Annotated in this window: 50 protein-coding genes; 33 read left to right on the forward strand and 17 right to left on the reverse strand. The window is 72.0% G+C overall.

Features of this window, described 5'->3' with window-relative positions; genetic code table 11:
* The first annotated feature begins 324 nt into the window (after positions 1 to 324).
* The 4 genes from dnaK to A6Q81_RS13010 all read left to right on the forward strand — a co-directional run bounded on the left by dnaK (position 325) and on the right by A6Q81_RS13010 (position 4,396).
* Entirely contained in the window at positions 325 to 2,166 is a 1,842-nt protein-coding gene (dnaK, locus tag A6Q81_RS12995) for a molecular chaperone DnaK (RefSeq protein WP_286690713.1), read from the forward strand.
* Complete coding sequence (locus tag A6Q81_RS13000) at positions 2,163 to 2,768, forward strand: nucleotide exchange factor GrpE (protein WP_286690714.1); 606 nt, start codon at positions 2,163 to 2,165, stop codon at positions 2,766 to 2,768. The genes dnaK and A6Q81_RS13000 overlap by 4 nt, the downstream gene beginning before the upstream one ends.
* 81 nt (positions 2,769 to 2,849) lie before the next feature.
* Entirely contained in the window at positions 2,850 to 4,004 is a 1,155-nt protein-coding gene (gene dnaJ, locus A6Q81_RS13005; RefSeq protein ID WP_286690715.1) for a molecular chaperone DnaJ, read from the forward strand.
* Complete coding sequence (locus tag A6Q81_RS13010; protein WP_067853467.1) at positions 4,001 to 4,396, forward strand: heat shock protein transcriptional repressor HspR; 396 nt, start codon at positions 4,001 to 4,003, stop codon at positions 4,394 to 4,396. Before dnaJ ends, A6Q81_RS13010 begins: the two co-directional genes overlap by 4 nt.
* A gap of 2 nt (positions 4,397 to 4,398) precedes the next feature.
* Here the strand turns inward: A6Q81_RS13010 and A6Q81_RS13015 are convergent, their stop codons facing one another.
* From A6Q81_RS13015 to A6Q81_RS13025, 3 genes are all read right to left on the reverse strand, one after another.
* Positions 4,399 to 5,535, reverse strand: coding sequence for a helix-turn-helix domain-containing protein (locus tag A6Q81_RS13015; protein WP_286690716.1), 1,137 nt, complete (start codon positions 5,533 to 5,535; stop codon positions 4,399 to 4,401).
* Positions 5,536 to 5,626: 91 nt separating this feature from the next.
* Complete coding sequence (locus A6Q81_RS13020) at positions 5,627 to 7,066, reverse strand: HAD family hydrolase (protein ID WP_286690717.1); 1,440 nt, start codon at positions 7,064 to 7,066, stop codon at positions 5,627 to 5,629.
* Entirely contained in the window at positions 7,063 to 8,250 is a 1,188-nt protein-coding gene (locus tag A6Q81_RS13025; protein WP_253024239.1) for a PucR family transcriptional regulator, read from the reverse strand. The genes A6Q81_RS13020 and A6Q81_RS13025 overlap by 4 nt, the downstream gene beginning before the upstream one ends.
* Before the next feature lie 443 nt (positions 8,251 to 8,693).
* Here A6Q81_RS13025 and A6Q81_RS13030 point away from each other — a divergent pair, with 443 nt between their 5' ends.
* Both A6Q81_RS13030 and A6Q81_RS13035 read left to right on the forward strand, forming a co-directional pair.
* Complete coding sequence (locus A6Q81_RS13030) at positions 8,694 to 11,954, forward strand: LPXTG cell wall anchor domain-containing protein (RefSeq protein ID WP_286690718.1); 3,261 nt, start codon at positions 8,694 to 8,696, stop codon at positions 11,952 to 11,954.
* A gap of 160 nt (positions 11,955 to 12,114) precedes the next feature.
* Positions 12,115 to 12,651 (forward strand): hypothetical protein, encoded by a 537-nt coding sequence (locus A6Q81_RS13035; RefSeq protein ID WP_286690719.1) that lies wholly within the window; start codon positions 12,115 to 12,117, stop codon positions 12,649 to 12,651.
* 169 nt (positions 12,652 to 12,820) lie between these two features.
* On the opposite strand, the gene A6Q81_RS13040 is transcribed toward A6Q81_RS13035, so the two are convergent.
* Positions 12,821 to 13,834, reverse strand: coding sequence for a hypothetical protein (locus tag A6Q81_RS13040; RefSeq protein WP_286690720.1), 1,014 nt, complete (start codon positions 13,832 to 13,834; stop codon positions 12,821 to 12,823).
* A gap of 421 nt (positions 13,835 to 14,255) precedes the next feature.
* Between A6Q81_RS13040 and A6Q81_RS13045 the strand changes: the two genes are divergently transcribed.
* The 4 genes from A6Q81_RS13045 (at position 14,256) to A6Q81_RS13060 (ending at position 17,173) form a co-directional block, all read left to right on the forward strand.
* Positions 14,256 to 14,891 (forward strand): hypothetical protein, encoded by a 636-nt coding sequence (locus tag A6Q81_RS13045; RefSeq protein ID WP_286690721.1) that lies wholly within the window; start codon positions 14,256 to 14,258, stop codon positions 14,889 to 14,891.
* A 180-nt stretch (positions 14,892 to 15,071) separates the two neighbouring features.
* The gene (locus A6Q81_RS13050; RefSeq protein WP_286690722.1) at positions 15,072 to 15,707 is read left to right on the forward strand and encodes a hypothetical protein; all 636 of its coding nucleotides are present in this window, start codon (positions 15,072 to 15,074) and stop codon (positions 15,705 to 15,707) included.
* An 82-nt stretch (positions 15,708 to 15,789) separates the two neighbouring features.
* Entirely contained in the window at positions 15,790 to 16,437 is a 648-nt protein-coding gene (locus A6Q81_RS13055; protein WP_286690723.1) for a hypothetical protein, read from the forward strand.
* A 406-nt stretch (positions 16,438 to 16,843) separates the two neighbouring features.
* Positions 16,844 to 17,173 (forward strand): hypothetical protein, encoded by a 330-nt coding sequence (locus A6Q81_RS13060; RefSeq protein ID WP_286690724.1) that lies wholly within the window; start codon positions 16,844 to 16,846, stop codon positions 17,171 to 17,173.
* Between the two features lie 169 nt (positions 17,174 to 17,342).
* On the opposite strand, the gene A6Q81_RS13065 is transcribed toward A6Q81_RS13060, so the two are convergent.
* A complete protein-coding gene (locus A6Q81_RS13065) occupies positions 17,343 to 18,590 on the reverse strand; it encodes a PucR-like N-terminal domain-containing protein (protein ID WP_286690725.1) in 1,248 nt (415 codons plus the stop codon).
* 172 nt (positions 18,591 to 18,762) lie between these two features.
* Complete coding sequence (locus A6Q81_RS13070) at positions 18,763 to 18,975, reverse strand: helix-turn-helix domain-containing protein (protein ID WP_286690726.1); 213 nt, start codon at positions 18,973 to 18,975, stop codon at positions 18,763 to 18,765.
* Between the two features lie 374 nt (positions 18,976 to 19,349).
* On the opposite strand from A6Q81_RS13070, the gene A6Q81_RS17390 reads away from it, so the two are divergent.
* The 12 genes from A6Q81_RS17390 (at position 19,350) to A6Q81_RS13135 (ending at position 32,316) form a co-directional block, all read left to right on the forward strand.
* Positions 19,350 to 21,110: an ABC transporter permease gene (locus A6Q81_RS17390; protein WP_067853511.1), complete on the forward strand. Its 1,761-nt coding sequence runs from the start codon at positions 19,350 to 19,352 to the stop codon at positions 21,108 to 21,110.
* A 1-nt stretch (position 21,111) separates the two neighbouring features.
* Positions 21,112 to 22,014: an MlaE family ABC transporter permease gene (locus A6Q81_RS13085; RefSeq protein ID WP_083516164.1), complete on the forward strand. Its 903-nt coding sequence runs from the start codon at positions 21,112 to 21,114 to the stop codon at positions 22,012 to 22,014.
* Positions 22,011 to 23,312: an MCE family protein gene (locus A6Q81_RS13090; protein WP_286690727.1), complete on the forward strand. Its 1,302-nt coding sequence runs from the start codon at positions 22,011 to 22,013 to the stop codon at positions 23,310 to 23,312. The genes A6Q81_RS13085 and A6Q81_RS13090 overlap by 4 nt, the downstream gene beginning before the upstream one ends.
* Positions 23,309 to 24,322 carry an MCE family protein gene (locus A6Q81_RS13095; protein WP_286690728.1) on the forward strand — a complete coding sequence of 338 codons (1,014 nt, stop codon included), beginning with the start codon at positions 23,309 to 23,311 and terminating at the stop codon, positions 24,320 to 24,322. The genes A6Q81_RS13090 and A6Q81_RS13095 overlap by 4 nt, the downstream gene beginning before the upstream one ends.
* The gene (locus A6Q81_RS13100; protein WP_253024212.1) at positions 24,319 to 25,356 is read left to right on the forward strand and encodes an MCE family protein; all 1,038 of its coding nucleotides are present in this window, start codon (positions 24,319 to 24,321) and stop codon (positions 25,354 to 25,356) included. The genes A6Q81_RS13095 and A6Q81_RS13100 overlap by 4 nt, the downstream gene beginning before the upstream one ends.
* On the forward strand, positions 25,353 to 26,354 hold the full coding sequence (locus A6Q81_RS13105) for an MCE family protein (RefSeq protein ID WP_286690729.1): 1,002 nt from the start codon (positions 25,353 to 25,355) through the stop codon (positions 26,352 to 26,354). Before A6Q81_RS13100 ends, A6Q81_RS13105 begins: the two co-directional genes overlap by 4 nt.
* On the forward strand, positions 26,351 to 27,676 hold the full coding sequence (locus A6Q81_RS13110; protein WP_286690730.1) for an MCE family protein: 1,326 nt from the start codon (positions 26,351 to 26,353) through the stop codon (positions 27,674 to 27,676). Before A6Q81_RS13105 ends, A6Q81_RS13110 begins: the two co-directional genes overlap by 4 nt.
* On the forward strand, positions 27,676 to 28,869 hold the full coding sequence (locus A6Q81_RS13115) for an MlaD family protein (protein WP_286690731.1): 1,194 nt from the start codon (positions 27,676 to 27,678) through the stop codon (positions 28,867 to 28,869). The genes A6Q81_RS13110 and A6Q81_RS13115 overlap by 1 nt, the downstream gene beginning before the upstream one ends.
* A gap of 50 nt (positions 28,870 to 28,919) precedes the next feature.
* Complete coding sequence (locus A6Q81_RS13120) at positions 28,920 to 29,492, forward strand: Rv1363c family protein (protein ID WP_286690732.1); 573 nt, start codon at positions 28,920 to 28,922, stop codon at positions 29,490 to 29,492.
* Positions 29,489 to 29,995, forward strand: a complete 507-nt coding sequence (locus A6Q81_RS13125; RefSeq protein ID WP_144433625.1) for a hypothetical protein — start codon at positions 29,489 to 29,491, stop codon at positions 29,993 to 29,995. Before A6Q81_RS13120 ends, A6Q81_RS13125 begins: the two co-directional genes overlap by 4 nt.
* A 402-nt stretch (positions 29,996 to 30,397) precedes the next feature.
* Positions 30,398 to 31,429, forward strand: a complete 1,032-nt coding sequence (locus tag A6Q81_RS13130) for an SPFH domain-containing protein (protein ID WP_286690733.1) — start codon at positions 30,398 to 30,400, stop codon at positions 31,427 to 31,429.
* Positions 31,426 to 32,316: an NAD(+)/NADH kinase gene (locus A6Q81_RS13135; RefSeq protein WP_253024198.1), complete on the forward strand. Its 891-nt coding sequence runs from the start codon at positions 31,426 to 31,428 to the stop codon at positions 32,314 to 32,316. The genes A6Q81_RS13130 and A6Q81_RS13135 overlap by 4 nt, the downstream gene beginning before the upstream one ends.
* A 37-nt stretch (positions 32,317 to 32,353) precedes the next feature.
* Here the strand turns inward: A6Q81_RS13135 and A6Q81_RS13140 are convergent, their stop codons facing one another.
* The 4 genes from A6Q81_RS13140 to A6Q81_RS13155 all read right to left on the reverse strand — a co-directional run bounded on the left by A6Q81_RS13140 (position 32,354) and on the right by A6Q81_RS13155 (position 36,359).
* Positions 32,354 to 33,154 (reverse strand): hypothetical protein, encoded by an 801-nt coding sequence (locus tag A6Q81_RS13140; protein WP_286690734.1) that lies wholly within the window; start codon positions 33,152 to 33,154, stop codon positions 32,354 to 32,356.
* 97 nt (positions 33,155 to 33,251) lie between these two features.
* On the reverse strand, positions 33,252 to 34,811 hold the full coding sequence (locus A6Q81_RS13145) for an AMP-binding protein (protein WP_286690735.1): 1,560 nt from the start codon (positions 34,809 to 34,811) through the stop codon (positions 33,252 to 33,254).
* Between the two features lie 90 nt (positions 34,812 to 34,901).
* A complete protein-coding gene (locus A6Q81_RS13150; protein WP_286690736.1) occupies positions 34,902 to 35,498 on the reverse strand; it encodes a GNAT family N-acetyltransferase in 597 nt (198 codons plus the stop codon).
* Positions 35,499 to 36,359, reverse strand: a complete 861-nt coding sequence (locus A6Q81_RS13155; RefSeq protein WP_286690737.1) for a 3-hydroxybutyryl-CoA dehydrogenase — start codon at positions 36,357 to 36,359, stop codon at positions 35,499 to 35,501. It lies immediately after the preceding gene.
* A gap of 154 nt (positions 36,360 to 36,513) precedes the next feature.
* On the opposite strand from A6Q81_RS13155, the gene A6Q81_RS13160 reads away from it, so the two are divergent.
* Positions 36,514 to 36,927 (forward strand): hypothetical protein, encoded by a 414-nt coding sequence (locus A6Q81_RS13160; RefSeq protein WP_067853549.1) that lies wholly within the window; start codon positions 36,514 to 36,516, stop codon positions 36,925 to 36,927.
* A 60-nt stretch (positions 36,928 to 36,987) separates the two neighbouring features.
* Here A6Q81_RS13160 and A6Q81_RS13165 read toward each other — a convergent pair whose 3' ends face one another.
* The 3 genes from A6Q81_RS13165 to A6Q81_RS13175 all read right to left on the reverse strand — a co-directional run bounded on the left by A6Q81_RS13165 (position 36,988) and on the right by A6Q81_RS13175 (position 39,410).
* Positions 36,988 to 38,361: an FAD-dependent oxidoreductase gene (locus tag A6Q81_RS13165; protein ID WP_286690738.1), complete on the reverse strand. Its 1,374-nt coding sequence runs from the start codon at positions 38,359 to 38,361 to the stop codon at positions 36,988 to 36,990.
* 132 nt (positions 38,362 to 38,493) lie between these two features.
* The gene (locus tag A6Q81_RS13170) at positions 38,494 to 38,790 is read right to left on the reverse strand and encodes a transcriptional regulator (protein ID WP_067853555.1); all 297 of its coding nucleotides are present in this window, start codon (positions 38,788 to 38,790) and stop codon (positions 38,494 to 38,496) included.
* Positions 38,787 to 39,410 carry a hypothetical protein gene (locus A6Q81_RS13175; protein WP_067853558.1) on the reverse strand — a complete coding sequence of 208 codons (624 nt, stop codon included), beginning with the start codon at positions 39,408 to 39,410 and terminating at the stop codon, positions 38,787 to 38,789. The genes A6Q81_RS13170 and A6Q81_RS13175 overlap by 4 nt, the downstream gene beginning before the upstream one ends.
* Positions 39,411 to 39,576: 166 nt before the next feature.
* Between A6Q81_RS13175 and A6Q81_RS13180 the strand changes: the two genes are divergently transcribed.
* From A6Q81_RS13180 to clpB, 8 genes are all read left to right on the forward strand, one after another.
* A complete protein-coding gene (locus tag A6Q81_RS13180) occupies positions 39,577 to 40,050 on the forward strand; it encodes an FMN-binding protein (RefSeq protein ID WP_067853561.1) in 474 nt (157 codons plus the stop codon).
* A 20-nt stretch (positions 40,051 to 40,070) separates the two neighbouring features.
* Positions 40,071 to 40,805 (forward strand): hypothetical protein, encoded by a 735-nt coding sequence (locus tag A6Q81_RS13185; protein ID WP_286690739.1) that lies wholly within the window; start codon positions 40,071 to 40,073, stop codon positions 40,803 to 40,805.
* Between the two features lie 25 nt (positions 40,806 to 40,830).
* Complete coding sequence (locus A6Q81_RS13190) at positions 40,831 to 41,136, forward strand: SAV_915 family protein (protein ID WP_286690740.1); 306 nt, start codon at positions 40,831 to 40,833, stop codon at positions 41,134 to 41,136.
* Positions 41,133 to 41,435, forward strand: a complete 303-nt coding sequence (locus A6Q81_RS13195; protein ID WP_286690741.1) for a hypothetical protein — start codon at positions 41,133 to 41,135, stop codon at positions 41,433 to 41,435. The genes A6Q81_RS13190 and A6Q81_RS13195 overlap by 4 nt, the downstream gene beginning before the upstream one ends.
* Complete coding sequence (locus tag A6Q81_RS13200; protein WP_286690742.1) at positions 41,432 to 42,667, forward strand: hypothetical protein; 1,236 nt, start codon at positions 41,432 to 41,434, stop codon at positions 42,665 to 42,667. Before A6Q81_RS13195 ends, A6Q81_RS13200 begins: the two co-directional genes overlap by 4 nt.
* A complete protein-coding gene (locus A6Q81_RS13205; RefSeq protein ID WP_286690743.1) occupies positions 42,664 to 43,566 on the forward strand; it encodes an FAD:protein FMN transferase in 903 nt (300 codons plus the stop codon). Before A6Q81_RS13200 ends, A6Q81_RS13205 begins: the two co-directional genes overlap by 4 nt.
* A complete protein-coding gene (locus A6Q81_RS13210) occupies positions 43,563 to 45,167 on the forward strand; it encodes an FAD-dependent oxidoreductase (protein WP_286690744.1) in 1,605 nt (534 codons plus the stop codon). Before A6Q81_RS13205 ends, A6Q81_RS13210 begins: the two co-directional genes overlap by 4 nt.
* Positions 45,168 to 45,411: 244 nt before the next feature.
* Positions 45,412 to 48,027, forward strand: coding sequence for an ATP-dependent chaperone ClpB (gene clpB / locus A6Q81_RS13215; RefSeq protein ID WP_067853579.1), 2,616 nt, complete (start codon positions 45,412 to 45,414; stop codon positions 48,025 to 48,027).
* 91 nt (positions 48,028 to 48,118) lie between these two features.
* Here clpB and A6Q81_RS13220 read toward each other — a convergent pair whose 3' ends face one another.
* Positions 48,119 to 48,664: a VanZ family protein gene (locus A6Q81_RS13220; RefSeq protein ID WP_286690745.1), complete on the reverse strand. Its 546-nt coding sequence runs from the start codon at positions 48,662 to 48,664 to the stop codon at positions 48,119 to 48,121.
* An 86-nt stretch (positions 48,665 to 48,750) separates the two neighbouring features.
* Here A6Q81_RS13220 and A6Q81_RS13225 point away from each other — a divergent pair, with 86 nt between their 5' ends.
* Positions 48,751 to 49,788: a hypothetical protein gene (locus A6Q81_RS13225; RefSeq protein WP_286690746.1), complete on the forward strand. Its 1,038-nt coding sequence runs from the start codon at positions 48,751 to 48,753 to the stop codon at positions 49,786 to 49,788.
* A 63-nt stretch (positions 49,789 to 49,851) separates the two neighbouring features.
* Positions 49,852 to 51,231 (forward strand): NAD(P)/FAD-dependent oxidoreductase, encoded by a 1,380-nt coding sequence (locus A6Q81_RS13230; RefSeq protein WP_067853587.1) that lies wholly within the window; start codon positions 49,852 to 49,854, stop codon positions 51,229 to 51,231.
* A gap of 15 nt (positions 51,232 to 51,246) precedes the next feature.
* Here the strand turns inward: A6Q81_RS13230 and A6Q81_RS13235 are convergent, their stop codons facing one another.
* From A6Q81_RS13235 to A6Q81_RS13245, 3 genes are all read right to left on the reverse strand, one after another.
* On the reverse strand, positions 51,247 to 52,002 hold the full coding sequence (locus tag A6Q81_RS13235) for a helical backbone metal receptor (protein WP_286690747.1): 756 nt from the start codon (positions 52,000 to 52,002) through the stop codon (positions 51,247 to 51,249).
* A complete protein-coding gene (locus tag A6Q81_RS13240) occupies positions 51,999 to 52,166 on the reverse strand; it encodes a hypothetical protein (protein WP_158509157.1) in 168 nt (55 codons plus the stop codon). The genes A6Q81_RS13235 and A6Q81_RS13240 overlap by 4 nt, the downstream gene beginning before the upstream one ends.
* Positions 52,167 to 52,228: 62 nt before the next feature.
* On the reverse strand, positions 52,229 to 52,729 hold the full coding sequence (locus A6Q81_RS13245; RefSeq protein ID WP_286690748.1) for an acyl-CoA thioesterase: 501 nt from the start codon (positions 52,727 to 52,729) through the stop codon (positions 52,229 to 52,231).
* Between the last annotated feature and the right edge of the window lie 106 nt (positions 52,730 to 52,835).

Raw genomic sequence — 52,835 nt, forward strand, 5'->3', positions numbered from 1 at the left:
GGCGGGCGACGTACTCCGCCCAGGTCTCCGGCGGCGCCCCCTCCTCCCGGCGCTGGGCCAGCAGGAAGGCGAAGTCGTCGGCCGCGAGCTCCTCGTGCGCGGCGCGGGCGGCCGACTCGTCGTCGACGGTCAGCCGTCGCAACAGGAGCTCTCCCATGTCGGCACCCGATCACGGGAATGAACTCGAGCGCCAATGCATTGAGACCAGTGAAGAAAGTTGAGCCACTCCCACTCAAGTAACTTGCCTCGAGATCGGGAGCGGCGCACACTGGCTCCGAATCCCCGGATCTTCCCCAGCACCAACTCATCGTGGAGGTAGCAACCATGGCCCGTGCCGTCGGCATCGACCTGGGTACGACCAACTCCGTCGTGTCCGTCCTCGAGGGTGGCGAGCCCACCGTCATCGCGAACGCCGAGGGCGCGCGGACGACCCCGTCCGTCGTCGCCTTCGCCAAGAACGGCGAGGTCCTCGTCGGTGAGGTCGCCAAGCGGCAGGCCGTCACCAACGTCGACCGGACCATCAAGTCCGTCAAGCGCCACATGGGCACCGACTGGAAGCAGTCGATCGACGACAAGGACTTCACGCCGCAGCAGATCTCGGCGTTCATCCTGCAGAAGCTCAAGCGCGACGCCGAGTCCTACCTCGGCGAGACCGTGACCGACGCGGTCATCACCGTCCCGGCGTACTTCTCCGACGCCCAGCGCCAGGCCACCAAGGAGGCCGGTGAGATCGCGGGCCTCAACGTCTCGCGCATCGTCAACGAGCCCACCGCCGCGGCTCTCGCCTACGGCCTGGACAAGGGCGAGGACCAGACCATCCTGGTCTTCGACCTCGGTGGCGGCACCTTCGACGTTTCCCTGCTCGAGGTCGGCGAGGGCGTCGTGGAGGTCAAGGCGACCTCCGGTGACAACCACCTCGGTGGTGACGACTGGGACGCCCGGATCGTCGAGTGGATGGTCAAGAAGTTCAAGGACAACAACGGCGTCGACCTCGCCGCCGACAAGATCGCCAAGCAGCGCCTCCAGGAGGCCGCGGAGAAGGCGAAGATCGAGCTGTCCTCCTCCAGCGAGACCACGATCCACCTGCCCTACATCACCCACGGCGAGTCCGGCCCGCTGCACTTCGAGGAGCGGCTGACCCGCGGTGAGTTCCAGCGGATGACCTCCGACCTCCTCGAGCGCACCAAGGCCCCGTTCCAGGCCGTGCTCAAGGACGCCGGCGTCTCGATCTCCTCGATCGACCACGTCGTGCTCGTGGGTGGCTCCACCCGCATGCCCGCCGTGAGCGAGCTCGTCAAGAGCCTCACCGGTGGCAAGGAGCCCAACAAGGGCGTCAACCCCGACGAGGTCGTCGCCGTGGGCGCCGCGCTCCAGGCCGGCGTGCTCAAGGGCGAGGTCAAGGACGTGCTCCTGCTCGACGTCACCCCGCTGAGCCTCGGCATCGAGACCAAGGGCGGCGTCATGACGAAGCTCATCGAGCGCAACACGACGATCCCGACCAAGCGCAGCGAGGTCTTCACGACCGCCGACGACAACCAGCCGTCCGTGGCGATCCAGGTCTACCAGGGCGAGCGCGAGATGGCCGCGGGCAACCAGCTGCTGGCCACCTTCGAGCTCACGGGCCTGCCGCCGGCGCCTCGCGGCGTGCCGCAGATCGAGGTCACGTTCGACATCGACGCCAACGGCATCGTGAACGTGTCCGCGAAGGACCGTGGCACCGGCAAGGAGCAGTCGATGACGATCACCGGCGGCAGCGCGCTGTCGAAGGACGACATCGACAAGATGGTCAAGGACGCCGAGCAGTACGCCGAGGAGGACCGCAAGCGTCGCGAGGCCGTCGAGACCCGCAACCAGGCCGAGGCGCTCGTCCACACCACCGAGAAGTTCATCGCCGAGAACGGCGACAAGGTGGGCGACGACGTGAAGTCGCAGGTCCAGGCCGACGTCGACGCGCTGAAGTCGGCGCTCGAGGGCGACGACAACGACGCCGTCCAGGCAGCCGTCACCAAGCTCGGCGAGTCGAGCTCGAAGATGGGCGAGGCGATGTACGCCGCGGCCGCCGCCGAGCAGCAGGCTGCTGGGACCGACGCTCCCGCCGGTGAGTCGACCGACTCCGACGACGACGTCGTCGACGCCGAGATCGTCGACGACGAGGAGAAGAAGTGACGTCCGAGCCCGAGGGCACCACTCCCGACCCGGAGACCGCCGGGGAGGGAGTGGCCGACGAGGCCGTGGAGGTGCCGACGGGCGAGGAGGAGGTCGTCGAGGAGGTTGCGTCCGACGACGCGCCGACCGAACCGACCGCCGAGCAGCAGCTCGCGGAGCGCACCGCCGACCTGCAGCGGCTGCAGGCCGAGTACGTCAACTACCGCAAGCGGGTCGAGCGCGACCGCGCGCAGGCTCGCCAGCAGGGCGAGGCCGCGGTGCTGCGCTCGCTGCTGACGGTGCTCGACGACATCGGCCGCGCGGAGCAGCACGGTGAGCTCTCGGGCGGCTTCAAGGCCGTCGCCGACGCGCTCACGCAGGCGCTCAAGGCGCACAAGCTGGAGGCGTTCGGTGCCGAGGGCGACCCCTTCGACCCCCGGCTGCACGAGGCGCTGTTCGCGGCGGGCGAGTCCGCCGAGGTGAGCGTCACGTCGGTCGGCCCGGTCGTGCGCACCGGCTACAAGGTCGGCGACGAGGTCCTGCGGCACGCGCAGGTCGGGGTCGTCGAGCCCGCCGAGGGCGACGCGCCGGCCACGTCGGCCGAGACCTCCGACGACGAGTGAGCGGCGGTGGGGCGGCGACCACGGTCGCCGCCCCGCCCGCACCACCAGAGACCATCGCGACACGAGAGGAAGGGGTGAGCCGTGAGCAACCCGAGTGACTGGGCGAGCAAGGACTTCTACAAGACGCTGGGCGTGTCCAAGGACGCGTCGACCGACGAGATCAAGAAGTCCTACCGCAGGCTCGCGCGGGAGAACCACCCCGACTCCAACCCGGGGAACAAGGCCGCGGAGGAGCGCTTCAAGGAGGTCTCCGAGGCGTACGCCGTCCTGTCGAGCCCCGAGAAGCGCAAGCAGTACGACGAGCAGCGGACGCTGTTCGGGCAGTTCAAGGGTGGTTTCGGCGGTGGTGGCTTCGGCCAGCCCGGCGGCGGCTACGGCGGTCAGAACGCCACGGACTTCGACCTGAGCGACCTGCTCGGTGGCATCTTCGGCGGCGGGGGTCGCGGCGGACGTCGTCGCCCGCCGCAGGGACGTCGCGGTGACGACATCGAGACCGAGGCGACGATCACGTTCCAGCAGGCGGTCGAGGGCGCGACCCTCCCGCTGCGGATGACGAGCGACGAGGCCTGCCCGACCTGCCACGGCACGGGCGCGAAGCCCGGCACGGTGCCGAAGGTGTGCACGAAGTGCCAGGGCAGCGGCATGCAGACGAGCGCGTCCGGTGGTGTCTTCGCGATGACCGAGCCGTGCTCGCAGTGCCGCGGTCGCGGCCTGGTCGTGGAGCACGAGTGCGCCACCTGCCGCGGCACGGGCCGTGCCCCGTCGAGCCGCACCCTGCAGGTGCGGGTGCCGGCCGGGGTGAAGGACGGCCAGAAGATCCGGCTCAAGGGCAAGGGCGGACGAGGCGAGGGCGGTGCGCCCGACGGCGACCTGTTCCTGCTCGTCCACGTCGAGCCGCACACGATGTTCGGCCGCAAGGGCGACCACCTGACCATCACGGTGCCCGTCGCGTTCGACGAGGCCGCCCTCGGCGCGCAGATCAGCGTGCCGACGCTCGACGGCCCCCCGGTGCGGCTGAAGGTCCCGGCGGGCACACCGTCGGGCCGGACGTTCCGCGCCAAGGGCAAGGGCGCGGCCACGAAGGCCGGCACCCGCGGCGACCTGCTGGTCACCGTGGAGGTGCAGGTACCCACCGACCTCGACGACGCCCAGCGCGCGGCGGTCGAGGCCCTGCGTCAGGCGCGCGGCGCCGCCACCCCGCGTGACGGCCTGTTCGAGGAGGTCGGGACGGCATGACCGACATGCCCTTCACCCCGCCGGGTCCCGACGCGAAGGTGTTCGTCATCAGCGTCGCGGCCGAGCTGTCGGGGCTGCACCCGCAGACGTTGCGCACCTACGACCGGCTCGGCATCGTCGAGGCCGGTCGCACCGGCGGCGGCGGTCGTCGCTACTCGCTGCGCGACGTCGAGCTCCTGCGCACCGTCGCGCGTCTCACCGCCGAGGGCCTGGGCCTCGAGGGCGTGAAGCGCGTGATCGCGCTCGAGAACCAGGTGCTGGCCCTCCAGCAGAAGGTCGCCGAGCTCCAGACGGAGCTCGCGGCCGCGCACCACGCGCTCGGCACGGTGCAGAACCTGCCGGTGCTGGCGCAGCAGACCCAGCTCACCGTCTGGCGCCGCCCCAGCCGCTGAGGCTAGGCGCTCTGGACCTCCGCCTCCCAGCCCGGGACGGCGAGGCGCAGGGCGACGAGCAGCTCGAGGCGGCGGTCGGGGTCGGTCAACGGGTCGTCGAGCATGCGCTTCGCGGTGGCGAGACGCGTGTGGATGGTCTGCGCAGGCGTGCCCGTCTGGCGGGCGAGCACGTTGACGGGCGTGCCGTGCCCCAGCCAGTCCAGGACGGTGCGCCCCAGGGCTGCGCGGCGCACCGCAGGCAGCTCGAGGAACGGTCCGAGACGTGAGCCGGTGAGCAGGTCGGCGAGCAGGGGCGAGCCGTGCACCATCACCTGCGTCAGGACGTCGCGGGTCTGCGTGACCGGCGCGCCCGGGACGGCGACGGCGGCGGTCGTGCGGGTCAGGCGGGCGGCCTCGGGTAGCTCGACGAGGGGTACGACGGGCCCGCGCGCGACGTCGACCCCGCTGCGTCGGCGCACCTGGTCGTTGGTCCATGTGGCGGGCACGGCGCTCTCGCCGGGTGCCGTCCCTGCGAGGACGTCCTCGTGCTCGCGCAGGGCGGGGTCGAGGGCCGCGTCGGGGTCGGTCGCCACGACCGGCGTGAGGCGGACGGCTGGGTCGAGGCCGCAGGCCAGGGCGAAGCCACGCAGGGTCCGGACGTCTCCCGCGCCGAACGCGGCGCGGGACAGGGCGTGACGACGCCGCTCCGGCGCGAGCGCGTGGAAGCGCTGCATCGTCTGCATGCCTTGGCGGATGTGCCCGAGGATGCGCATCAGGTACTCCTGCACCGACCGCGACAACGCCTCGGAGTCGAGCTGGTCGAGCTGGTGCAGCAGCACCGGCATGACGTGGCGGCGCAGGCCCCGCCCGATGGCGCGCAGCGCGACCGTGAGGTCGTCGTCGGTCAGCCCGTGCACGGTCTGCAGCTCGCCGAAGTGCGTGCACTCGGCGGCCACCGCCTGTGCGGCGGTCCGGGGGTCGCCGTCGTGCGCGAGGAACGCGTCGACGCACGCGCCGGCGAGCCGAGCGCTGACGACCGCTCCGTTCGGGACGGAGTCGCGCACGAGTCTCTCGACCTGGCCACGCAACCCCGCCCCGTCAGGGAGGGAGTTCGACGGGTGGTGCGGGAGGGATGGGTGCACCTCTCCCGTCGTCGTCATGGGTGCACGGTCACAGGGGCCGCAGGGTCGAGTCAACGCACTTCGTCCGACCGACCCGAACCGGGCGGAAATTTGTCACGCGGGTGACAAGTCAGGAGACCGTACGAGACCCCGACGACAGGGCCGTGACGCCCGCGGAGAGCCCGGCCGCGACGCTCGCGAGACCGGGACCCAGCAGGCCCCCGGCGGCGAGGGCGCCCGCGACCGCGCTGCACGTCAGCGCCACGACGAGCCCACGTCGCGCCGCCCTGACGGCGGAGCGGGACGCGCGCAGCGCGGTGGCGACCCGCAGCACGTCGAGGTCGGGCAGACCGAGGTCGTCGGCCAGCGTCGTCGACGGCGCGACGTGCAGCACCCGCTGGCCCTCACGGGAGCGGGTCTCGACGTCGGCCTCCTGCCCGGCCGCGTCGACGTCGCCCGCAGCGTCGACGACGCCCACCTGGAGCCCGACCTCGCGGGTGCGGGCGTCGGTGTCGGAGGAGCGGAGGGCGACGTCGAGGCCGAGGTCGCGCAGGGCCTGCACGCCCTCGGCGGCGTCGGGGCGGACGTCGTCGCCGACGGTGAGCGTGCCGAGCACGCGCGCGTCGACCTCGACGGCGAGGGTCGTCCAGGTGCCGGGTCGTGGCTCGAGACCGAGCCACGTCGGGTCGCCGACGCGCACCGGGTGCCGGTCGACCCGACCTGAGACGCCCGCGTCGCCATGGCTCTGCACCTCGGTGACCCGGCCGCGGCCGGAGAGTCGGGAGATCGCCCGGGCGACCCGGTCGTCGCGCTCGTGCTGCAGGGCGCCGGCGAACCAGCGCAGGTTGCGGTCGTGGTCGGGCTCGACGGGGTCGACCGACGTGACCCGGAGGCCCCCGGTGGTGACGGTGCCGTCCTTGTCGAGCAGGACGACGTCGGCGGCAGCGACCTCGGCGACGGCGGTCGGGCTCGGCAGCCCGATGTCGCGGCGGGCGACGCCGGCCCGTGCAGACCGCAGGGCAGCGGGTCCGGCACTGAGCGCGGCGGCCGGTCCGGCGGCGACCAGCACCGCGGCCGCGACCAGGAGCCCGCGCTCGGGGCTGTCGGCGACGCCCCATCCCGCGCCGGCCGCGACGGCGCCGACGGTGACCACGACGGTGACCGCGCTGGGCAGGTCGACGAGGCTCTGCTGCCCGCGCCAGCGGAGCACGACGCTGAGCAGGGCCGCCGACGCGACGACGGCGACGGCCATCGTCGGGGTGGCGTCGACGAACGTCTCGACGACGGTGGCGGCGAGGGCGACGACGAGGCCGAGGCTGCCGAGCACGCCGGGACCGAGGCGTCGGCGGGCCAGCTCGGCCGCCGCCTCGCGGTGCACCGGCACGGCCAGCGCGGCGGCGAGGACGGCGACACCGGCCAGCACCCAGCGCCAGCCGTCGAAGTGCAGGTCGGGCACCATCGACACGCTGACGGTCGACGCGGTGAGCAGCGCCCCGAGGACGAAGGTGAGCGCGAGGCACCGGTGTGGGCCGCGTGAGGAGAGGCCGGTGGCTGCGTGTGCCGCGGTCACGGGGCGTCCTCCGCCCGGAAGCGTTCGAAGTCGCTCTGGTCGCCGGCCTTCCAGAGCGGCACGCTCGCCTTGAGCAGCATCGTCAGCTGCACGAGGAACTCGGTGTCGTGCATCGCCTCGCCGAACAGCTCGTTGATGCGCTTCCAGCGGTAGCGGACCGTCTGCGGATGCACCCCGAGGCGCGCGGCGATCGCCGGGGCGCTGTCGCGGGTCTCGAGCCAGACGAGCAGCGTCTCGGACAGGATCTCGCGCGAGTTCGGGGTCTCGGCCAGCAGCGGGCTGAGCAGCTCCTGCCCGAGCTGCTGGCGGAGCGTCGGCTCGGCGTGCAGCCAGATCTGCGTGCGGTGCGCCCGACAGTCGACCACCTGCGCGTCGGGGATGACCCCGCGACGCACCAGCTCGAGCGCCCGCCGCGCCCAGCGGAACGCCGAGGGCACGTCGGCGGGCTCGACGGCCCAGCCCACGGCGGCGCGAGGCACGCCCGCGTCGACGAGCGCCGTCGTCATGCAGTCGCGGCTCGCGGCGTCGACCATGACCACGACGGTGTCGTCGTGGCCGACCAGCAGGGCGTCGCGCGAGAGGGCGCCGAGGTCGCGGCGTTCGCCCCCGAGCTCGGCCACGGCGAGCACGATCGAGGACGGGATCCGCCAGACCGTGTCGCTGCCCGGCTCGGCCGTGCCGGTGAGGAGCTGCTCGGCGAGCACGGCGCGGGCGCGGTTCGGGTCGGCCTCGCGCTGACGCACGGTCTCGGTGTGTCCGGCCTCCACCTGCGCGACGAGGTGGTCGACGAACGCGAGCAGGCCGTCGGAGACGACCGCAGGCGTCGTGCCGTCGACGGTCAGGTGCTGGAACCGTGACCACGCCGTGCGCGTGCCGGTGCCGAGCGCCAGGTGGAAGTCGTCGAGGGATCGGCTCGCGCGCGCCTCGCAGCGACCGACCGAGCGGAACATCTCGTCGAGACCGCGGTCGCGGTGGGGTGCGCCGTCGAGCTCGTCGAGGAAGCGGTGCAGCGCGGTGGTGACCGCCTCGACCACGATCGGGTGGCGGGGCGACTCGCCGTAGTAGGCGATGCGCGCGCAGACGGCGTCGACGATCGAGGCGGCCAGCTCGGGCACCTCGCGACGCAGGCGCCGGGCGTGGGAGGCGACGAGGTCGGACGTGGGGCGGTCCGCGGACAGCGTCATGGCGCGGATCCGTGCGATCCAGGTCCCATCGTCGGCTCCCCGTTCCGATGACTCGTGTGGCTGCACCGAGTTCTACCCCGCCATCGGGCGCACGTCAACGATGCGCCGACGCTGCGACGCGGTCGGGCCGGGGTCGGACGTGGTGCGCAGGGCCGTGCCCTCCTGTCGTCGCTCGGACGGTCCACTCCGGACCGCGCCCCCGTCGAGGACTGTGCCTCACGACGCGCGTCGGCGGCGACCGGCCGAGCGTTGCCCACCCGGTTCTTGTCATGCGGGTGACAAGAACCGCGCCGATTTGCGACTGCCGGCTCCGAACGCGCGACGCCGACCCGCCGCGTACGACACGGTCTGGCCAGACATGTGACCCAGCGCACTGTGCTGCGTCCGCGCCGTCCCGCACCCAGGGACGTCGTGCCCCCCGATGTCGGTACGGAAGGACACCCATGAGGCTCGGATCTCGACGGACGACCGCCGCGGTCGCTGCAGGTGTGGTGGCGGTGGCCGGCCTGGTGGTCGTGGCGGCCCCCAGCCAGGCGGCGCTGCCGACCAGCGGCGACCGGATCGCGCACTGGTCGGCGGTGGCTGACTCCGAAGGGGGAAGCAGCGTCGTCCAGCGCGCCGACATCCCCGCGCCGTCGGGCCAGCGCTTCACCGAGGTCCTGCCCGTCACGAACGTGGACAACGTCGTGGCGCTGACGGACCGTCAGGAGGTGCACTTCTACGGGTCGTCGAACCTGCAGGTGCCTGCCGGTCTCGACGGGTCGACGGTCCGTGACGTCGACGTCAGCGGGCCGGTCCTCGGCGTCGTGACGGCGAGCGGCGACGTGACGACGTGGAACCGGTTCGGGGGCGACCAGCCCGCACCGCAGCCGCCCGCTGACCTGTGCCCAGCGACCCAGCTCTCGGTCGGCGGCACCGTCGACTTCGCGGTGGTGCGTTGCGAGGACGGTTCGGTCGAGGCATTCGGCCGCAGCGGGGTGCGGTGGAGCGTGCCCGCCGACCTGCCCGAGGTCACCGAGGTCCGGGGCGGCTTCCTGTCCGGTGCGGCCGGACCGATCGTCCGCGTGCTGACGAAGGACCAGAAGGTGCTGCAGTGGGCACCGTCCAGCTCGACCGCACCCGTCACGGCGTCGGAGAACCCGGTGACCCAGGGCAAGCAGGTGGCGAGCCTGACGACGGCCACCGCGCTGACGACGTCGGGCGCCTTCCTCGACCTCGGGATCAACGACCAGCTGGCCCCGACCCGTCCCGTGCGACGCGGCGGTGCCACTCCGGCGCTGCTGGCCAAGCCGCTCGCGCACGTCGCCGTCGCCGACACCGGTGCCGGCCAGTACCTCACGCGCGACGGGGAGTTCGACGGCTGGAGCCCCGACACCGGCGTCATGATCGAGCTGCGCAAGCTCCCGACGCGACTGTCGGGGGCGAGCCTCGTGTCCGTCGGCACGGCGTCCGGGCACAGCGCGGTCATCGTCGCGGACACGGCGGCACCCGAGGGCCCGAAGGTCACGGCGCCGTCCCAGGTCTCCGGTGCCACCAACGGCGCCGCGCGTCCCGGTGACACGCTCACGGGCAAGGCTGCGACCTTCGACCCGGCCTCCGACGACGTGACCACCCAGTGGCTCGTGGACGGCAAGCCGGTCGCCGGCACGCAGGACCAGCCGACGTTCGCGGTGACCTCCGCCCAGGTGGGCAGCACGATCGCCTTCCGCACCAGCGCGGCGTTCCCGGACGCCGGCGACCCCCTGGTCTCGGACTCCTCGACGATCAGCGTGGTGAAGGCCGAGGGCCCGAGCGTGGTGAGGGGGTCGGCGATCGAGGGGTTCGGTGCGCCGGACGTGTCGGTGAAGGGGACGTTCGCGAGCTTCTCGGAGGAGCCTGAGGATCGTGAGGCGTACTGGTTGGTCGATGAGGAGAAGGTCGCGGGTCAGGGGACGCCGGATGCGAAGGAGCTGTTGCTGACCGAGGACATGGTGGGCAAGAAGGTCCGGTTCGTGACGGTGGGCTACTTCGCCGACGACGTGGAGGTGGAGTCGGTCTCGGATCCGTTGACCGTCCGGGTGAAGCTGGCCGAGGTCTCTCCGCCGACGGTCGAGGGGACGCCTGAGGTGGGTGCGACGTTGAAGGTCGCGAAGCCTGCGGTGTTCAACGACGACTCGCCCGACGTGACCGTCTCGCACAAGTGGTACCGCGACTTCGTGACCGTGGTCGGTGAGGGAGACACCTACACGCTGACCAAGGACGACGTCGGCTCGACGATCTACTACAGCGCCGAGGCGATCCGTCCGGGTGAGGCGTTCCCGGCGTACTCCTTCGACTTCACGGGCATCGGCCCGGTCACGAAGGCCGCGCTCACGATCACGGGCCTGCCCGTCATCGAGGGCGACGCCGTGGTCGGCAAGACGCTCACCGCCTCGCCCGCCCCGTCGAGCGACGACGACGCGATGGTCGCGTTCCAGTGGTTCGCCGACGGTCAGCCGATCGACGGTGCGACCGAGAAGACCCTGGTGCTCACCGACGCGCTCGTCGGGAAGCCGGTCACGGTCCGCCAGACGGTGTCGCGCGACGGCGCGACCGAGCCGGGCGCCAACCTCGCGCAGGCGACGTCGGAGCCGCGCACCGTGCGCGCCAAGCCGGTCGACCTGACGGTCACGAAGCCCGCCACCGTCGAGGGCAAGCGGATCGTCGGCCAGACGGTGACCGGGTCGCCGGCCACGTTCAGCGATCCCGAGGCCGGCGTGACCAGCTACTGGATGGTCGACGGCAGGCGCACCGCGGCGACCGGCGCCACCCTCACGCTCACGTCCGAGCACGTCGGCGCCTCGATCCGGTACGTCAGCGTCGCCGAGCGCGCCGAGGACGACGCCACGGCGGAGTCGGTGAGCGAGGGCCAGGTCGGCCCGGTGCTCGCGCAGGTGGCCGTGAAGACCGCGACGAGGCTGTCGGGCACGGCCAAGGTCGGCAAGACGCTGACGGCCACCCCCGCGACGTTCACCGGTGGTGAGCTGACGGTCGACGGCTCCTGGTGGGCCGACGGGCAGAAGCTCGACCAGGGCGGACTGAAGCTGCCGCTCACCGCCGAGCTCGAGGGCGCGGTGATCACGTTCCGTGCCACGGCCAGCCGCTCGGTCGACGGCATCGACGAGCAGAAGTCGTCGGACGCCTCGAGCCGGAAGGTGGCTGCGGCCGATTCGTCGACCCCACCCACCACGCCGCCGACGACTCCGCCGGGCGGTGGCACCGACCCGAAGCCCCCGGCGGCCGGACAGCCGTCGACGGACATCGTGAAGGGCTCGACGACGGTGGAGCGCGGCGACGTGCTCACGCTCCAGCTGAGTCCCAAGCGCGCCGGCGACAAGGTCGTCGTGATGCTGTTCTCGACCCCCACCAACCTCGGCACCCACACGGTGGCGGCCGACGGCACGGTGCGGGTGCGGATCCCGCAGGGCGTCGACCTCGGACGACACCGGATCGCGGTGTACGACGCCGCGTCGGGCGCGCTGCTCGCGTGGCAGGCGATCACGGTGGTCGACTCCGCCGGTGGCTCGGGCGCAGGTGGAGTGGGCGCTGGTGGCGCGGCGAGCCTCCCGGACACGGGCACCTCGGTCGACGCGCAGCTCGTCGGTCTCGGCGCTGCCCTGCTGCTGGTCGGCGCGGGGGCGATCGGCTACCGCTCCCGTCGCCGCCCGCGGCACCGGGTGGGCTGACGTAGGACGCTGGGGTGGGGTTGGTGGGCCGGACGGTCCGCCGCCCCCTGCCTTCGTGAGGACTTGTCACCTTCACACGAGAGGGTTGCTGTGAGTGGCCGTGCCGGTGGCGTCGGTGTGCGTCGCCGCTCCTGCCTCGGCCGGGAGCCATGAGGTAGCCGTGGGAGGAAGCGACTCAGGGTCCGACCACCCTGTCACCGCGTCGAGCATCGCGTCGCCACAGTGGGTGTACGAGACGCAGAGTGGTTCCTCCCTGAGCACCGGGTGCTCCAGCACCCGGCTCGACCTGACGGTCCGGTCGGGCGCGAGCTCCAGTGCGTTCGCCGTCGTGCCAGGCGGGTCGAGCACCGGGTGCAGCGGCCCGCTGAGCGTCATCAGCCATGTCCACGTCGGCACGTGGCAGCTCGACCTCACGGGGCCCGCGACCGGAGGTGGTGCCGACGTCGTCGACGGCGTGCTGCGGCACGTGCGGATCGACCAGGCGAACGCGGCCTGCAGGTTCTCGGTCGTCGGCGAGGCTCGTGTGCGGTTCCACGAGGCGACACAGCGTCTCGAGGTCGTCGAGACAGGACGCTCTGGGCGCCTGCGTCAGAGCGGTGTCGTCGGATGCCTGGGGCAGATCCGCGACGGTGGGGCGGTCGACTGGAAGGTCACCTTCGACCTCGCCTCGCCGGACGGGGTGGTCACGGTCAGGTGAGAGTGCCGGCGCAGCGCGCAGACTGAAGGTCGCCCCGGGCCAGCGGTGCTCAAGATCTCTCGCGCACCCGTTCCCCAGCGGCCCCGTCCACTGGCGCACTTCGGCTTCGCAAGGTTCCGCGTTCGGCGTTCTCGTCTCCCGGTGAGACCCCGGGACGGCCCCGGCCCCCTCAGCGACGGGCGGTGCGCGGAGCCTCGTCCGGGATGGGGAAAGGCTTCGGTACGGTCACGATCTTCGGGTTCGGGTGGGTGGAGTCGAAGCACCCAGCTCGGGGATCGTCGGGGCGGGTCACGCCCGTAGGGATCGGCCGGGCGTCGAACTTCTCGTCGTAGATCTGGCAGTTGGTCGCTCCGATGCGGATCGACAACGGAGCGCCGTCCTCCGAGACGGCGGCCGTCAGGAGCGGGGACACGTCGTCGCCGGAAGCAGTGGTGCAGCCGACGAAAGCCGGGATGTCGATCGTGCCCTGCAAGGTCCCACCGTTGATGCCGTACTGGTAGATCTCTGGATCGAACACCACGTCTTCCATGTTCCGCTGCGGGTTGACGAGTGTGGGATCGGAGTCGACCGCGAGACGTCGGCTGCTGAGATTCACGGCTCCGAGGGATCCGGTGCTGCAACGAGGGCCTAGTTGGACGTCCACCCCGTCGACCTTGAGGCGGGTCACTCCGATGCTCACCCTTGCCTCGAGCGATGCTGATTCCACGACCGAGGTCGTGTCGTTCCCCCCCCTGCTCAGGGTGTAGTCGTGAGGTCGAAACCTCAGTGGTTCGGGCACGCCGTCGGCACGACGCTCCTGGCGAACTTGGAGCGTGATCTCGGCCGGGACGGACCCGAATGCGAGAGTCCGGACATGTATCGGTGCGGAATATCCGTAGGGGGCTGGGGAGCCGGAGGGTGACACGAAGAAAGCCTGCGTGTCGTACCAGAACTCCGTACCAGTCTTCTCCCCGGCGGCCCCGTCTGGCCAGTTCTTGTAGGTGAAGATCACGGAGGTCGACATCATCGAGAGCGGGACCTGGGCCCACTGCTTGGTCTTCGGTGAGCCGGCGCGGCCAACTTGAGGGAAGTTCAGCCAAGAGCCGTTCGTGGCGTAGCGATCAGGATCCGGCAGTGACTCACAGCTGTTGAGCGTCCCCTCCGGATACTCCGCGCCGATGCTCGGGCAAGGGATGAAGGGCAAGCCCGGAACCGGACCGTCCGCTGCTCCCGCCGAGGGGGTCGACGCGCCGACGAGAGCAAGCGCGCTCAGAACGAGGGGAATGGCGGTGGCAAGAACGCGAAGGCGTCTCGCCCCGGCACGTGAAGGCCGCGGCATGTGAGCACCGTCTCAATCCGAACCGCACGCGTCAACGGTCAGGGACGGTGCGCACGCGTGAGTGGCCGGAAGTTGTCACGGACGTGACAAGCGCCGTTGCCGACGCGGCGCGATGACCGTCCGGAGCTTCACGACCGATGTGGGCGGAAGTTGTCAGGTGCATGACAATTTTGCGCGCGTTCGTTCGCTCGGACTGGAAGAGGGCTTGCCGGGTCGAGGTCGGCTGTGACGCCATGGGGTCGTGACCGCGGTCACATGACCTCATCGGCAGATCGGAAGGAACACCATGAAGATCAAGCACGCAGCCATCGGTACCGCCGCCCTCGCTCTCGCAGGAGTCGCGGCGGCGGGTCCGGCGCTCGCCACCGGCAGCTCCTACACCGTCGCGGTCGGCGGCAGCTCCGCTGCCGGGACCCACAACATCACCGCTGCGTCGACGGGATCGCTCAGCTTCGCGGTCCCCACCCTCAGCATGAGCTGCACCAGCGCGGCCGTTCCGTCGTCGCCGGCCTCGACGGTGTCCTCGGGCACCGGCGTGGTCGACATCGCCGCCATCAACAAGATCAACTTCAGCGGCTGCACGGGCCCCGGCGGGAGCCTCACGGTCACCACCAGCGGCTCCTGGAAGCTGCACGGCACGAGCGCCGCCACCAGCGGCTCGTCCGACGTCGTGAGTGGTCACGTGGAGAACATCACCGCTGTCGTCTCGAACGCCGTCTGCCGCTTCACCGTCACCGGCTCCGCCAACGGCAGCTTCAACGAGGCCAACCAGCAGCTCAACGTCAACGAGACCGGCTTCACGGGCAACCTGAAGGTCTCGAACGTGACCGGCTGCCTCGGCCAGGTGCAGAACGGTCAGTCCGCGAACTTCACCGGCAACTTCCAGGTGACGTCGCCCGACGGCGCCATCAACGTCAGCTGAACCTGACGGACTCGCCAGCGACGTCGGGTGGGGTCGAGCGAACCTCGGCCCCACCCGCATCCCCACGGGGCGTGGAGCACGTGCTCGACGCCCCTCCAGCACCTCCGAGAACTCACGGCTCGATCTCCGCGTCGCGGTCCGCGCAGCGGCCCAGGGGCGCCCACCTCCCAAGGAGCACACATGACCACCACCCCCACCGCCCGCTGGCGCCAGCGCGCTGCCGTGGCAGCCACCGGCGCGGCCGTCGCGCTCGTCCCGCTGGCGGCACACGCCGCCACGATCGTCACCATCAACTACGACGCCCAGGGCACGTCGCACATCGCGAAGACGAACTCCGACGTCGCGCTCGGCCCCACCACGCTGCGCACCGACCTCGACATCGACACCGGTGACTTCACCGGCTCGCTGCCCCTGCCTGGCACCTCGACCGAGTTCAAGATCGCCGGGTTCCTCCCGGTCAAGGCGAACGTCGACTTCGTCGAGGCCGCGCCGCTGACGGGCAACATCAACCTGACGCAGACGCAGGCGCAGGTCAGCTCCACCGCGACGTACTACGTGAAGCTGTCGAACATCAAGGTCGCCGGCTTCCCGACGTTCGCCGGTTCGAAGTGCCAGACCAAGGTGCCCGTCACCATTCCCGTCGGCACGCGCCCGGACGAGGGCTTCGACCTCATCAACGGCGGCGAGCTCGTCGGCACCTACACGATCGGCAAGTTCGAGAACTGCGGCATCAACACCCCGCTGATCAACAGCCTGGTGCCCGGCTCGGGCAACACCGTCGACATCACGGTGACGAACGGCGTCATCGCGGAGTAGTCCCGTTCCGTCCAGGTCGGCCCCGCGTCACGTCCGACGCGGGGCCGACCTGCTCCGGAACTGCTCGAGAAGGAGAGTCCTCATGGCCGTCCCACGCATCGCACGTCGCACCATCCTGGCTCTTGCCGCCGCCCTCGCCCTCTCCGTCGGGTTCGGCCCGGCAACTGCGGCGGGGAACAGCGTCACCGTCGCCGTTGGCGGGTCCTCTGTGCCGGGGGCGCACTCCGTCACGGCCGCCACTTCCGAGGTCGTCTCATGGGCTTCGCCGATCCTGGCCTGGAGCTGCACGCAGGCAAGGATCCCGGCGAGCCCTGTGTCGGACGTCAGCTCCGGCGCGGGCGTGACCGACGTCCTACAGATCCGCGCACTGCTGTTCAGCTGCGTATGGCCCGGAGGATCGATTGCGACGTCGTTGACCGCTCCGGCGGCCTTCCACGTCACCGGTCCGGCCACGTCGGGGAGCAGCGACGTCGTCCAGGGCCGGATCGATGGCGTCACCATCAGAGCACGGAACGCGATCTGTGACTTCACGGTCAGCGGTTCCATGCGAGCGTCGCTGAACGAGGCTTCGCAGCAGCTGACCGTCGATGAGTCCGGCTTCACGGGGAACCTCAAGATCTCACAGGTCCAGGGATGTCTTGGCCAGGTGCAGAACGGGCAGGCGATGAACCTCAGCATGACCCTGCAGCTCACCTCGCCCGACGGTGCCGTCAACATCAGCGGGTCGTGAGGTCGGGCGGCCGGCTCCTGATGCCTGATGTTCCGCTGATGGCCGCGAAGTGACACCGACCATCCCTTTCAGTCCAGGAGGACTCATGACGATCACGCGTATCTCGCGACGAGCCCTCGGTGCCGCTGCCGCAGCTCTCGCCCTCGCCGCCGGAGTGGGCCCGGCAGTCGCGACCGGTAACGCCTACCGCGTTGCCATCGGTGGGAACTCAGCGACAGCTGCTCACCCCATCACCGCCACGACGACGATGTCCGTCGGCTGGGCGTCCCCCACACTCACCTGGGGCTGCACCTCGGCGACCGTACGGGCCTCGGCTCTGGCCGCGGCGCAGGCCGGGTACCCGGTCACGGACATCCTGCGGTTCCCCACGTTCGACTTCCGGGGCTGCACGTTCCCTGGGGGAGCCATGGCCACCACGACGGCCGGCGAGTGGCAGTTCCATGCCGACGGACCTGCGACGTCCGGAGCGGCGGACGTGGTGGAGGGCCACCTGGACCACCTCAGTCTCACCTGGAGGAACGCCGTCTGCTCGATCACGGTGAGCGGTCGCGCCGCCGCCTCCTTCAACGAGGCCACGCAGCAGCTGGTCATCGAGGAGAGGGGCTTCACCGGTGATCTCACGACGTCCGGTGTGGTCGGCTGCCTGGGGCAGGTGCGGAACGGTCAGCCCATCAACCTCTCGATGAGGCTCCAGCTCACCTCGCCGGACGGCGACATCAACATCAGCGGGTCGTGAGACTCGAGTCGAGGCTGAGGCGAGCAGGCGGCCGACGCTAGGGGACGGCTCGTGGACGAAGCCTTTTCAGGCTGCTACGCATCGGTATCCTGAAGGTGGCGCGGGCTCGGGAACGCCTTCCGATCTGCCGAGACGACAGCCTCCTGGGCCCGCGCCACCTTCCGCGCGGTCAGACCGCGCGGCGCCACCGCAGCATGCTCGACTCCAGTGCGTTGAGGAGCGTCGCCGTCTGGGTGGGGTCCTCCAGGCGCGAGCCGAAGAGGTCGCGCAGGCGACGCAGGCGGTGACGCACCGTCTGGTCGTGCACGCCCAGCTCGGACGCCAGGGCCGGAGCACTGTGGTGCGTCTGCAGCCACAGCAGCAACGTCTCGGCGAGCGCCATGCGCCGCTTCGGGGTCTGGGCGAGCAGCGGCGCGAGCTCGCGCTCGTCGAGCAGGCGCCGCAGGGCGGGGTCGGCGTGCGTGCACAGCAGGTCCTGGTGCTGCTCCACCTCCACCAGGCCGTCGGCGGCCGCCGAGATCACGCCCTCCTGCAGCAGCGAGAGACCGCGCGACGCCCAACGGCACGCCAGGTGGGTCTGGGCCGGGGGCACGCTCCACGCGAGCGACACCGCCTCGCCGGTGCGGTCCGCGACGTCGCGGGCGAGCGCGTGCGTGACGTCCGGCGCGGCCACGACGATGAGTCGGCCGTGCTGCACGCCGGAGAGCGCCCCGGTGAAGGTGCTGGCCAGGCGTGTCGTCTCCTCAGTGTCGCGGGTGACCGCGACGACGACCTCGTCGGGGAGCGTCCAGGAACATCGCTCCGCCAGCATCGCCAGCTCCGACGGGCAGGTGCCGCGCAGCAGCCCGACGAGCATGGCCGCGCGGCCCTCGTCGTGGTCGCGGCGAGCGCGGGCGCTGGCCCGGGCGAACCCGCGCACGGCGTGCTCGAAGAGCCGCTTCTGGTAGGCGAGCAGGCCCGCGCCGAGGGCGCTGACGACCTCGGCCGACTGGCCCAGCTCGCTCGCCGCGAGCTGCAGGTCGGTCCACGACTCCTGCGTCGCGATCTGGTGTGCCGCGCGCATCGCGTCGAGGTTCAGTCCCGCCGTCGACTGGTAGCTACCGACCCACTGGTAGAAGGTGAACACCTCCGTGCCCTGGGTCGGGGCTCCCGCGATCGTGTCGACGAACAGCTCGACGGCGCGACGGATCGCCTCGTCGATGCCGAGGTGGATCTTCGGGTCGCCCTGCGCGGCGAAGCCGGCCACCTCGGCGCGGATGCGCTCGACGATGCGCCGGGTCAGCTCCACCGAGCGCGGCCGGTAGGCGGCGACGACGTCGGCGGGCAGCAGCGGCAGCCCGAGCGCCTCGCGCAGGCTGGTGCGGGTGGACGTACGGGTGGCTTCCCTGTCGGAGCCGTGGTGGGTCAATGCGGTCATGTGTCTCCCCCTCGCTCGTGTCCGGGCGCAGTGCGGGGGCGCTCGGACGTTCCCTCGAGCGTCAGTCAACGGACCGTGCCGGGACGAGTCCAGGGTCGAGGAGGGGGAGGGGACGAATCGATCAGGAAGTTGTGACGCGGGTTACAACTTCCTGAGAGGCCGACGGGAGGTGTCAGGGTCGGAGCAGGTCGAGCGGGTCGACGCCGAGCCGCTCGGCCAGCTGCTCGAGGCTGACGAGCGTCAGGTTGCGCTCGCCGCGCTCGACCGATCCGAGGTACGTGCGGTGGTAGCCGAGCTGGTCGGCCAGCTTCTCCTGGCTGAGGCCCAGCCGCTGGCGGTGCGCGCGCAGGCGCTGCCCGACGACGTGCTGCAGTGGCTCGCTCACGCAGGCAGCGTGTCCTAGTGCGACTCATCGGTCGACAGACGGATCAGTAGCACAACCCAGTCCCCTAGGTCGTGGCAGCGACGCGCGCGGACCACGGAGACCTCGCCTGGCGCGGGGTGCGACGCGAGATCGTCGGCACCGCGACGTGCCCGTCCTGCGACTCATGGGTAGCCGAACCCGCGCGGTCGACGACCGCGGAGGCGGCGGCGATCGAAAGTTGTCATGCACCTGACAAGCAAAGGTTACGAAAAGGTGAAGTTTGCTCCGGGTGGGGTGCGGCCCTGGCGGGGTGGCGCACGACACACCTACGGTCGCCACGGTTGGACGCATCGTGCACGCGTCCCGCGGACGGTCGACGGAGGGACGAGGACACCATGGGCGGAAGCGTCGAGGTACGGGGGCTGACCAAGACCTTCGGCCGCCAGAACATCTGGCACGACGTCACGCTCACGCTGCCGCCGGGGGAGATCACCGCGCTGCTGGGCCCGTCGGGCACGGGCAAGTCGGTCTTCCTCAAGTCCCTCATGGGGATCGTCGACCCAGAGCGGGGCGAGGTGCTCATCGACGGGGTCGACATGGTCTCGGTGAAGGAGGCCCACCGCCTCGAGCTGCGCAAGAAGTTCGGCGTGCTCTTCCAGGACGGCGCCCTGTTCGGCTCGATGAACGTCTACGACAACGTCGCCTTCCCGCTGCGCGAGCACACCCGGATGAGCGAGGACGAGATCCGCCAGGTCGTGCTCGACCGGCTCGACATGGTCGGCCTGCTCGGCACGGAGCACAAGGTGCCCGGCGAGATCTCCGGCGGCATGAAGAAGCGCGCCGGTCTCGCCCGCGCGCTCGTCACCGACCCCGAGATCATCCTCATCGACGAGCCCGACTCCGGCCTCGACCCGGTCCGCACCTCCAACCTCGCGCAGCTGCTCGTCGACGTGAACACCGCGACGGACGCGACCATGCTCGTCGTCACCCACAACATCGAGCTCGCCCGCACGCTGCCCGACAACCTGGGCATGCTCTACCGTCGCGAGCTCGTGATGTTCGGGCCGCGCGAGGAGTTCCTCCTCACCGACCACCCCGTCGTCAGCCAGTTCATGAGCGGCGACCCCGAGGGTCCGATCGGCATGAGCGAGGAGAACGACCACCGCACGATCGACCTCTTCGACGAGCCTGTCGACTACGGGCCGGGCGGGCCGATCCGCGGCGGCGGCGCCCGGGCCATCGAGGTGCTGCCGCGTCAGCTCGAGCCGCGCTCCGGCGTGGCACGACCCAGCTCGGTCCGGCACCGCGAGCGGGTCAGCGCCGGCAACGCGCCCCTCTACGTGGCCGACGACGACGACACCCACCGAGCGGAGGCGAATCCGACGTCGGGGGCGGTCACCCGCTCCCTGACCGCGACCGGCGACGTCTTCGCCCTCGCGCTCGACGCCACCCGCGCGACCTTCCGCCGGCCGTTCGCGGCGCGCGAGACCCTCGAGCAGTTCTGGTTCGTCGTGAGCGTCTCCTGGATCCCCGCGATCCTCGTGGCCATCCCGTTCGGTGCCGTCATCGCGCTCCAGCTCGGCACCCTGACCGTCCAGGTCGGCGCGCAGTCCTTCACCGGCGCGGCCAGCGTGCTCGCCGTCGTCCAGCAGGCGGCACCCATCGTCACCAGCCTGGTGATCGCCGGTGCCGGCGGCGCGGCGATCTGCGCCGACCTCGGCTCGCGGCGCATCCGCGACGAGATCGACGCCATGCGGGTCATCGGCGTCGACCCCGTCCAGCGGCTCGTCGTGCCGCGGGTGCTCGCGTGCATCGGCGCCGCCGTCCTGCTGAACGGTCTGGTGTCCGTCGTCGGCGTGGTCGGCGGCTACGTCTTCAACGTCATGGTCCAGGGCGGCACGCCCGGTGCCTACCTGGCCAGCTTCACCGCCCTCGCGCAGATCTCCGACCTGTGGGTCGGTGAGCTCAAGGCCGTGATCTTCGGCTTCATCGCCGGCATCGTCGCCTGCCACCGCGGCCTCAACACCGCGCCGGGGCCGAAGGGCGTCGGCGACGCGGTGAACCAGTCAGTCGTCATCACGTTCCTGCTGCTGTTCTTCGTGAACTTCGTCGTCACGACGCTGTACCTGCAGCTCGTCCCGGGCAAGGGAGCCTGACATGACGCTCACGCCCGCCCAGGGTCCCGGTGCCCGCGCGCCGCGTCCCGAGCCGACGCTCGCCGAGCTCGGAGTCGACGACCGGCCGCCGCGCTGGTGGGACCGTCCGCTCGACGCGATCGCGTCGGCCGGTGCCGAGCTGCGCTTCTACGGTCGCGTGCTCGCCTGGATCCCGGCCACGGTCAAGCGCTACCCGCGCGACGTGCTGCGTCTGCTCTCGGAGGTCAGCTTCGGCTCCGGCGCCCTCGCCGTCATCGGCGGCACCATCGGCGTGATGCTGGGCATGACGCTGTTCGTGGGCAGCGTCGTCGGCATGCAGGGCTACGCCGCACTCGACCAGATCGGCACGTCGGCGCTCAACGGCTTCATCTCGGCCTACTTCAACACCCGCGAGATCGCCCCGCTCGTCGCGGCGCTCGCGCTGTCGGCCACGGTCGGCTCGGGGTTCACCGCCCAGCTCGGCGCCATGCGCATCAACGAGGAGGTCGACGCGCTCACCGTCATGGCGGTGCCCAGCGTGCCCTACCTCGTCACCACCCGCGTGGTCGCCGGATTCATCGCGATCATCCCGCTGTACGTCATCGGCCTGCTCACCTCCTACTTCGGTGCGCGCATGGTCACGGTGTACCTGCACGGGCAGTCGGCCGGCACCTACGACCACTACTTCTCGCTGTTCCTGCCGCCGATCGACATCCTGCTGTCGTTCGCGAAGGTGCTCGTGTTCGCGGTGCTGATCATCCTCATCCACTGCCGGCTCGGGTTCACCGCACACGGTGGCCCCGCCGGCGTCGGCATCGCCGTGGGCACGGCGGTCCGTCGCAGCATCGTCACGGTGGCCGTGCTCGACCTGGTCCTCTCCATGGCGCTCTGGGGCACCACCACGACCGTGAGGATCGCCGGATGAGCGCGCGCCGTCGCGAGGCGCCGCGCTGGGTCGACGTGCTGCTCGGGCTCACCTACGGGCTGGTCGTCGTCGCGCTGGTCGGCGGTGCGGTGCTCGCCTACAACCGCGCGTTCGTGCCGCGCTCCGACGTCGAGCTGCGGACCGACTCGGTCGGCAACGCCCTGCAGAAGGGGTCGGACGTGAAGCTGCACGGCGTGCCGGTCGGCGAGGTCGCCAAGATCAGCACCGCTCCCGACGGTGCCGTGCTCACGCTCGCCCTCAAGCCCGACGTGCTGAAGCGGCTGTCGCCCGACACCACGGCCCGGTTGCTGCCCAAGACGCTCTTCGGCGAGCGGTACGTCGACCTGCAGTCGACGTCGGCGTCGGCCGGCGACCACCTCGAGGCCGGTGCCACGATCCACCAGGACGCCTCGTCCGACGCGATCGAGCTGCAGAAGGTGCTCGACGAGCTCCTGCCGCTGCTGAAGTCCATCCAGCCGGAGAAGCTGCAGGCCACGCTCAACGAGCTGGCCACGATGCTGCGCGGCCGCGGCGGCGAGCTCGGCGACACCCTGCAGGCGTGGGGCGAGTACGTCCAACGGCTGCAGCCGAGCGTCCCCCTGCTCACCGAGGACCTCGGCCGGCTCGCCACCGTCGCCGACACCTACGCCGACGCCGCGCCCGACCTCTTGACCGCGCTCGACGACCTCACCACCACGTCCAGCACCCTCGTCGACAAGGGCTCGGCGCTCACCGAGGTGTACCAGCGGGTCATCGCGTCGGCCGACGAGAGCCGCGGCTGGGTGGCGTCCAACGCCAACACCATCGAGATCCTCTCCGGAGAGAGCCGCAAGGCGCTCGAGGCCGCCGCGCCCTACGCCCGCACCTTCCCGTGCCTGCTGCGCTCGGCGCGCCAGTTCATCCCCCGGATGGACAAGGCGCTCGGCAAGGGCACGAGCAAGCCCGGCCTGAAGGTCGTGCTCAACGTCAGCCCGCCGCGCAGCGGCTACCAGCCGGGTCGCGACACGCCCCGGTTCGGCGGTGGCGGCACGCCGTCGTGCCCCTACGTGCCCACCGGCGCCGGATCCCGTGCGGCGGCCTCGTCGGCCCAGCCCGCCGCGATCGCGCCGCCGGCCTACGACACCCGTGCGTCCGCAGTCGCGTCGCCAGGCCTGGACGACGCGAACTCCCCGGCCGAGAACCAGCTCATCGCCGAGCTCATGGGCCCGAGCCAGGGCATGAGCCCCGACGACTACCCGCGCTGGGCCAGCCTGCTCGTCGGCCCGACGCTGCGCGGCACGGAGGTGGAGCTGCGATGAGGGCGACGATCGTCAAGAGCGTGGTGTTCACCGTCGTCACGGTGCTCGCCACCGTCATGCTCGCGGGCACCATCCGCAACTCCACGCCCGGCTCCACGAGCCGCTACACGGCGCTGTTCTCCGACGCCACCAGCCTGAACCGCGGCGACGACATCCGTATGGCCGGCGTCAAGGTCGGCACCGTCACCGACGTGCGCGTGCACGACAACCGGGTCGCCGGCGTCGAGTTCACCGTGCAGGACGCGGTGCGGCTGCCACGCGGCACGATCGCGCAGCTGCGGTTCCGCAACCTCGTCGGCCAGCGCTACATCTCCCTCGAGCCGCCGGAGACCAGCACGGACGGCTCGCTGCCCGCCGGTCACACCTTCGGGCTGCGCGAGACCCGCCCCGCGCTCGATCTGACCATGCTGTTCAACGGGTTCCAGCCGCTCATGCAGTTCCTCGACCCGAAGGACGTCAACGCGCTGAGTGGTCAGATCATCGCCGTCTTCCAGGGGGAGGGCGCCACCGTCGAGGGTCTGCTGTCGAGCACCGCGAGCCTCACGTCGACGCTCGCGCAGAAGGACCGGGTCATCGGCGAGCTGATCGACAACCTCACCCAGGTGCTCGACACCGTGAACGGCCGCACCGACGAGCTCGACCGCACGATCGTCACCCTCCAGCAGCTCGTCTCGGGGCTGGCCGAGGACCGCAAGACGATCGGCGACACCCTCGACGGCATGGGCCGGCTCACGACCAGCGTCTCGAACCTGCTGGAGGAGGGCCGCCAGCCTCTCAAGGCGTCGATCGGGTCCCTCGGTGACCTGTCGGCGCAGCTGGCCGACGCGGAGGACACGCTGAACACGTTCTTCGCGCGGCTGCCCGTCAAGCTCGACCGGATCGGCCGCACCGCGTCGTACGGGTCCTGGATCAACTTCTACGAGTGCGAGATCACCGGCGTCATCCCGCGGCCCGAGGGCTACTTCGGCGATCTCGGCGCCAAGCCGGTCGCGAAGAGGTGCACCGCATGAGCCCGTCCCGCAAGGCCCGCTCCTTCCCGACCGCGTTCGGGGAGCGCAACCGCGTGTGGATCGCGGTCGTCGGGCTCACCGTGATGGCCGTCGTGTTCCTCCTGGCGTTCAACGCGCAGGCGCTCCCCGTCGTCGGCGGTGGCGCCACCCACCAGGCGCGCTTCGCGGAGGCGGGCGGCCTCAAGCCCGGCAACGAGGTGCGCGTGGCCGGCGTCAAGGTCGGCGAGGTCACCGACCTCGACCTCGACGGCGCGTCGGTGCTCGTCACCTTCCGCGCCAAGGGGGTGCGGATCGGCCCGCAGTCGCGCGCCGCGATCAAGGTCAAGACGACGCTGGGCCAGAAGTTCCTGGCGGTCGACCCGCTCGGCGCGGGGGAGCTCGACGGTCCCATCCCGCTGCAGCGCACGAGCACCCCCTACGACGTCAACGCCGCCTTCTCCGACCTGTCCGACACGATCGGCGCCATCGACACCGATCAGCTCGAGACCAGCCTCGACGTCCTGTCCGACGCGTTCCAGGACACGCCGAAGGCCGTCCGCGAATCGGTCTCGGGCCTCACCGACCTCTCGCGCGTCATCGCCAAGCGCGACGACGAGCTCGCCCGGCTGTTGAAGTCGACCCGAGAGGTCAGCGGCACCCTCAAGGACCGCAACGCCGAGTTCGCGAAGCTGCTGCAGGACGGCAGCGCGCTCCTCGACGAGCTCGCCGCCCGCCGCCAGACCGTCCAGGCCCTGCTCGACGGCACCAAGCGCCTCGGCACCCAGCTCGTCGGTCTGGTCCGCGACAACGAGGCCCAGCTGCGTCCCGCCCTGGCCAAGCTCGACCAGGTCGCGCGGATCCTGCAGGCCAACCAGGGGCAGCTCGAGGCGTCGCTGCGACGTCTGGCCCCGTACTACCGCACGCTCGCGTCGGCCACCGGCAACGGTCCGTGGATCGACTCCTACATCTGCGGCCTGTTCGACTCCTCCGGCAGCCCCGAGCTGCGCAACGACGTCGTCCGGGACTGCAAGCCGAAGAAGGGAGGCGGCCAGTGAGACGCCGCAGCCTCGTGCTCGCCGTCGTCGTGGCGCTCGCCGTCGTGGCCACCGTCGGCTGGCGGGCCACCGCCGACCGCGACCGCACCACCGTCAAGGCAGTCTTCGAGTCCAGCGTCGGGCTGTACGTCGGCTCCGACGTGCAGATGCTGGGCGTCCCGGTCGGCAAGGTCACGGGTGTCGACCCCGGTCCCGCGGGCGTCACCGTGACGATGCGTCTCGACCACGGTGAGGCGGCCGCCGACGACACCGCCGCGGTCATCGTCGCGCCCACGCTGGTGTCCGACCGGTTCGTGCAGCTGACGAAGCCGTGGGTGTCGGGCCCCGAGCTGCCTGACGGCGCCGTGCTGCCGATCGACCGCACCGCCGTGCCGGTCGAGATCGACGACCTCTACGCCAGCCTCACCGACGTCAGCGAGAAGCTCGGCCCGGACGGCGCGAACCGCGACGGCGCGCTGTCGCGCTTCCTCGACGTCGCCGACCGCAACCTGCGCGGCCAGGGCACCAAGATCAACCAGCTGATCAGCGACTTCGGCGACGCGTCGGGAACGCTGGCCGACTCCGGCGACGACCTCTTCGCGACGATCGGCAACGTCAAGGAGTTCAACGACATGCTGGTGGAGAACGACACGTCGGTCGCCAACGTCAACCGCCAGTTCGCCGAGGTCAACGACTACCTCGCCGACAGCAGCGGCGACCTCGCCGCCGCGATCGACAACCTCGGCCAGGCGCTCGCGATCGTCGACGACTTCATCCGCGACAACCGCGGAGCGCTGCGCACCAGCGTCGAGAACCTGCAGGGCCCGACCCGGGTGCTCGTCAACCAGCGCCAGGCGCTGGAGGAGACGGTGCGGCTCGTGCCGCTCGTCCTGCAGAACTTCCTGCGGGCCTACGACCCCCAGCGCAAGGCCCTCACGGGCCGCGGCAACCTCAACGAGGCGTCGATCTGGGCGCCGGGCGGCGACGCGCCCACCCTCCTGCCGGGGACGAACCGATGAGCCGGCTCACCCGACGGCTCGCCGTCGCCGTCGCCGCAGCAGGGCTCGCCACGCTGTCCGGCTGCGGGATGATCAGCGGTGGTGTCTACGACACGCCGCTGCCCGGCGGCGCCGACGTCGGCTCGCGTCCGATGCACATCACCGCCGACTTCGACGACGTCCTCGACCTCGTGCCGCAGTCGAGCGTCAAGGTCGACGACGTCGCCGTGGGACGGGTCGACCGCATCCGGCTCAACCCCGACGGCCGCAGCGCGCGGGTGTCCCTCCTGGTCAACCGCGACGCCCAGCTGCCGGCCGGTACCGTCGCCCGGCTCGAGCAGACCTCGCTGCTGGGCGAGAAGTACGTCGCCCTCGTGCGACCCTCGACACCGCAGGCCGGCCGACCCGTCGGCGACGGCACGCGGCTCGGTCTCGCCGACACGTCGCAGGCGGCGGAGGTCGAGCAGGTGCTGGGCTCGCTGTCGATGGTCCTGAACGGCGGCGGCATCGGCCAGTTCCAGGAGATCTCCCGCGAGCTGCAGCAGGTCTCGACCGGCCGGCCCGAGGAGATCAAGGCGTTCCTGCGGCAGATGGACCAGTTCGTCACGACGCTCGACGACCGCAAGGAGTCGATCACTGCGGCGCTCGACGGGCTCGACCGGCTGTCGAAGAACCTGCAGGCCGACCAGGACAAGATCGCGAACGCCCTCGACGGGCTGTCGCCCGGCATGCAGGTGCTCGTCGACCAGCGCAAGGAGCTGGTGGCCATGCTGTCGTCGCTGGACCGGCTCTCGACCGTCACCGTCGACGTGCTCGACAAGAGCCAGGACGACATCGTCGCCGACCTCAAGGCGCTCGACCCGATCCTCGACCAGCTCGCCCGCTCCGGTCGCGACCTGCCCGAGTCGCTCGAGATCCTGCTGACCTACCCGTTCCCCGACTCGGTGCTCGGGGCCATCAAGGGCGACTACCTGAACGTCTTCGTCGAGACCAACTTCCGCACGCTCCCGGCCGGCTGCCAGGCCGCCGGCTGCGCGTGGCCGCAGGTCGAGGACCCGAACTACCCGAAGGGCGGCTCCGTCAGCGGCCAGGGGAAGGCCCTCGATCCGAAGCAGCTGCTCCAGCGTCAGCGCGACGCCGCCGAGGGTGGCGACGGCGCGGAGTCCGACGAGGCGCCGCCGAGCCTGCTGCCCCCGACGTCGTCGCCGGCCCCGGGCTCTCCGAGGCCGTCGATGCCGGTCCCGAGCGCCACCGTGCCCACCCCGGACCGCACGCCCACCCCGTCGCCCTCGGCGACGTCGTCGGCCGAGCCGTCCACCAGCCCGCGAGAGGGTGAGCAGTGATGCTGACCGGACGCATCAAGGCGCAGATCGTGGCGTTCGTGGTCCTCGGGCTGCTCGCCACCTCCTACCTCGGCCTCAAGTACGTGGGGCTCGACCCCTTCTCGACCGGCTACACGGTCACGGCCACCCTGCCCGCCGCAGGCGGAGCGTTCGAGAACGGTCAGGTCACCTACCGCGGCGTGCCCGTCGGTCGGATCGACCGGCTCGAGCCCACCGACGACGGCGTACGGATCACGATGTCCATCGAGGGCGGTGCGCCGCGCATCCCCGCGGACGCCAGCCCGAAGGTGGTCAACCGCTCCGCGATCGGCGAGCAGTACGTCGACCTGCAGGGCGGCACGGCCGGTGGCGCGGCCCTGAGGGACGGCGACCGGCTGAGCGCGGGCGCCGAGTCGCAGCCGCCCGACATCGACACCCTGCTCCGCTCGGGGGAGAAGTTCGTCGGGTCCGTGCCGAAGGAGGCGCTCACGTCGGTCATCGACGAGGGCTACGACGCGACGCAGGGCGTCGCGCTCGACTTCGGGTCGCTGCTGGAGAGCTCCCAGCGGTTCCAGAAGGCCGCCGACCGCAACTTCGTCGTCACCCGCGGGCTCATCGAGAACTCCGACCGCGTGCTGCGCACGCAGGAGGCGTCGTCGCAGAGCATCCGCTCCTTCAGCGCCGACCTGTCGACCATCGCCGCGACGCTCGAGTCGTCCGACGGGGACCTGCGCACCCTCATCGACAACACGCCGGCGGCGGCCCGCGAGATCGACACCCTCTTCCAGGAGGTCGGCCGCCCCCTCGGCGTCGTGCTCGCCAACCTGGTCACGCCGGCGCAGGTGTTCGGCATCAACGCGAACGGCGTCCAGGACGCGTTGGTCACCGCCCCCCGGGCGTTCAGCATCGGCTGGACCATCACGGGCTCGCGCGGCATCAACCTCGCCCTCTCGCAGTCCTACTTCTCGCCGCTGCCGTGCACGACGGGCTACGGCGGCACCGCCCCGCGACGCGGCACGGACACCTCGTCGGGCCAGTCGTTCAACCGCGACGCGGGCTGCCGCTCGGGCGCCGCCGCGTCCAACGTCCGTGGTCCGAAGAACGTCCCCAGCCGGCTGGGTCCCGCACCCGGCCGCGACGCCGAGGGCCGGCTCGTGCGGGCCGACGTCCGCATGGCCGACTCGCTGGCCGACCTGATGGGTGGTGCACGATGAGCAGGACGACTGCGCTGGCAGAGCGTGGCAGCACGGGGGGAGACGGTGCCATGGAGCGGGCGACGAACGACGCCGAGGTACCCGACGGTGGCGACCCGCCGGCGTCGGACGAGCAGCGGCAAGGTCGCTGGTTGCTCGGCTGGGTCCTGCTCGCCGTGTCCCTCGCCGTCGCGGTCAGCGGCTCGGTCGCCTGGTGGAGCGCCGCGCACAGCGACGACCTGCAGCTGGCCCGCACGCGCGACGCCGTGCTCATCCGCGCCACCAGCGACATCGCCACGCTCAACAGCCTCGACTCCGCCGACGTGAAGGCCGGGCTCGACAGCTGGAAGGCCGTCACCACCGGCACCCTGCACGACCAGTTCTCGGGGCTGGACGAGCAGGACCGTCAGCTCCTCGCCGACCAGGGCAAGGAGTCGCGTGGCAAGGTCGTCGACGCCGCCGTCCTCGACGCCGACGGCGACACCGCAGAAGTGATCGCGTCGGTCGAGACGACGGTGCGCGACGCGAAGGACGCCGAGGCCGAGCCCGTCGTGAAGCGCAACCGCTTCACGGCCACCCTGGTCCGCTCGGGCGGGACCTGGAAGGTCAGCGACCTCCAGCAGCTCGCGGTGGAGCTGTCGTGAGGGGCGCGAGGCGGGCGGCCGTGGTCGTCGTGTCGTTGCTGGCCCTCGTCGTCGGCGGTGTCGGCTGGTGGCAGTACGCCGACCTCACGTCGGGTCCGGCGGCCGACAACCGCGCGCTCGTCGACGCGAAGGAGACGTCGCAGGTGCAGTCGCAGGTGGCGGTCGCGCTCGAGCGCGTGCTGACCTACGACTACGCCGACCCGACGCCCACCGAGCAGTCCGCCGACGCCCTGCTCGCCGGCAAGGCGCGTCAGGAGTACGACACCCTCTTCGCGGCGCTGCAGAAGCAGGCGCCCGGCCAGAAGCTCGTGCTGACCGCCAAGGTGAGCACGGCGGGCGTGACCGAGCTCGAGGGCGACCACGCCGAGCTGCTCGTGTACGTGGACCAGTCCAGCCGGCGCGCCGGCGAGGACCAGGCCAACGTCTCCGCCGCCCAGCTGTCGGTGACGGCGAAGAAGTCGTCGGCCGGCACCTGGCAGGTCACCGGCCTGCGCCCCCTCTGACCTCGCTCGCTGGTCGACGTGTCGAGACCACTTTGGGCGGATCAGCGTGAAGTCGGTTCGCGCTGGGCCGTTGCCGGGTGGTCTCGATACGTCCGAGCCTCGCAAGCTCGCTCGGCCTACTCGACCAGCGGGAGGTGTCGCTGGTCGAGTGCCTCCACGAGCGCCAGCGAGGGGAGGTGTATCGAGACCACTCCGCGCCGTCGCTGGGGGTCGGGTCGCGCTGGGCTGTTGCCGGGTGGTCTCGATACGTCAGGACGAGCTCGCTGGCGCTCGCCGTCCCGACTACTCGACCAGCGGATGGTCTCGCTGGTCGAGTTGTCGACGCCGCGACACTCAGTGGGCTCGGCGCTGGGGGCGCGGCGGGTGGGGCAGACTGGGCGTGGTCGAGAAGAGGGAGCACCGATGGCCGACATCACCCGACGTCCGTTCCTGAACCACCTGCGGTCGGACCCGACGTCGTTCGTGCTGAAACTGAAGGACGGTCAGGTCACGAAGTCCGGGGCGGGGGTCTCGTTCTGGTTCCGACCCAGCACCGCCGCCCTGGCCGAGGTGCCGCTGGAGGACCGTGAGCAGGTGCTGCAGTTCGCGGCTCGGACGAGCGACTTCCAGGTGGTGTCGGTGCAGGCCACCGTCACCTACCGGGTCGTCGACCCCGCCGTCGCCGCCACCCGCATCGACTTCGGCATCGACCCGCGCACCGGCGACTGGAACGCCCGACCGCTGGAGCGGCTCGGCGGTCTGCTCACCGAGCTCGCGCAGCAGCCGGCGCTCGACCACCTCGCCGGCACGTCGCTCACCGACGCGCTCGCCCACGGCATCGCGCCCGTGCGTCAGCGGGTCGCCGACGAGCTCGCCGGCGACCAGCGCCTCGTCGAGCGGGGGCTGGCCGTCACCGACGTCCGCGTCGTCGCGATCCGCGCGGAGGCCGACCTGGAGCGTGCGCTGCAGACCCCCACGCGCGAGGCCGTGCAGCAGCAGGCCGACCGCGCGACCTTCGAGCGGCGGGCGGTCGCCGTGGAGAAGGAGCGCGCGATCGCCGAGAACGAGCTGACGAACCAGATCGAGCTGGCGCGCCGCGAGGAGGAGCTCGTCACCCAGCGCGGGCAGAACGAGCGGCGCCGCGCGACCGAGCAGGCCGAGGCCGACCGCATCACGGCCGCGGCGCGTGCCGAGCGGGAGGGCCTGCTGGCGCGGGCCGAGGCCGACCGGGCCCGCACCGTCGGCGAGGCGAAGGCTGCTGCCGAGTCGGCGGCGTTCGCGTCGTACGCCGAGATCGACCAGGGTCGGATCCTCGCGATCGCCGCCCGCGAGCTCGCGGCCAACCTGCCGCCCCTCACGCACCTCTCCCTCACGCCCGACCTGCTCGCACCGCTGCTGGAGAAGCTCGGCGACACCGGCGCGGCGGCCGACCAGGAGGCCGGTCCGACGCGATGACGTTGCGGCCGCGGGCCGTCGTCGTCCACCGACGGTCGGAGTACGAGGAGCTGGTCGCCCGGCACGCCACCCGTGACCAGGCCGCCTTCTTCCTGCGCACCCGCGACCGCGACATCGCCGAGGTCGAGCAGCGTCACGAGGCGCTCGCGCGGGCGCGGGCCGTCGTGTCCGCGGCGATCCCGCTGCACTGGCGGCGGGCGGAGGTGGAGCGCTCCGAGCTCGACCGGTTCGTGTTCGGCCCGGAGGACGTGGTCGTCGCGGTCGGCCAGGACGGGCTCGTCGCCAACGTCGCGAAGTACCTGAGCGGCCAGCCCGTGGTCGGGGTCGACCCGGAGCGGGGCCGCAACCCCGGAGTGCTCGTGCCGCACGCGCCGCAGCAGGTGGTCGACGTGCTGGCCGGTGTCGAACGCGCCGACCGTCCGGTGCAGGAACGCACGATGGTGCAGGCGCGCACCGACGACGGCCAGGAGCTGTCGGCGCTCAACGAGGTGTTCGTCGGCGACCCCGGTCACCAGTCCGCGCGCTACGTGCTGCACGCGGGTGACCGCGTGGAGCGGCACTCGTCGTCGGGGATCCTCGTCGGCACGGGCACGGGTGCGACGGGCTGGCTGCGCTCGGCGTGGGAGGAGCGGCGCAGCGGTCTGGTCATGCCCGGCCCGACCGACCCGGGCCTGTGCTGGTTCGTCCGCGAGGCGTGGCCGTCGCCGGCCACCGGCACCGAGGTCACGGAGGGTCTTGTGGGTGCCGACGGCTCGCTCGTGGTGACGGTGGAGTCCGACGCGCTCGTCTGCTTCGGCGACGGGATCGAGGCCGACGCGCTGAGCGTGTCGTTCGGGCAGCGGCTGACGGTGGGGCTGGCGCCCCGTCGACTGCGGCTGGTCGGCTGACCCTCCGCGCCGCGCCGCGCCGCCCGGGGCCGGGGCGTCAGGAGCCGACGCGCAGCACCGTCAGGGTGGAGCCGTCGGCGGCGGTCGCCGTCCCGGTGCCCAGCACGGTCCAGCACCGCAGCGAGAGGTTCTGGTCCTGCGCGACCGCCACCACGGCCTGCACGGGGACGACCGACCGGCCCTCGGCGGGGACGGTCACGGTGCTGCTGGCGAGCGGGGTGCTCTCGCCGGCGCGGACGAGGCCGCACGTCACGTCGGTGCCGAACCTCGAGCCGACGGCCGCAGCGCCGGTGACGAGCACGGTGCCCGCCTGGTCCGCGGGCACCGAGTAGCCACGCATCTCCGTGGAGCTGGCCAGGACCACGCTCGTCGAGAGGGTCTGGCCGACACTCGCGCCGCCGCTGCCGGTGCCGGGCGTCCGCAGCAGCCGTCCGACGACGTCCGACGTCAGGTCCTGCGTGCCGAGGCTGCCGTCGGCGACCTCGCGGGTGCCGATGCTGCCCTGGGCCAGGTCCTGGCTGCCGATGCTGCCGTCGAGGATGACCTGCGTGGTCACGGCGTCGAGGGCGATCTTGGCGCCGGTGACGGACCGGTTGCGCAGGTCCGTCGAACGCACCGAGCCGTCGACGAGCGCCTGCGTGCCGACGGAGTCGGAGCGCATCTTCGAGGCGCTGACGGCGCGGTCGGCGAGCTGACGGTTGCCGATGCTGCCCGCCTTGACGGCGGCGTAGGAGGTGCCACCGAGCGACAGGAAGAGCGCGACGGTGGCCACGACGAGGGCGGCCGACGGTCGACGCCGGCGCCCCTCGGCGCAGTGGCAGGTGCAGGACGACGACATGACGGACCTCGGGCGTGCGGCGGGTGGTGCGGCCAGCCTAGGCGAGGCGGTGGCCCGGCCGTGCGGGTACAGCGAGACCGCCCCGTCGACCGGGACGTCAGTTGACCTGGCGCTCGCGACCGTCCCAGAACTCGGCCCTCAGCTTGAACTTCTGCAGCTTCCCGGTCGCCGTGCGGGCGAGCTCGTCGCGGAACTCGACCCGCTTGGGGCACTTGTAGCCGGCCAGCCGTTCGCGGCAGTGCGCGATGAGTGCCGCCTCGTCGACGCCGGAGTCGGGCTCGACGACTACGAGCGCCGTGACCAGCTCGCCCCAGCGCTCGTCGGGGACGCCGATGACGGCGACCTCCCGCACGGCGGGGTGCGACGCGAGCGCGTCCTCCACCTCGATCGAGGACACGTTCTCGCCGCCGGAGATGATCACGTCCTTCTTGCGGTCCGCGATCGTGACGTAGCCGTCCTCGAACGCTCCGCCGTCGCCCGTGTGGAACCATCCCCCGGCCAGCGACTCGCCGGTGGCGTCCGGGTTGTCCCAGTAGCCCTGGAGCACGGTGTTGCTACGGGCCAGCACCTCGCCGGTGTCGTCGACGCGGATCGACGTCGACAGCGCGGGAGCGCCCGCGCGGCCGAGCCTGCGGGCCTGCTCGGTCGCGTCGAGGTCGTCCCACTCCTCGCGCATGCGGCTCATGGTCAGCAGCGGCGACGTCTCGGTGAGCCCGTAGATCTGGATGAACTCCCACCCCAGCTCCTCACGGACCCGCTCGATCGTGCGGGTCGGCGGCGGGGCGCCCGCGACGACGCAGCGGACCCGGTCGCGCCCGACCGGGCCGTCCCAGTCCTTGAGCGCGTCGAGCACGGCCGACAGCACCGCCGGCGCGCAGCAGAGGAAGGTCACCTGGTGCTCCTCGATGCGGCGCAGGATCTCCGCCCCGTCGACCTGCCGCAGCACGACGTGCTTGCCGCCCATGCCGGTGACGCCGTACACCTGGCCCCAGCCGTTGCAGTGGAACATCGGCAGCGTGTGCAGGTACACGTCGCGGTCGCTGACCGACGCCTGCCAGCCGAACACCGTCGCGTTGGTCCAGAGGGCGCGGTGCGTCTGCTCGACGCCCTTGGGTCGGGCGGTCGTGCCCGACGTGTAGTTGATGGTGGCCGTCGCGGTCTCGTCGGGCTCCCACGCCCGCGGCTGCGCGCCGTGGGTCGGACGATCCTGGGATGCGGGCGACCAGCCCCAGACCTCCTCGTCGTCGACGCCGGCGACGAAGACGTGCTTGGCCGCCGAGCAGGCCTCGCGCAGGTGCTCCAGGCCGGGGTCGAGGACGACGACCTCCGCGCCGCTGTGCTGCACGATGTACTCGACCTCCGCCGGCGCGAGCCGGAAGTTCACCGGCACGAACACGCGGCCCCAGCCGGAGACGCCGAAGAACGACGTGTAGAGCCGCGCGGCGTTCTGCGAGACCATCGCGACCCGGCCGCCGACCGGCACGTCGAGCCGGTCGAGCCGCTCGGCCTGCGCCTGCGCGAGCCGCATCACCTCGGCGTACGTGAGCTCCCCCCACGACGGTGCCGGCTGGTCGGGCTCGTCGACGACGGCCACCCGATCGGGGTAGACGGTGACGGCGCGGTCGAGGAAGTCGCGGATGCTGAACGGGACGATCACGAGGGCCTCCAGTCGGGTATGACGCGGGTCACCCCATCATGCATCGCCCCCCGTTGCGCCGCCGTCGCAGGTGACTCCGACGCCGCGTGGTCAGGCGTGCCGGGAGCGCCACTCGTCGGCCAGGATCGCGTAGGCGAGGCCGTCGACCCAGCCGAGGTCGCGGTGCAGGGCGTCCTGACGGGTGTGGGCCTCGCGGCGCATGCCGACGCGCTCCATGAGTCGCCACGACGGCTCGTTGGTGGCGAAGCACTCGGCGACGACGCGGCGCACACCCAGCTCCTCGAAGCTGATCCGCAGCAGCTCCTCGACGGCCTCGGTCATGAGGCCGCGCCCGTGGTGGCTGGGCGCAAGGGCCCAGGCCAGCACGGCGACCGTGCGGCGCGCCTGCTCCCGGACGTCCTTCTGGCCCCAGGCGTCCCCGACGGTGACCATCGTGTCGCCGACGACCCGCCCGTCGACCTCGACGGCGAGCGCGTCGAGGAGGTCGTCGGCGGCGAAGTGCGAGTCGACGAGCTCCTCACGGGTCCGCGCCGGCCGGCCGAGCCACCGGTTGACGTCGGGGTCGCCCCGGTAGGCGAGCACGGCGTCGACGTCGTCGAGGGTGAGTGGCCGCAGCGTGGTCCGCGCCGTGCGGCGCGGCCACGTCAGGTCGGCGAGCCGCGGTCGTCGAGGGTCGGGGTCGGGCACTCAGCGATCGTAGGGGTAGAACCCGTGCCCGGACTTCTTGCCCAGGAGGCCGGCCTCGACCATGCGGTCGAGCACCGGCGGCGGCGAGTAGAGCGGCTCCTTGAACTCCTCGTACATGGAGACGCCGATGGCGCGGACGGTGTCGAGGCCGATGAGGTCGGCCAGGGCGAGCGGGCCCATCGGGTGCCCGCAGCCCAGCACCATGCCGGAGTCGATGTCGGCGGCCGAGGCGTAGCCCGCCTCGTACATGCGGATGGCCGAGAGCAGGTACGGCACGAGCAGGCTGTTGACGACGAAGCCGGCGCGGTCGGTGGCCTCGATGGGCTCCTTGCCGAGGGTCTCGGAGACGAAGGTCTGCAAGCGCTGCAGCGTCTCGGGCGACGTGGTCAGCGACGGGATCAGCTCGACCAGCCTCATGACCGGCGCGGGGTTGAAGAAGTGCACGCCCATGACCCGGTCGGCCCGCCCCGACACGGCCCCGAGCTTCACGATCGGGATCGAGGACGTGTTCGACGCGAGCACGGCGTCGTCGGACTCCAGGATCGAGCCGAGGGTCCGGAACAGGTCGAGCTTCGTCCGCTCGTCCTCGCTCGCGGCCTCGACGACGAGGTCACGGTCGGCGAGCGCCTCGAGGTCGGCCGTGAAGGTGACGCGCTCGAGCGTCGCGGCGACGTCGTCGGCGGTCAGCTTCCCGCGCTGCTCGGCCTTGCGCAGCGAGGCCTCGACCCGCTCGGCGGCGCGCTTCGCGGCGTCGTCGTCGACCTCGACGGTCACGACGGACAGGCCGGCCCGCGCTCCGACCTCGGTGATGCCCGACCCCATGAGTCCTCCGCCGACCACGCCCAGACGTGCGATCGTCATGGCCCTCTCCCTCCCTGATGCTCGGACGTCCTAGCACTTTCACCCTACGTCACGCGGGCACGATCCCGAGGGTGCCCTCGGGGCGGGAAGGCCGCGGGTGGCGACCGCGCGTGGTGAGCCCGGGACGACGGGCCCGACGTGGTGGGATGGACCCATGCGCGCACGACACCTGGCCTCCGCGGTGCTCCTGCCGGTGCTCGCGTTCGGCGCGACGGGCTGCAGCGGTGGGCCCGACCCGGCCACCCGGCCCACGCCGTCGGCCTCGCCGACCGCCGAGGGACTGCCGACCGGTCGCTCCGCCCCGGAGCTGTTGTCGGCGGTCGAGTGCAGCCGTGACGGCGACGGCACCTGGTCGGCGACGGGCCTGGTCTCCAACCCGACGAAGAACAAGGCGAGCTACCAGGTGAGCGCCCAGGTCGGACCGGCCGACGGCACGAGCCCCGCCGCGACCCGGCGGCTCGACGACGTCGCGGCCGGCGCGGAGCAGCCGTTCCTCCTCACCGACATCCCGACGTCGTCCCCCGACGGTCCGTGCCACCTGCAGCTGCTGGTGCTGCCGCCCTCCTGACGGCCCCGGACGCGACGAAGCCCGCACCCCAGCGGGGTGCGGGCGTCGCGGCGGTGCGGGTCAGGAGCGCGCGATGCGGACCATGTCCTCACGGGGCACGACCTTGACGCGCTCGCGCTCGTGCTCGTGGGCCTCGCCGAGGCCGAGCTCGTGGGCGTCGAGCTTCTCCCAGCCCTCCCACGTCGTGTACTCCAGGCCGCGCGACTCGAGGTAGGCGTCGACGGACTCGGGGTCGGGCTGGGCGGCCGGCGCGAGACCGGGCGCGTCGTCGATCAGCATCGAGATGGTCTGGGCGGCGTCGGACTTCGTGTGACCGATGAGGCCGACCGGGCCACGCTTGATCCAGCCGGTCACGTAGACGCCCGGCAGTGCCGATCCGTCGATCTCGATGACGCGGCCGCCGTCGTTGGGCACGACACCGGCGGTGACGTCGAACGGCAGGCCGGGCAGGTTGTCGGAGTAGTAGCCGATGGCGCGGTAGACGGCCTGGACGGGCCAGTCCTGGAACTCGCCGGTGCCGCGGACGTTGCCGGTGCCGTCGAGCTCGGTCACCTCGGTGCGCAGACCCACGACCTTGCCGTCCTCGCCGAGGATCTCGACGGGGTTCTGGCAGAAGTGGATGTGGATGCGGTGCGGGGCGCCCGTGGGCTCCTTCGCGAGGTAGTTCTGCAGCACGTCGACCACGAGCTTCTGGCTCTTCGCGGCACGGATCGCCTCGAGCGAGCCCTCGTCGAGCTCGAAGCCCTCGGGGTGCACGATGACGTCGATCGTGGGGGAGTGGCTCAGCTCGCGCAGCTCCATGGGCGTGAACTTGACCTGCGCCGGACCGCGACGCGCGAAGACGTGCACGTCCTTCGCGACGTTCTTCTTCAGGCCCTCGTAGACGTTGTCGGGGATCTCGGTGACGAGCAGCTCGTCGGCCGTCTTGGCGAGGATGCGCGAGACGTCGAGTCCGACGTTGCCCACGCCGAGCACGGCGACGGACTCCTGGTGCGGCTGGAACGGCCAGTCGCGCTCGACGTCGGGGTGGCCGTCGTACCAGTAGACGAAGTCGGCCGCGCCGTGCGAGCCGTCGAGGTCGATGCCGGGGAGGTCGAGGTCGCGGTCGCGGCGGGCGCCCGTGGCGAAGACGACGGCGTCGTAGAACTGACGGAGGTCGTCGAGCTTGAGGTCGTCGCCGAACGAGACGTTGCCGAAGAAGCGGATGTCCTCGTTCGCCATGACCCGCTTGAGCGCCTTGACGATCTCCTTGATGCGCGGGTGGTCGGGGGCCACTCCGTAGCGGATCAGGCCGAACGGCGTGGGGTCGCGCTCGATGAGGTCGACGCTCGCACCCTCGAAGGGTGCGGGGACCTCGGACTTGGTGAGGATGTCGGCCGCGTAGACGCCGGCCGGGCCGGCGCCGACGATCGCGACCCTGAGCTTCCTGCTCATCAGTGGGACTCCTGGGGGGAACACGGGCACACCGCCAGGATCAGTCGATGTGCGTAAGTCCATCCTAAGTTCTCCGGCCCGACGCCGCGAAGTCGTCCGGGGTGCGAGATCGACCACTCCTGCACGCGGTCGTCAGGCGTCGCCCTGGAGCAGCTGGCGCAGCGTGCGGGTGTACGTCTCGAAGGCGGTGCGGCCGGCGTCCGTGAGGCTGACGTGCGTGGCGGGCGTCCGACCGTCGATGGTCTTGGTCTGGTGGACGTAGCCGGCGTCCTCGAGCTTGCGCAGGTGGGTGGAGAGGTTGCCGGCGGTCATGCCCAGCTCCTTCTGCAGACGCGGGAAGGTGAGCGTCTCCCCGGGTGCGAGCGCGGCGAGGAAGGCGGTGACGCGCAGGCGCGCCTGGGCGTGGATGACGGGGTCGAGATCGGTCATCGGCGCCCCTCGCGGTGCGCGTGGAGCGCCGCGACGGCGAAGCCGCCGCCACCGAGCAGCGCCATGAGCAGGTAGAGGGCGGGTGCCCCGGCGAACGACGCGCCACCCACGAGCAGCGCGATCCAGGCGCCCAGCACGAGCTGGCGCCGGTCGTGGAACGCGACGGCGGACCCCATGTAGAGGACGGCGACGACGAGGCACGGGACGGCGTTGTAGACGATCGCGGCGGCCTCGCCCTCCAGGCCGACCCGGCCGAGCGCACCGGCGACGAGGCAGGCTCCGGCGAAGCCCAGCCCCCAGGCCCAGCCGAGCCACGCGTTGGCCTCGGCGTCGGGCCCGCCGATGCCGCGGGTGCGGCCCTCGATGTGCACGACCGTCGCCACGATCGCGGCGGCGATGAGGACGCCGAAGACGATCGGCCCCGGGAGTCCCGGCTCTCCCTGCGGGCCGGACCACGTCCACAGCGCGAGGTAGCCCATGCCCCATGCGACGGCCCACACGCCGTAGACGATCCGTTCGTCGACCCGCACGGAGCGGCGAGCGCGGTCGCGCTCGGCCTCGATGATGGCCCAGCTCTCGGCCAGGTCGGGGGTGCGGTCGCGGGTCTGCTCGTCGTCCATGCTCTCTCCTGAAGATAGGTTTGCAGTACAAAGTAGTTTGCACGACGTCGCGCTGGACGTCAAGGTCGGGAGGTCGATCCGGGAACGTCGTGCAGGACGCGGCCGTTGGAGAAGTTGACGACGCAACCACCATCCGCGTCCCAGCCCGACTGACTGGAGAAGACCCATGACCCTGCGCCGCCACCAGAAGGCCGTCCTCGCCGCGACGGCCGTCCCGACCCTGCTGCTCGCCGCCGCGTGCGGCCAGGCGTCCACCTCCGACGACGCCGCCGGCAGCACGCCGAGCAGCGCCGCCACGAGTGAGTCGGCCTCGACCGACACCGGCTCCTCGGAGTCGTCCGGCGACTACGCCCCCGGCACCTACGAGGCGTCCGGCAGCTACTCCAACCCGGGCGGGACCTCGACGGTCGACGTCGAGGTGACGCTCGGCGACGGCGGCACCATCGACGACGTCACCGTGACGCCGAAGGCCTCGGGCACCTCGAAGCAGTACCAGGAGAAGTTCGCCGGTGGCATCGCCGACGAGGTCGTCGGCAAGAACATCGACGACCTCGACGTCTCGAAGGTCGCCGGCTCCTCGCTGACGGCGGGCGGCTTCAACCAGGCGATCGACGAGATCAAGTCCGAGGCGCGAGGCTGACCGGACCTACCATGTCCGTCATGGGCGACGCCGAGACGACCTCCTACGACCGTCGCGCGAGGCGCGCCGACCTCGGCGCCGACCTCGCGATCCTCGTGGTCGGCCTGGCCGGCGCGGCCGTGATCCTGACCCAGGTGCCCGCCGACGTGGTGGCGATGCAGGCGCTGGCCGTCTACGCGCTGTTCGCGGCGCTGGGCGCGGGCGTCCTCGCGGTCGCACGGCTGCGCACCCGCACGTTCCCAGGGCTGCGTGAGGCCACCGTCGACGGCAGACCGGCCCGGGGGGTGCGCGCGTGGTCCGGCCCGTTCGTGCACAGCGTGTCGCTCGACGTCGGGCTCGTCGCACTCGGTGCGGTGGTGAGCTCGATCGGCGTCGCGTCGGGCTCGGCCTGGGCGGCCCTGTGGGTCCCGGCCCTGGTGGCCACGGCCTGGTTCGCGGTGCGCGTGGTGCTCGTCCTGGTCGGCCGCCGCAGGGTCGACGCGCTCTGGCTGACCGACCAGCACGTGGTCCACGACAGTGCGGCCGGTCGCGCCCGGATCCCCCGCACGGACGTCGAGTCGGTGCGGCCCTGGAGCGGCGGCCTGTTCGTCGACGGACCCACCAGCCGCTCGGGTCCACCGCTCGGCTTCCGAGCAGGGGCGCGCGCCCGACCCGGCGAGCTGCGCGTCGACACGTCGCTCATGGGAGTCGGCCCGCACGACCTCGCCGCCTGGTTGCGCGCGCAGCTCGACGACGACGCGCGGCCACGCCGCTGACCCGACTCGACCAGGAGGACGCAGGATGACCCAGCCCTTCGTGCAGGCCGGAACAGGCCGGCCCGCCCTGCCGCCCGTCGTGTACGTGCCGACGAGCGCGGCCGACGACCCGAGCCTGCGGGAGGTGCAGATGCACACCCTCGAGGACGGCCGGACGGCCTTGTTCGTGTACTCCGCGATCGACCGGCTGCACGACCTCTACCGCCCCGACGTGCCGTGGTTGCTGTGCGACGTCGCCACCCTGCAGCGCGTGCACGACGAGACCCCGTACGACCTCCTGTTCCTCGACCTCGACCCCGGCCTGCGCGACGGTGAGGAGGCCCGACGATGAGCATCGACGTCGACCTGGCGGTGCTCGGCACCATCGCCACCGACCTGACCGACGCGGGGACCACCCTGAGCGGCATCGACACCGCCGGGTCGTCGGGCGTCGACGCCGGACCGATGACCGCGGTCATCGCCTCGATGGTGGCGCAGGTGATCGACAGCGCCGCGAACGTCGCCGACGGGCTGAGCGGCACGGGCACCCTCGTCGGCCTCAGCCGCGAGTACTACCAGCGGGCGGACGCCGATGCGGAGGTGTCCCTGGAGGACATCCGGTCCACCATGCAGGAGGAGGGCGGACGGTGAGCATCGACACCGAGATCGAGGGTTCGCCGAGCAGCGTCAAGGGTGTCGCGACCTGGCTCCGCCAGACGCTCGCGACGGCCCTCGACGACGCCGCCGAGGCCGCGAGCACGGCTCGGACGTCCGCGCTCGGCTCCTGGGACGGGGAGGCCGGGGACGAGTTCCTCGACGTCGCGCGCCGGCTCCGCACGGGCGGGGACGACCTGGCCGGAGCGGCACGGGACATGGCGGGCGACCTCGACGAGTTCGCGACGTCGCTGACGACGTGCCAGAGCGACATGGCCGACGTCCGCAGCACCGCACGGGAGGCGGGGCTGACCGTCGCCGGGTTCGTCGTGCAGCACCCCGGCGACGGTCCCGCACGACCTCCCGAGCACTTCGAGGGCACGGAGGCCGAGGTGGCCGCGCACGACCAGCGGGTCGCCGAGTACAACGCGCACCAGGACAAGCTCACCGCCTACGCGGCCGCGCAGACCGAGGCCTCGCGGGTCGACCGTGTCTACGAGACCGCCTGCCGGTCCCTGCAGGACCAGTACACCCCCGGTCAGCACGCCAGCTGGCTGCTGAGCCTCGCCGAGGCGGTCGGCGAGGGTGCCGCCGCTGGTGTCGCCAGCCAGCGGGCCAACGCGCTGCGCACCCAGGCGCAGGGTCTGCTCGACGAGGCGTCCCGCGCCATCGCCGACCTCCAGGCCAACCCCGACCGGTACGTCCAGCGTCGCTGGTTCTTCTTCGAGCGGGTCGACACTGCGCGGCTCGAGGCCGACCGCCTGGCGATCGCCGGCAAGCTGGACGAGGCGCAGGACCTGCTCGCCCGGGCCAACGCTGCCGGCGAGTCGCGTCTGCCGGCCAACCTCGGCCGGGTCGGCAAGGCGCTCGGCGTGATCGGGCTCGGGCTCGGCGTCTACAACGACTACGCCGAGGGCGAGACGGCGCCCCAGATCGCGACGTCGCAGGGCGTGTCCTTCCTCGCCGGCATGGGCACGGGAGCCGCAGCCGGAGCGGCGATCGGCTCGGTCGTGCCGGTCGCGGGCACGGCCGTCGGCGCCGTCGCGGGGACGATCATCGGCGCCGGCGTGGCGATCTTCTCCGACGGCATGATCGACTCCTTCTTCGAGAACGGCCCCGACGTCGGCGAGGCGTTGTCCGAGGGTGTCGAGGCACTCGGCGACACCGCCTCGGCGATCGGCGACGGCATCGGCGGCGCCGTCAGTGCCGTGGGCGGCTGGTTCGATTGACCGGGGTCGGCCCGCGCGCCGCGACGGTGGCGTGGGGCTTCGAGGCGATCGGGACGTCGTGGGAGGTCGAGACCGCGCAGCCGCTCGACCCCGACGTCCGGCAGTCCGTGCGCGACGTCGTCGAGCGGTTCGACCACGCGTGGTCGCGCTTCCGAGCGGACTCGACCGTGACCGCCATGGCCCGCGAGGCCGGCAGCTGGCAGCTCCAGGGCGCCGGCGCCCTGCTGAGGCTCTACGACGACCTGCACGTGGCCACGGACGGGGCGGTGACGCCGCTGGTGGGGCGGTCGCTGGAGGACCTCGGGTACGACGCGCGGTACTCGCTGCAGCCGAACGGTCGCGCGGTGCCGCCCGAGAGCTGGGCGCAGGTCCGCAGCGACGGCTCGCTCGTCGTGGACCACGAGACGCTCGCCACCGCTCGGCCGCTGCTGCTCGACGTCGGCGCCGCGGGGAAGGGTTTCCTGGTCGACCTCGTGGTCGACGTGCTCGCCGACCACGGCGTCGACGAGGCGACGGTCGACGGCAGCGGCGACCTGCGGCACGTCGGTGGCGTTCCGATCCGCGTCGCCCTCGAGCACCCGGGCGACGCCTCGCGCGCCGTCGGCGTCGTCGAGGTCGCCGACGGGTGGGCGCTCTGCGCGTCAGCCGTCAACCGACGCGTGTGGGGCGAAGGGCTCCACCACGTCGTCGACGGCCGCACCGGCCGCCCGACCCGCGACGTCGTCGCCACGTGGGCCCTCGTCGACGGTTCCTGCATGGTCGCCGACGGCCTGGCCACCGCGCACTTCTTCGCCGACCCGCAGACGCTGCTCGACCTGCACCCGCACCACTTCGTCCGGATCCACGCCGACGGCCGCGTGCTGCGGTCGCCCGACCTCCCTGGGGAGCTGTTCACATGAGCACGAGTCGCACGAGCACGGGACCGAGGCCCTCGGTCGACGCGATCCTCGGTCGGGTGAGCATGTACCGCCTCACGACGATCGTGCTGTCGGCGATCGTCGCGGTCTACCTGCTCTTCACGTCCACCGGCGTCATCGACGGGCTCTCGACGCTCGGCAACCTCGCCGCCCTGGCGGTGCTGCTGGTGGCGTCGGTCGCCTCGAACCGGTTGCTCGGTCTGGTGTGGCGTCGCGTCCCCCACGACGAGTCGGCCGTGATCACCGCGCTGCTGCTGTTCTTCCTGTTCGTGCCGTTGCCCGAGGCCGCCAGCGGGTCGGGCTCGGGCGTCGGGGCCGCCAACCTGCTCTGGCTCGCGGCGGCAGCCGTGCTCGCCAGCGCGTCGAAGTACCTGCTCGCGTGGCGGGGCCGGCACGTGCTCAACCCGGCGGCCGCCGGCGCGCTGCTCGTCGTCGTCGCGCAGTGGGCGGTCGGACGGGAGTCGTCGATCAACGCGCTCTGGCAGACGGCGGCCACCCAGGCGCTGCTGCCGTTCGTCGCGGTCGGCGCGCTCCTCGTGCTGTGGCGGACCCGTCGCCTCGACGTGGGGCTCGTGTTCGTCGTCGTCGCGGCCACCCTCGTGCTGGTGGGCCTGACGGTCGGCTTCGGCACGCCGCTGTCGCAGGCGTGGCAGACCGCGCTGTACTCCTACCCGATCGTCTTCATGGCGGGCTTCATGGTCACCGAGCCGCTCACCCTGCCGCCCCGGCGGGTGCAGCAGTGGCTCGTCGCCGCGGTCATGGCGGTGCTGCTCGGCTTCCCGACGTTCGCCGACGTGCTCGGCGTGCAGGCGCCGACGTGGGGTCCGTTGACCATGACGCCCGAGCTGGCGATCGTCGTCGGCAACCTGGTCGCCTTCGCGCTCTCCCGGCGGACCGGGGTGGTGCTGCGGACCACGGGCTCGCGTCGGCTCGCCGGGGACACCTGGGAGGTCACGTTCCGCCCGACCCGTCCGGTGCGGTTCGTCCCGGGCCAGTACCTCGAGCTCCACCTGCCGCACCGTGGCGTGGACGGACGCGGTGTCCGGCGGGTGTTCAGCATCAGCTCGCCCCCGCAGGCCGACGACCTGAGCGTCGCCGTGCGCGTGCCGGAGCCGTCGTCGTCGTTCAAGCAGGCGCTCGTCGGGCTGCGCGAGGGCGAGCGCGTGCACGCGACCGGCGTGCACGGCGACTTCGTCTGGCCTCGCGGCGGTCGCCCGCTGCTGCTCGTCGCAGGCGGCATCGGCGTGACGCCCTTCCTCAGCCAGCTCCGTGCCGGCGAGGCGCGCGACGTCGTGCTCGTCTACGGCGTCCCCGACGGCGACGTCGTGCCCTACCGCGACGAGCTGGTCGCGAGCGGCGTCCGGGTGGTGCTGGTCTCTCCCGAGCCTCCCGGCGACCTCCCGGCCGACTGGGTGCACGTGGCGGCGCCGGTGGTCTCGGGCGACGTGGTGGCGGAGGCGGTGCCCGACGCCGCCGAGCGCGTGGCCTACGTCTCCGGCCCCCCGGTCATGGTCTCCGCCGTCCGCGGCGACCTGCGCCGTCGCTGCGCCAAGGTCCGGACCGACTACTTCTCCGGCTACTGACCCCCTCCCCACCCCACCACCCCTCCGTCCTGAGCACGTTTGCGTGGGGCCCCACGTGAACGTGCACATCGGCCGCATGTTTGCGGGGGGGGGGCGAGCGCGTTTGCGTGGGGCCCCACGCAAACAGGCCGACCGGCGAAGGTCGGCAGACACCCAGAGTTGAGTGGAATGGACTCAACTCTCATGATGTTGTCCTGGGTGTACGGCGAACCGCGCCGACGGAAGGACGCATCAGGAGCAGCCCATGGATCTCTCGAACCTCACCACCCGCAGCCAGCAGGCGCTGGCTGCCGCGATGCAGCAGGCGGCTGCGGCCGGCAACCCGGCGATCGAGCCCGCCCACGTGCTCACCGCGCTCCTCGCGCAGGACGGCGGCACGGCCGTCCCGCTGCTGCAGGCCACCGGCGTCGACGCCGGCGCGGTGAGGACCGAGCTGCAGGGCGTGATCGGCGCGCTCCCTTCGGCGGCGGGCAGCAGCGTGCAGAACCCCGGCCTGTCGCGCAGCACCCACGAGGTGCTCCAGCGTGCCGCCGACCTCGCCGGCGAGCTCGGCGACGAGTTCATCTCCACCGAGCACCTCGTCGTCGGCGTCGCGACCGTCGACTCGCCCGCGAAGGACGTGCTGACGTCCCGCGGCGCCACGCCCGACGCCCTGCGCGCCGCGTTCGAGACCGTGCGCGGTGGTGCGCGGGTCACCAGCGCCGACGCGGAGGACACCTACCAGGCGCTCGAGAAGTACGGCGTCGACCTGACCGCCGTCGCCCGCGAGGGCAAGCTCGACCCGGTCATCGGCCGCGACGCCGAGATCCGTCGCGTCGTGCAGGTGCTCAGCCGCCGCACGAAGAACAACCCCGTCCTCATCGGCGAGCCGGGCGTCGGCAAGACCGCCGTCGTCGAGGGGCTGGCGCAGCGCATCGTCGACGGCGACGTGCCCGAGTCGCTGCGTGGTCGCCGGCTGATCAGCCTCGACCTCGGCGCGATGGTGGCCGGCGCGAAGTACCGCGGCGAGTTCGAGGAGCGGCTCAAGGCCGTGCTCGAGGAGATCAAGGCGTCGGACGGTCAGGTCATCACCTTCATCGACGAGCTGCACACGGTCGTCGGGGCGGGCGCCACGGGCGACTCCGCGATGGACGCCGGCAACATGCTCAAGCCGATGCTGGCGCGCGGCGAGCTGCGCATGATCGGGGCGACGACCCTCGACGAGTACCGCGAGAACGTCGAGAAGGACCCCGCGCTGGAGCGTCGGTTCCAGCAGGTGCTGGTCGGCGAGCCGTCGGTCGAGGACACGATCGCGATCCTGCGCGGCCTGAAGGAGCGCTACGAGGCGCACCACAAGGTCGCCATCGCCGACGCCGCGCTCGTCGCAGCGGCCACGCTGTCCGACCGCTACATCCCCGGACGTCAGCTGCCCGACAAGGCGATCGACCTGGTCGACGAGGCGGGCTCGCGGCTGCGGATGGAGATCGACTCCAGCCCCGTCGAGATCGACGAGCTGCGACGCGCGGTCGACCGGCTCCGGATGGAGGAGCTGCACCTGCAGAACGAGACCGACGACGCGAGCCGCGAGCGGCTCGAGAAGCTCCGCAGCGAGCTCGCCGACCGCCAGGAGACGCTGCGTGCGCTCGAGCAGCGGTGGGAGAGCGAGAAGCAGAGCCTGAACGCGGTCGGTGAGATCAAGGAGCGCATCGACGAGGTGCGCATCGCCGCCGAGCGCGCCCAGCGCGAGGGCGACCTCGAGACCGCGGCGCGTCTGCTCTACAGCGAGATCCCGACGATGGAGGCGCAGCTGGCCGCCGCGCAGGCGGCGGAGTCGGCGCGCGAGGCCGGCGACGGCACCGACCGGCTGGTCAACGAGGAGGTGACGGCCGACGAGATCGCGGAGGTCGTCGCGTCGTGGACCGGCATCCCCACGGGCCGTCTGCTCGAGGGGGAGACGGGCAAGCTCCTGCGGATGGAGGACGAGCTCGGCAAGCGGCTGGTCGGCCAGCGCGAGGCCGTGACCGCCGTGTCCGACGCGGTGCGTCGCAGCCGCGCCGGCATCGCCGACCCCGACCGCCCGACCGGCTCGTTCCTGTTCCTCGGCCCCACGGGAGTGGGAAAGACGGAGCTGGCGAAGACGCTGGCGGAGTTCCTGTTCGACGACGAGCGCGCGATGGTGCGCATCGACATGAGCGAGTACGCCGAGAAGCACGCGGTCTCGCGGCTCGTCGGTGCCCCTCCGGGCTACGTCGGCTACGACGAGGGCGGCCAGCTGACCGAGGCCGTGCGGCGTCGCCCGTACTCGGTCGTGCTGCTGGACGAGGTCGAGAAGGCGCACCCGGAGGTCTTCGACATCCTCCTGCAGGTGCTCGACGACGGTCGCCTGACCGACGGGCAGGGCCGCACGGTCGACTTCCGCAACGTCATCCTCATCCTCACCAGCAACCTGGGCTCGGTGTTCCTGGCCGACCCGTCGCTGGACGAGCAGGCGAAGAAGGACGCGGTCATGGACGTCGTGAAGGCGTCGTTCAAGCCGGAGTTCCTGAACCGGCTCGACGAGATCGTGACGTTCGAGCCGCTCGGCACCGCCGAGCTGACGCACATCGTCGACCTGCAGCTCGCGTCGCTGGGTCGCCGCCTGGCGGCTCGTCGGATCACGCTCGACGTGACCGATGCGGCGAAGGAGTGGCTGGCCCTCACGGGCTGGGACCCCGCCTACGGTGCGCGACCGCTGCGACGGCTGGTGCAGCAGGCGATCGGCGACCGTCTCGCCAAGGCGCTGCTGGCGGGTGAGGTGCGCGACGGCGACACGGTGCGGGTCGACCGGGAGGTGGGCCCGGACGGCGTCCCGACCGACTCCCTCACGGTGACCGCCGCCTGACCTGCCCTCGTCGTCCGCGACCTGGTCGGGCCGCAGCGCCCCGCCGCCACCCATGGGCGGCGGGGCGCTGCTGTGCTGAGCGCGGACGGGTTCAGGACCAGCGGGACCGCTCCACGAGACGTGCCCCCGCTGGCACGCCGTTCAGTCCGACCAGGAGCGCGAGCCCGAGCATCCCGCCGGTGACGTTGGAGAGGAGGTCGTCGACGTCGGCCACGTGACCGCCCCCGAGGAACGCGCCCGTGACGAGCTGGGTCAGCTCGATCGCGAGGCTGCTCGCAGCCACGGCCACGAGCACCCGCCACCAGGGCGGTGTGCCGAGAGCGAGCGCCAGCAGGATGCCGAGCGGCACGAAGACGGCGACGTTCATCGCCGCGTCGGCCCACTCGTAGTCGGCGAACGGCACGGGCTGCACCGACCAGCGCGTGCTGCGGGCGACCGGATCGAGGTAGATCGGGAAGACGGTGTTGGCGACCACGCCGGCCGCGTACACGCAGAGGGCGAGCGCGACCGCGGCCCGCGGGGCGGTCAGCAGGGCGCGGCGACGCAGGTGCCACAGCAGGACGGCGAGGACCGCGGCGGCCGAGGGCACGACGACCGGCAGCACGGGAACCTGACGGAACACGGGTCTCCCTCCCACGAGTCGGTCCTCATCCTGCCCGGCCGTGCGGGCGGGCTGGCCTGCGGGCCGGTCGGGAGCCAGGCCGTGCTCGTTAGGGTGTGCGTATGGCAGACCGCCCCCCGAGGCCACCGGCGCTCACCCTGACCTGCATCTTCGTCGGGGTCGGGTGCGGGCTGCTGCTCGTGAACCTCGTGTCGGCACTCTCGTCGTGGGGGTCGATCGAGCTGCAGGACGCCGTCCGCGACGCGCTCGCGCAGGAGCCCGTCAAGGAGCTGGGCCTGAGCATGGACCAGGCGCTCGACTACCTGCGCTACGCCGTCTACGTCGGGATCGTGCTGACGGCCTCGGGCGCCGTGTTCGCGGTCTACGCCGCGCGCGGCCACCGCACGTCGCGGGTGATGCTGACCATCCTGTGCGGCATCGCCTTCGTGGTGCTCGCCACCCTGGGGCTGCCGGGCCTGCTCCCGGCGGCCTTCGCGGGACTGTGCGGCTGGTCGCTGTGGACGCCCGACGCGCGCCGCTGGTTCGACCAGGTCGGCGGTCGAGCGGTGGCCGACGTCCCGACGTCGGCCACGAAGGGCGCCGATCCGTTCGCGTCGCGCTCGGCCGGCCCCGTCGGTCGTCCGCTCGACCCGCCGCCTGCGGCGGGCGGACCCGTCGCGACGACCACCCCGACGCACCCGTCGGCCCAGCCCGCGCCGGTCGGCCCCGTGGCCCGGCCGCGGTCCGTCACGGTGGCGGTCGTGACGACGTTCGTCGCGAGCGGCGTCGTGGCGCTGCTCGGCCTCCTGCTCCTGCTCGTGACGACGGTCGGCGCCGACGCCTACCGCACCGCGCTCACCGAGCCCGGCCTCGCGCGCGACCTGGTGCGCTCGTCGGGCGTCAGCGCCGACGAGATGATCGAGCTGCTGCGGGTCTCCGCGATCGTCTGGCTGGTGGCCTGCGTCGCCGGCGTCGTGGCAGCCCTCGCCGTCGTCCGCCGCGTGCCGTCGGGTGGGACGGCCCTGGTCGTCGTCGCGGCGGTGACCATCGGCCTGTCGGTCTTCTTCCTCCCGCTGGGCGTCGTGACCGGCGCCGCGGCGATCGTCGTGATCGTCCAGCTGCGTCGCCCGGAGTCCCGCGCCTGGCTCTTGGAGGAGTGACCCAGGTCACCGACCCCCTCGCCGAGAGGCGGCCCGACGCCCGGCGCGAGTAGGGTTGGAGCCATGAGCAACAGCGTCGTTCCCGGCTCCAAGCGCCCCCACGTCGTCGTGGTCGGAGGTGGCTTCGGAGGGCTCTCCCTCGTCCGCAAGCTCAAGCGTGCCGACGTCGACATCACGCTCATCGACCGGCACACCTACAACACCTTCCAGCCCCTGCTCTACCAGGTCGCGACGGCCTCGCTGAACCCCGGCGACATCACCTGGTTCCTGCGCGCGGTGCGCGCCGGCCAGAAGAACGTCCGCTTCCTCAAGGGCATCGTCACGAGCATCGACCACCAGGCGAAGGTGCTGAGCCTGCACGGCGAGGTGTCCGTCTCCTACGACTACCTGGTGCTCGCCAACGGCGTGACGACGAACTTCTTCGGCACCCCGGGCGCGGAGGAGTACTCGCTGCCCCTCTACAAGCGTTCGCAGGCGCTGCAGGTGCGCGACCGGCTGTTCGCGAACCTCGAGGAGTTCGCGATCAACGGCCAGGACGAGGACCTGCGCATCATCGTCGTCGGCGGTGGCGCGACGGGTGTCGAGACGGCCGGCGCGTTCGCCGAGTTCCGCAACAACGACATGCCGACGACCTACCCCGAGCTCGACCGCGCCCGCATCCACGTGACGCTGCTGGAGATGGCGCCGCACGTTCTCGGCCCGTTCGACGAGAAGCTGCGCGACTACGCCAAGCGGTCGCTGCTCAAGCGCGACGTCGACCTGCGGCTGAACACGGCCGTCAAGGAGGTCCGCGAGGACGGCGTGCTCGTCGAGGCCGAGGGCCGCACCGAGTTCCTCAAGGCGGGCATCGTCGTGTGGGCCACCGGCGTCACCGCCCACCCGACCGTCCTCGACTGGGACGTGCCCCAGGGGCGCGGCGGACGCATCGAGGTCGACGACCACCTGCGGGTGAAGGACCGCCCCGACGTGTTCGCGATCGGCGACATCGCCATCGGCCCCGACCCGCTCCCGCAGCTCGCCCAGCCCGCCATCCAGGGCGGCAAGCACGTGGCCAAGTTCATCAAGGCCACCACGAAGGGCAAGGCCGACCGGGTCAAGCCGTTCAAGTACTCCGACAAGGGCACGATGGCCACGATCGGCAAGTCGTCGGCGGTCGCGGAGATCACCCACGCGCCGAAGCTGACCGGCTTCCTCGCCTGGATCATCTGGGTGGCGCTGCACATCGCGACGCTGCTCGGCAACCGCAACCGGTTCGCGACGCTCATCAACCTGTCGAGCAAGTACCTGTTCTCCGGCAGCCACAACGCGATCGTGGGCGAGACGCCGTACGTCGTGTCCAAGCACAAGCTCGAGATCACGCCGCTGGAGAAGCAGAAGGCCGAGCGCCGTGTCCTCGAGCGCAAGGCCGCCGCGCACGAGCAGGAGCGCGAGCACCAGTCCTGACCAGGACGGGTCGGCTCACAGCGCGCCCAGCACCTCGCGGGCCTCGACGAGCGACGGTCCGTACCAGGTGAGCAGCCGGCCCGACACGAGCCGTGTCGGTACCGACGTGAACGCCTCCGGCCCGTCGTCGGGGCCGAAGACGTAGGGCTCGTCGGGCAGGAGCACGAGGTCGACGTCGGACGTGTCGAGGTCCGCGACGTCGACGTGGGGGTAGCGCTCGTGCGCGTCGCCCTCCGGGCCCGTGGTGACCTCCCACCCGAGTCGGCGCAGCAGGTCGGCGGTGAAGGTGCGGGGTCCGACGACCATCCACGGGTCACGCCAGATCGGCACGGCCACCCGTCCGCGGGGAGCTGGGGCGGGCGCCGACCAGAGCTGCCGGGCATCCGCGAGCCAGGTGGGCTCGCCCCAGCCGAGCGCGTCGGTGAAGAGCCGTCCGAGGGAGGCGAAGGCGTCGTCGACGGTCTCGATCCGCGTCACCCACACGGGGACGCCCGCGTCGCGCAGGCGCTGCACGTCGAGCTCGCGGTTCTCCTCCTGGTTCGCGACCACGAGGTCGGGCCGGGCCGCCTCGACGGCCGCGCGGTCGGGGTTCTTGGTGCCGCGCACGCGGACGACGTCGAGGTCGGGCGGGTGCGTGCACCAGTCGGTCGCCCCGACGACAGCGGCAGGCCGTGCGGCGGCCAGTCCCTCGGTGATCGAGGGGACCAGGCTGACCACACGTCGCGCCTCGGTCGGCACGGCGACGTCGTGGCCGAGGTCGTCGAGGGTCACGCCCCGTCCGACCGCGCCTCCCGGCGGGCCTGCGCCCGCTGGCGCGCCTCCGCCATCGCACTGCGTCGCTCCGCGCCGTCACGCCCCGACGCGGCCGCGATCCCGAGGCCGGCCACGACCAGCACGACCACGACGGCCACCATGATGAAACCCCACGCCAGCACCGGCACTCCTCTCGTCTGCCTCCTTCGTACCCGACGAGCGCGGCCGGCGCCTCCCGAGCGGGTCAGCGTCGGACGCCCAGCCCTCCGCTGAGCGGCAGCTCCCACGCGGGTCTGTCTCCCGCGATCGCCGCGTCGAGCACGGCGGCGACGTCGTCGGGGAACGGCACCGGGCGGCGCGTGCCGAAGTCGACGTGCACGGTGACCGCCTCCATCACGCACGACAGCTCGCGCCGCGTGTGGTTGGTGATCAGGGCGGCCACGTGCAGCACCTTGTCGGCGCGGTCGACGACCACGACGCTCACCCCGAGGCGGTCGCCCTCGACCGACTCGCCGAGGTAGCGCAGGTGCTGCTCGGCGGTGAACGTCGTCAGCCCCCGCTCGGTGATGTAGGTGTCGGCCATGGCCAGGTCGCGCTGGTGGCGTGCCCAGATCGCCGAGCCGCCGAACGTGAAGTAGTGCGCGATGTTCATGTGCCGGTTCTCGTCGAGGTGCTTCGGGCCGACCACGTGCTCGTGGACGGTGGGCAGGCTCGCGACCTGCTCGTACGCGGGGATCGTCGTCACGCCCCGACGCTACCGCCGCGGCTCGGTGGGGTCGGCACGGTGCTCGCCCTCACCCTCGACCGGGCCGCCCGCAGGCCGCCCGGAGTCGGCGACGTCGGGGTCGAGC

Origin of the sequence: Aeromicrobium sp. REDSEA-S38_B2 (assembly GCF_001628525.1) — a bacterium.
Lineage (GTDB): Bacteria > Actinomycetota > Actinomycetes > Propionibacteriales > Nocardioidaceae > Aeromicrobium > Aeromicrobium erythreum.

Coding starts and splice junctions, on each gene's coding strand:
- dnaK (WP_286690713.1), top strand. CDS start 325: ATGGCCCGTGCCGTCGGCATCGACCTGGGTACGACCAACTCCGTCGTG.
- A6Q81_RS13010 (WP_067853467.1), top strand. CDS start 4,001: ATGACCGACATGCCCTTCACCCCGCCGGGTCCCGACGCGAAGGTGTTC.
- A6Q81_RS13015 (WP_286690716.1), bottom strand. CDS start 5,535: ATGACGACGACGGGAGAGGTGCACCCATCCCTCCCGCACCACCCGTCG.
- A6Q81_RS13025 (WP_253024239.1), bottom strand. CDS start 8,250: ATGACGCTGTCCGCGGACCGCCCCACGTCCGACCTCGTCGCCTCCCAC.
- A6Q81_RS13030 (WP_286690718.1), top strand. CDS start 8,694: ATGAGGCTCGGATCTCGACGGACGACCGCCGCGGTCGCTGCAGGTGTG.
- A6Q81_RS13045 (WP_286690721.1), top strand. CDS start 14,256: ATGAAGATCAAGCACGCAGCCATCGGTACCGCCGCCCTCGCTCTCGCA.
- A6Q81_RS13050 (WP_286690722.1), top strand. CDS start 15,072: ATGACCACCACCCCCACCGCCCGCTGGCGCCAGCGCGCTGCCGTGGCA.
- A6Q81_RS13055 (WP_286690723.1), top strand. CDS start 15,790: ATGGCCGTCCCACGCATCGCACGTCGCACCATCCTGGCTCTTGCCGCC.
- A6Q81_RS13060 (WP_286690724.1), top strand. CDS start 16,844: ATGGCCACCACGACGGCCGGCGAGTGGCAGTTCCATGCCGACGGACCT.
- A6Q81_RS13065 (WP_286690725.1), bottom strand. CDS start 18,590: ATGACCGCATTGACCCACCACGGCTCCGACAGGGAAGCCACCCGTACG.
- A6Q81_RS17390 (WP_067853511.1), top strand. CDS start 19,350: ATGGGCGGAAGCGTCGAGGTACGGGGGCTGACCAAGACCTTCGGCCGC.
- A6Q81_RS13085 (WP_083516164.1), top strand. CDS start 21,112: ATGACGCTCACGCCCGCCCAGGGTCCCGGTGCCCGCGCGCCGCGTCCC.
- A6Q81_RS13090 (WP_286690727.1), top strand. CDS start 22,011: ATGAGCGCGCGCCGTCGCGAGGCGCCGCGCTGGGTCGACGTGCTGCTC.
- A6Q81_RS13095 (WP_286690728.1), top strand. CDS start 23,309: ATGAGGGCGACGATCGTCAAGAGCGTGGTGTTCACCGTCGTCACGGTG.
- A6Q81_RS13100 (WP_253024212.1), top strand. CDS start 24,319: ATGAGCCCGTCCCGCAAGGCCCGCTCCTTCCCGACCGCGTTCGGGGAG.
- A6Q81_RS13110 (WP_286690730.1), top strand. CDS start 26,351: ATGAGCCGGCTCACCCGACGGCTCGCCGTCGCCGTCGCCGCAGCAGGG.
- A6Q81_RS13115 (WP_286690731.1), top strand. CDS start 27,676: ATGCTGACCGGACGCATCAAGGCGCAGATCGTGGCGTTCGTGGTCCTC.
- A6Q81_RS13120 (WP_286690732.1), top strand. CDS start 28,920: ATGGAGCGGGCGACGAACGACGCCGAGGTACCCGACGGTGGCGACCCG.
- A6Q81_RS13130 (WP_286690733.1), top strand. CDS start 30,398: ATGGCCGACATCACCCGACGTCCGTTCCTGAACCACCTGCGGTCGGAC.
- A6Q81_RS13135 (WP_253024198.1), top strand. CDS start 31,426: ATGACGTTGCGGCCGCGGGCCGTCGTCGTCCACCGACGGTCGGAGTAC.
- A6Q81_RS13140 (WP_286690734.1), bottom strand. CDS start 33,154: ATGTCGTCGTCCTGCACCTGCCACTGCGCCGAGGGGCGCCGGCGTCGA.
- A6Q81_RS13155 (WP_286690737.1), bottom strand. CDS start 36,359: ATGACGATCGCACGTCTGGGCGTGGTCGGCGGAGGACTCATGGGGTCG.
- A6Q81_RS13160 (WP_067853549.1), top strand. CDS start 36,514: ATGCGCGCACGACACCTGGCCTCCGCGGTGCTCCTGCCGGTGCTCGCG.
- A6Q81_RS13165 (WP_286690738.1), bottom strand. CDS start 38,361: ATGAGCAGGAAGCTCAGGGTCGCGATCGTCGGCGCCGGCCCGGCCGGC.
- A6Q81_RS13170 (WP_067853555.1), bottom strand. CDS start 38,790: ATGACCGATCTCGACCCCGTCATCCACGCCCAGGCGCGCCTGCGCGTC.
- A6Q81_RS13175 (WP_067853558.1), bottom strand. CDS start 39,410: ATGGACGACGAGCAGACCCGCGACCGCACCCCCGACCTGGCCGAGAGC.
- A6Q81_RS13180 (WP_067853561.1), top strand. CDS start 39,577: ATGACCCTGCGCCGCCACCAGAAGGCCGTCCTCGCCGCGACGGCCGTC.
- A6Q81_RS13185 (WP_286690739.1), top strand. CDS start 40,071: ATGGGCGACGCCGAGACGACCTCCTACGACCGTCGCGCGAGGCGCGCC.
- A6Q81_RS13190 (WP_286690740.1), top strand. CDS start 40,831: ATGACCCAGCCCTTCGTGCAGGCCGGAACAGGCCGGCCCGCCCTGCCG.
- A6Q81_RS13195 (WP_286690741.1), top strand. CDS start 41,133: ATGAGCATCGACGTCGACCTGGCGGTGCTCGGCACCATCGCCACCGAC.
- A6Q81_RS13210 (WP_286690744.1), top strand. CDS start 43,563: ATGAGCACGAGTCGCACGAGCACGGGACCGAGGCCCTCGGTCGACGCG.
- clpB (WP_067853579.1), top strand. CDS start 45,412: ATGGATCTCTCGAACCTCACCACCCGCAGCCAGCAGGCGCTGGCTGCC.
- A6Q81_RS13225 (WP_286690746.1), top strand. CDS start 48,751: ATGGCAGACCGCCCCCCGAGGCCACCGGCGCTCACCCTGACCTGCATC.
- A6Q81_RS13230 (WP_067853587.1), top strand. CDS start 49,852: ATGAGCAACAGCGTCGTTCCCGGCTCCAAGCGCCCCCACGTCGTCGTG.